This is a genomic window from Paenibacillus sp. CF384, assembly GCF_900106745.1.
In the GTDB taxonomy this organism is placed as follows: Bacteria; Bacillota; Bacilli; order Paenibacillales; family Paenibacillaceae; genus Paenibacillus_Z.
In genome coordinates this window covers 115,018-172,688 of sequence record NZ_FNNV01000016.1, presented here as the reverse complement: position 1 = coordinate 172,688, position 57,671 = coordinate 115,018, and the positions used below count along the sequence as shown (strand labels likewise).

The 57,671-nt window shown below is 51.7% G+C and carries 50 protein-coding genes and 1 riboswitch (2 of these 51 only partly in view); of the genes, 15 read left to right on the top strand and 35 right to left on the bottom strand.

Annotation, left to right across the window (positions count from 1 at the left end):
* The 8 genes from BLW29_RS23445 to BLW29_RS23410 all read right to left on the bottom strand — a co-directional run.
* Positions 1–944 carry the 5' portion of a response regulator transcription factor gene (locus BLW29_RS23445; protein WP_090984134.1) on the bottom strand. Its footprint begins 688 nt before the window's first position, so 944 of the gene's 1,632 nt are visible here — the first part of the coding sequence; its start codon is at positions 942–944; the stop codon falls past the left edge of the window.
* Entirely contained in the window at positions 941–2,728 is a 1,788-nt protein-coding gene (locus BLW29_RS23440) for a sensor histidine kinase (protein ID WP_090984132.1), read from the bottom strand. Before BLW29_RS23440 ends, BLW29_RS23445 begins: the two co-directional genes overlap by 4 nt.
* Before the next feature lie 34 nt (positions 2,729–2,762).
* Positions 2,763–3,647, bottom strand: coding sequence for a carbohydrate ABC transporter permease (locus BLW29_RS23435; RefSeq protein WP_090984130.1), 885 nt, complete (start codon positions 3,645–3,647; stop codon positions 2,763–2,765).
* A 13-nt stretch (positions 3,648–3,660) separates the two neighbouring features.
* Positions 3,661–4,557, bottom strand: coding sequence for an ABC transporter permease (locus BLW29_RS23430; RefSeq protein ID WP_090984129.1), 897 nt, complete (start codon positions 4,555–4,557; stop codon positions 3,661–3,663).
* Positions 4,558–4,663: 106 nt separating this feature from the next.
* Positions 4,664–6,370, bottom strand: a complete 1,707-nt coding sequence (locus BLW29_RS23425) for an extracellular solute-binding protein (RefSeq protein WP_177186790.1) — start codon at positions 6,368–6,370, stop codon at positions 4,664–4,666.
* 151 nt (positions 6,371–6,521) lie between these two features.
* Positions 6,522–8,198 (bottom strand): glycoside hydrolase family protein, encoded by a 1,677-nt coding sequence (locus BLW29_RS23420; RefSeq protein ID WP_090984125.1) that lies wholly within the window; start codon positions 8,196–8,198, stop codon positions 6,522–6,524.
* 39 nt (positions 8,199–8,237) lie between these two features.
* A complete protein-coding gene (locus BLW29_RS23415) occupies positions 8,238–9,566 on the bottom strand; it encodes a glycoside hydrolase family 140 protein (protein WP_177186789.1) in 1,329 nt (442 codons plus the stop codon).
* A gap of 25 nt (positions 9,567–9,591) precedes the next feature.
* Complete coding sequence (locus BLW29_RS23410) at positions 9,592–10,740, bottom strand: glycoside hydrolase family 172 protein (protein WP_218147130.1); 1,149 nt, start codon at positions 10,738–10,740, stop codon at positions 9,592–9,594.
* Between the two features lie 331 nt (positions 10,741–11,071).
* Between BLW29_RS23410 and BLW29_RS23405 the strand changes: the two genes are divergently transcribed.
* From BLW29_RS23405 to BLW29_RS23395, 3 genes are all read left to right on the top strand, one after another.
* On the top strand, positions 11,072–13,642 hold the full coding sequence (locus BLW29_RS23405) for a bifunctional 2',3'-cyclic-nucleotide 2'-phosphodiesterase/3'-nucleotidase (RefSeq protein ID WP_090984121.1): 2,571 nt from the start codon (positions 11,072–11,074) through the stop codon (positions 13,640–13,642).
* Positions 13,643–13,853: 211 nt separating this feature from the next.
* The gene (locus BLW29_RS23400; protein ID WP_090984119.1) at positions 13,854–14,303 is read left to right on the top strand and encodes a MarR family winged helix-turn-helix transcriptional regulator; all 450 of its coding nucleotides are present in this window, start codon (positions 13,854–13,856) and stop codon (positions 14,301–14,303) included.
* Positions 14,300–15,796 (top strand): DHA2 family efflux MFS transporter permease subunit, encoded by a 1,497-nt coding sequence (locus BLW29_RS23395; protein ID WP_090984117.1) that lies wholly within the window; start codon positions 14,300–14,302, stop codon positions 15,794–15,796. Before BLW29_RS23400 ends, BLW29_RS23395 begins: the two co-directional genes overlap by 4 nt.
* Before the next feature lie 61 nt (positions 15,797–15,857).
* Here BLW29_RS23395 and BLW29_RS23390 read toward each other — a convergent pair whose 3' ends face one another.
* The 13 genes from BLW29_RS23390 to BLW29_RS23335 form a co-directional block, all read right to left on the bottom strand.
* A complete protein-coding gene (locus tag BLW29_RS23390) occupies positions 15,858–16,469 on the bottom strand; it encodes a DUF975 family protein (protein WP_177186788.1) in 612 nt (203 codons plus the stop codon).
* A gap of 76 nt (positions 16,470–16,545) precedes the next feature.
* Positions 16,546–17,178 carry a DUF2306 domain-containing protein gene (locus BLW29_RS23385; protein ID WP_090984113.1) on the bottom strand — a complete coding sequence of 211 codons (633 nt, stop codon included), beginning with the start codon at positions 17,176–17,178 and terminating at the stop codon, positions 16,546–16,548.
* 100 nt (positions 17,179–17,278) lie between these two features.
* Positions 17,279–18,562 carry a hypothetical protein gene (locus BLW29_RS23380; protein WP_090984111.1) on the bottom strand — a complete coding sequence of 428 codons (1,284 nt, stop codon included), beginning with the start codon at positions 18,560–18,562 and terminating at the stop codon, positions 17,279–17,281.
* The gene (locus tag BLW29_RS23375) at positions 18,543–19,085 is read right to left on the bottom strand and encodes a sigma-70 family RNA polymerase sigma factor (RefSeq protein WP_090984109.1); all 543 of its coding nucleotides are present in this window, start codon (positions 19,083–19,085) and stop codon (positions 18,543–18,545) included. Before BLW29_RS23375 ends, BLW29_RS23380 begins: the two co-directional genes overlap by 20 nt.
* Positions 19,086–19,249: 164 nt before the next feature.
* On the bottom strand, positions 19,250–19,834 hold the full coding sequence (locus BLW29_RS23370; RefSeq protein WP_090984107.1) for a DUF975 family protein: 585 nt from the start codon (positions 19,832–19,834) through the stop codon (positions 19,250–19,252).
* A 115-nt stretch (positions 19,835–19,949) separates the two neighbouring features.
* Positions 19,950–20,126: a hypothetical protein gene (locus tag BLW29_RS31525; RefSeq protein ID WP_177186787.1), complete on the bottom strand. Its 177-nt coding sequence runs from the start codon at positions 20,124–20,126 to the stop codon at positions 19,950–19,952.
* On the bottom strand, positions 20,126–20,587 hold the full coding sequence (locus BLW29_RS23365) for a flavodoxin (RefSeq protein ID WP_090984105.1): 462 nt from the start codon (positions 20,585–20,587) through the stop codon (positions 20,126–20,128). Before BLW29_RS23365 ends, BLW29_RS31525 begins: the two co-directional genes overlap by 1 nt.
* A gap of 265 nt (positions 20,588–20,852) precedes the next feature.
* On the bottom strand, positions 20,853–21,431 hold the full coding sequence (locus BLW29_RS23360; RefSeq protein WP_090984103.1) for a TetR/AcrR family transcriptional regulator: 579 nt from the start codon (positions 21,429–21,431) through the stop codon (positions 20,853–20,855).
* An 88-nt stretch (positions 21,432–21,519) separates the two neighbouring features.
* Positions 21,520–22,290 carry an SDR family NAD(P)-dependent oxidoreductase gene (locus tag BLW29_RS23355; RefSeq protein WP_090984101.1) on the bottom strand — a complete coding sequence of 257 codons (771 nt, stop codon included), beginning with the start codon at positions 22,288–22,290 and terminating at the stop codon, positions 21,520–21,522.
* A 283-nt stretch (positions 22,291–22,573) separates the two neighbouring features.
* Positions 22,574–23,179, bottom strand: coding sequence for a DJ-1/PfpI family protein (locus tag BLW29_RS23350; protein ID WP_177186786.1), 606 nt, complete (start codon positions 23,177–23,179; stop codon positions 22,574–22,576).
* Between the two features lie 49 nt (positions 23,180–23,228).
* Positions 23,229–23,308, bottom strand: a riboswitch (ZMP/ZTP riboswitch).
* 420 nt (positions 23,309–23,728) lie between these two features.
* Positions 23,729–24,370 (bottom strand): DUF2306 domain-containing protein, encoded by a 642-nt coding sequence (locus BLW29_RS23345; RefSeq protein WP_090984100.1) that lies wholly within the window; start codon positions 24,368–24,370, stop codon positions 23,729–23,731.
* A 57-nt stretch (positions 24,371–24,427) separates the two neighbouring features.
* A complete protein-coding gene (locus BLW29_RS23340) occupies positions 24,428–25,714 on the bottom strand; it encodes a ferredoxin reductase family protein (RefSeq protein ID WP_090984098.1) in 1,287 nt (428 codons plus the stop codon).
* Between the two features lie 110 nt (positions 25,715–25,824).
* Positions 25,825–26,916: a branched-chain amino acid aminotransferase gene (locus BLW29_RS23335; protein WP_090984096.1), complete on the bottom strand. Its 1,092-nt coding sequence runs from the start codon at positions 26,914–26,916 to the stop codon at positions 25,825–25,827.
* A 138-nt stretch (positions 26,917–27,054) separates the two neighbouring features.
* On the opposite strand from BLW29_RS23335, the gene BLW29_RS23330 reads away from it, so the two are divergent.
* Positions 27,055–27,942 (top strand): LysR family transcriptional regulator, encoded by an 888-nt coding sequence (locus BLW29_RS23330; RefSeq protein WP_090984094.1) that lies wholly within the window; start codon positions 27,055–27,057, stop codon positions 27,940–27,942.
* Between the two features lie 64 nt (positions 27,943–28,006).
* On the opposite strand, the gene BLW29_RS23325 is transcribed toward BLW29_RS23330, so the two are convergent.
* Positions 28,007–33,256, bottom strand: a complete 5,250-nt coding sequence (locus BLW29_RS23325; protein WP_090984092.1) for a M4 family metallopeptidase — start codon at positions 33,254–33,256, stop codon at positions 28,007–28,009.
* 221 nt (positions 33,257–33,477) lie between these two features.
* Here BLW29_RS23325 and BLW29_RS23320 point away from each other — a divergent pair, with 221 nt between their 5' ends.
* Positions 33,478–34,290 carry a CPBP family intramembrane glutamic endopeptidase gene (locus BLW29_RS23320; RefSeq protein WP_090984090.1) on the top strand — a complete coding sequence of 271 codons (813 nt, stop codon included), beginning with the start codon at positions 33,478–33,480 and terminating at the stop codon, positions 34,288–34,290.
* Positions 34,291–34,353: 63 nt separating this feature from the next.
* On the opposite strand, the gene BLW29_RS23315 is transcribed toward BLW29_RS23320, so the two are convergent.
* The gene (locus BLW29_RS23315) at positions 34,354–35,361 is read right to left on the bottom strand and encodes an ABC transporter substrate-binding protein (RefSeq protein ID WP_256208832.1); all 1,008 of its coding nucleotides are present in this window, start codon (positions 35,359–35,361) and stop codon (positions 34,354–34,356) included.
* A gap of 110 nt (positions 35,362–35,471) precedes the next feature.
* Positions 35,472–36,305 carry a helix-turn-helix transcriptional regulator gene (locus tag BLW29_RS23310; RefSeq protein WP_090984088.1) on the bottom strand — a complete coding sequence of 278 codons (834 nt, stop codon included), beginning with the start codon at positions 36,303–36,305 and terminating at the stop codon, positions 35,472–35,474.
* 203 nt (positions 36,306–36,508) lie between these two features.
* Between BLW29_RS23310 and BLW29_RS23305 the strand changes: the two genes are divergently transcribed.
* On the top strand, positions 36,509–37,297 hold the full coding sequence (locus BLW29_RS23305) for a TetR/AcrR family transcriptional regulator (protein WP_090984086.1): 789 nt from the start codon (positions 36,509–36,511) through the stop codon (positions 37,295–37,297).
* A gap of 47 nt (positions 37,298–37,344) precedes the next feature.
* Here BLW29_RS23305 and BLW29_RS23300 read toward each other — a convergent pair whose 3' ends face one another.
* The 5 genes from BLW29_RS23300 to BLW29_RS23280 all read right to left on the bottom strand — a co-directional run bounded on the left by BLW29_RS23300 (position 37,345) and on the right by BLW29_RS23280 (position 43,197).
* Positions 37,345–38,139, bottom strand: coding sequence for an ABC transporter permease (locus tag BLW29_RS23300; protein WP_090984085.1), 795 nt, complete (start codon positions 38,137–38,139; stop codon positions 37,345–37,347).
* Positions 38,136–39,023, bottom strand: a complete 888-nt coding sequence (locus BLW29_RS23295) for an ATP-binding cassette domain-containing protein (protein ID WP_090984084.1) — start codon at positions 39,021–39,023, stop codon at positions 38,136–38,138. Before BLW29_RS23295 ends, BLW29_RS23300 begins: the two co-directional genes overlap by 4 nt.
* Before the next feature lie 499 nt (positions 39,024–39,522).
* The gene (locus BLW29_RS23290; RefSeq protein WP_090984082.1) at positions 39,523–41,790 is read right to left on the bottom strand and encodes a glycoside hydrolase family 3 N-terminal domain-containing protein; all 2,268 of its coding nucleotides are present in this window, start codon (positions 41,788–41,790) and stop codon (positions 39,523–39,525) included.
* Positions 41,791–41,946: 156 nt separating this feature from the next.
* Positions 41,947–42,285, bottom strand: a complete 339-nt coding sequence (locus BLW29_RS23285; RefSeq protein ID WP_090984080.1) for a DUF5658 family protein — start codon at positions 42,283–42,285, stop codon at positions 41,947–41,949.
* Between the two features lie 117 nt (positions 42,286–42,402).
* Positions 42,403–43,197, bottom strand: coding sequence for an alpha/beta hydrolase (locus BLW29_RS23280; RefSeq protein WP_256208829.1), 795 nt, complete (start codon positions 43,195–43,197; stop codon positions 42,403–42,405).
* A gap of 199 nt (positions 43,198–43,396) precedes the next feature.
* Here BLW29_RS23280 and BLW29_RS23275 point away from each other — a divergent pair, with 199 nt between their 5' ends.
* From BLW29_RS23275 to BLW29_RS23265, 3 genes are all read left to right on the top strand, one after another.
* Positions 43,397–44,791 carry a glycosyl hydrolase gene (locus tag BLW29_RS23275; protein WP_090984076.1) on the top strand — a complete coding sequence of 465 codons (1,395 nt, stop codon included), beginning with the start codon at positions 43,397–43,399 and terminating at the stop codon, positions 44,789–44,791.
* Between the two features lie 1,115 nt (positions 44,792–45,906).
* Entirely contained in the window at positions 45,907–46,359 is a 453-nt protein-coding gene (locus BLW29_RS23270) for a carboxymuconolactone decarboxylase family protein (protein ID WP_090984074.1), read from the top strand.
* A 93-nt stretch (positions 46,360–46,452) separates the two neighbouring features.
* Complete coding sequence (locus tag BLW29_RS23265) at positions 46,453–47,379, top strand: sigma-70 family RNA polymerase sigma factor (RefSeq protein WP_090984072.1); 927 nt, start codon at positions 46,453–46,455, stop codon at positions 47,377–47,379.
* Positions 47,380–47,408: 29 nt separating this feature from the next.
* On the opposite strand, the gene BLW29_RS23260 is transcribed toward BLW29_RS23265, so the two are convergent.
* The gene (locus BLW29_RS23260) at positions 47,409–47,858 is read right to left on the bottom strand and encodes a YdeI/OmpD-associated family protein (protein ID WP_090984070.1); all 450 of its coding nucleotides are present in this window, start codon (positions 47,856–47,858) and stop codon (positions 47,409–47,411) included.
* Between the two features lie 25 nt (positions 47,859–47,883).
* On the bottom strand, positions 47,884–48,513 hold the full coding sequence (locus BLW29_RS23255; protein WP_090984068.1) for a hypothetical protein: 630 nt from the start codon (positions 48,511–48,513) through the stop codon (positions 47,884–47,886).
* Between the two features lie 111 nt (positions 48,514–48,624).
* On the opposite strand from BLW29_RS23255, the gene BLW29_RS23250 reads away from it, so the two are divergent.
* Positions 48,625–49,293 carry a phytanoyl-CoA dioxygenase family protein gene (locus BLW29_RS23250; RefSeq protein WP_177186785.1) on the top strand — a complete coding sequence of 223 codons (669 nt, stop codon included), beginning with the start codon at positions 48,625–48,627 and terminating at the stop codon, positions 49,291–49,293.
* A 41-nt stretch (positions 49,294–49,334) separates the two neighbouring features.
* Here the strand turns inward: BLW29_RS23250 and BLW29_RS23245 are convergent, their stop codons facing one another.
* The 3 genes from BLW29_RS23245 to BLW29_RS23235 are packed head-to-tail and all read right to left on the bottom strand — an operon-like array spanning position 49,335 to position 52,112.
* Positions 49,335–50,294, bottom strand: coding sequence for a D-2-hydroxyacid dehydrogenase (locus BLW29_RS23245; protein ID WP_090984064.1), 960 nt, complete (start codon positions 50,292–50,294; stop codon positions 49,335–49,337).
* Positions 50,295–50,350: 56 nt separating this feature from the next.
* Positions 50,351–51,364, bottom strand: a complete 1,014-nt coding sequence (locus BLW29_RS23240) for an ABC transporter ATP-binding protein (protein ID WP_090984062.1) — start codon at positions 51,362–51,364, stop codon at positions 50,351–50,353.
* Between the two features lie 4 nt (positions 51,365–51,368).
* Complete coding sequence (locus BLW29_RS23235) at positions 51,369–52,112, bottom strand: ABC transporter transmembrane domain-containing protein (RefSeq protein ID WP_177186784.1); 744 nt, start codon at positions 52,110–52,112, stop codon at positions 51,369–51,371.
* 134 nt (positions 52,113–52,246) lie between these two features.
* Between BLW29_RS23235 and BLW29_RS23230 the strand changes: the two genes are divergently transcribed.
* From BLW29_RS23230 to gdhA, 5 genes are all read left to right on the top strand, one after another.
* Positions 52,247–53,230 (top strand): diaminopimelate dehydrogenase, encoded by a 984-nt coding sequence (locus BLW29_RS23230; protein ID WP_090984058.1) that lies wholly within the window; start codon positions 52,247–52,249, stop codon positions 53,228–53,230.
* A gap of 128 nt (positions 53,231–53,358) precedes the next feature.
* Positions 53,359–53,694, top strand: coding sequence for a hypothetical protein (locus BLW29_RS23225; protein WP_090984056.1), 336 nt, complete (start codon positions 53,359–53,361; stop codon positions 53,692–53,694).
* Between the two features lie 45 nt (positions 53,695–53,739).
* Positions 53,740–54,033, top strand: coding sequence for a transporter (locus BLW29_RS23220; RefSeq protein WP_090984054.1), 294 nt, complete (start codon positions 53,740–53,742; stop codon positions 54,031–54,033).
* Positions 54,034–54,153: 120 nt separating this feature from the next.
* Positions 54,154–54,381, top strand: coding sequence for a hypothetical protein (locus tag BLW29_RS23215; RefSeq protein ID WP_143044452.1), 228 nt, complete (start codon positions 54,154–54,156; stop codon positions 54,379–54,381).
* A 202-nt stretch (positions 54,382–54,583) separates the two neighbouring features.
* Complete coding sequence (gene gdhA, locus BLW29_RS23210) at positions 54,584–55,960, top strand: NADP-specific glutamate dehydrogenase (protein WP_090984050.1); 1,377 nt, start codon at positions 54,584–54,586, stop codon at positions 55,958–55,960.
* A 60-nt stretch (positions 55,961–56,020) separates the two neighbouring features.
* Here the strand turns inward: gdhA and BLW29_RS23205 are convergent, their stop codons facing one another.
* Positions 56,021–57,671, bottom strand: the 3' portion of a protein-coding gene (locus BLW29_RS23205) for an ABC transporter ATP-binding protein (protein WP_090984190.1). It continues 173 nt past the right edge of the window; the window shows 1,651 of its 1,824 coding nt (coding positions 174–1,824); its start codon lies off the right edge, out of view; the stop codon is at positions 56,021–56,023.

Sequence of the window (57,671 nt, the reverse complement as noted above, 5' to 3'; positions counted from 1 at the left end):
TGCTTCTCGTAGAGCAGCATGCGATCGCCTTGTCCGAGCCCCCGAATAAGCAGCCTATTCAAACGTCCGTAATAATCCGGCAGCTCGTCCCAAGCAATCTCCTGCTCCGTCGAGGCTAGCGAAATCGGCACACTGAGCAGCGATTCGCATTGATTCTGAATAAAGTCGAGTGATTCCTGAACGAACCGCGCTGGAACTTCACCATCCACTTCGCTTCCACCTACTTGAATGAACCAGAAGAAACGTGAGCGATCGCTCATCACGGGGACGAAGGCACCCGCATGGCTGACCACTTCTTCCGCGATATTCTGGACGGCGTACAGGAGCAGCTCCTTGTCCATGGCGGAATACTTCTCATCCCAGCGGTCTACCCGGCCAATAACAAGCATGAACGGTCGGTCCGCCCGCAGCCCGAGCTCCAGCTCTTGAAACCGCTTGGCTCTGGTCGCATCGTCGGCAAGCAGCTCGCCTTCTGCAAGCTCGGTCAGAAACCCCCTCTGCAGCAGCGGCTGTGCCTGGCGCATACGGAGCTGCGCTTTCTCGATCGAGACTTGCGCATGCTGTTCACCGTTCATGCCCGCGATGACATTGGCTACGGCAAGCACGATTTCCTCTTCATCGTCCGTCTTGAGCAGATACCCTGCGCTTCCCTGACGAAGAGCCTCCTGCACGTACGAGAACTCATTGTGCCCGGATAGGAAAATCACTTTGCAAGCCGGCCATCTGCGCCGAATGTGGGCGAGCAGCTCAAGCCCGGTCATGCCGGGCATGCGGATGTCGCTAAGCACGATATCGATTCGCGTCTGCTCCAGCCGTGCGATGGCGTCCATGGCCGAGCCTGCGCAATAAATATCCAGCTCGAGATGCTCCGCTTCCTCGAACAACTCCTTCAAACTCGAGACGATATACGGCTCATCATCTACAATTAATAGCCGGTGCATCATGATTCCTCCTTTACCGGAATGTAGAGCTCGACTTTCAGCCCTCCGAGCGTCTCGCTGGTCGTTACGCGAATGCCGCTTTCTTTGCCATACATCAATTGAAGCCGCTTGTGCACGTTGATCATGCCCGTAATTTCGAGCTGCGCCTGCGAGTGGCTCAGCTTACGGTTCAAGGCGTATATGTCTTCCTCGCTCATCCCTTTGCCGTTATCTTCGATGACAACGGTTAGCAAACCGCCTGCTTGCATGAACCCAATGTGCAGCCGCCCTCCGGCTACAACATCCTCCAGCCCATACTTATAGCAATTCTCGATAATCGGCTGCAAGGTCAGTCTCGGCACCAGCAAATCCGCGTAATGCTCAGGCAATAATTCAATATCGATATGGATGCGGTCCTCAAACCGGATCTTCTGAATTTCCAAATACGATTGGGCAAAAGCCAACTCTTCTCGAAGCGCAACCTCGTCGGAAGCATCGCGCGTAATGAATTTGAAATAGTTGCCCAAGTGCTTCGTGAACGGCTTCAGCTTCGGATAATCCTCTACCTTCACCATCCGGTTCAGAATGAAGAAGGTGTTATATAGAAAATGGGGATTGATCTGCGCCTGCAGCTGCTTCAGCTCCGAGCGCTGCGAACGGATTTGCTGCTCGTACACTTCTTCAATCAATACGTTCACTCGGCCGATCATCGAGTTAAACTGGCTGTACAAGTATTCGAATTCATCGCGCGTTGAAGGTTCCAGACGCACATCAAGCTGCCCTTTCTCCACTTTACGAAACGTTCGGACCAGCTGCTCAAGCGGCTTATGAATGACGCGGTAAATCCAATACGAGAAGAATAATACGATAATGAACGAAGTGAGCGACAGCACCCACAGCCACACGTTATATTTGGCAATTGGCCCAAGCGCATTCTTCACAGGCATGTACATGACGAGCGTCATATCGAAGGAAGACTCATGCTCCAAGGTAAGCAAATACGATTTCCCTTCATAATCAACCGTATCCATAGCGGTCACTGTGTCGCCTTTCACGAGGCTCTTCGCAACTTGCCGTATATGTTCAATCAGCTCGGAGTGATCGTCATTCGTAATCGACCAAGCAAAGTCAGTGCCGAATAAGATCGCCTGCTCGTCTTGAATATTGCTAAATTGCTGCAGCTCCTGCCGGATGGCCTTCTTCGAGATTTCTTCGTTTAAGAAGAAGGTGAGCGAATCGGGATACCCCATATCGGGGTATTTCTGCGTGATGAACAGACGATCCTGCCACGACTGGACAATGGGATGGATGCGGTCGGATTCATCAATTAAGGTCTTCAAATACGCTTGATCCGCGGAATCATAATTGTTCTGCGAATTGATGACCTTATCAAGACTCGGTATATAGGCATTAAAGCTGGCAATATAGTTACTAGAGTTCTTCACAAGCGCAAGTCGCTCCTGCAGCCTGATAATCGTCTGTGTCCGTTCGTTATCCGACATGATTTCACTGGCTACGCTCAGCTTCTGCAAATCGCGATCATTAATGAAATCCCACTGCAGCCGCTGTATGCGCTCGAACTCCACGACGAGCGATTGAATATAGAAGTGGACTCGGCCTTTCATCGACTTCGTAATTTCATCGCGGACGCTGGCAGCGCCCCACTGATTCAGATAGAGGCTTATCGTGTACATCGGAATGATGACGAGCATGAAGGCAATGACGAGCTTGCCGTAGATCGGGATTCGGAGCTTGGCGGTTCGTCTCAGCGGAATCGACTCCCTTTCGGATCTTAACATTTGGCTCATTATAACATGCCCTCGTGCTTCGCCATCGCCATCACTACTCCTTCACGCTTCCAAGCACGATGCCTTTGACGAAGAAACGCTGCAGAAACGGATAGATTAACAGAATCGGCAGCGCCCCCATGAAGATCTGGGCAGCTTTGGACGTGCGATCCGACACCTGTGCGAGGGAATCGAGATCTTTCGCCGACTGCATCGCCAAATCAATCTTGATGACGACCGTGTGCAGATAGCTCTGAAGCGGATAATTCTCCGGACGATGCATGAAGATCAGCCCGTCGAACCAGGAATTCCAGTGGTGCACGATAGTAAACAGCACGATCGTCGCAAGCGCAGGCATAGACAGCGGAACGAACACTCTCCACAGCACCGTCCACGCGCGAGCGCCGTCCACGAATGCAGCCTCCTCCAGCTCCTTCGGCAATCCTCGGAAGAAGTTAAGCAGCAGGATCACATTAAACACGGGCACGGCGCCGGGGATGATCAGCGCCCAGATGGTATCCATCAAATGCGTCTTCGACACCACGATATAACTCGGGATCAAGCCGCCGCTGAACAGAATGGTCAGCACGAAGAACCAGGCATAAACCGTACGGTATTTGAACGTCCGGACTTCCTTGGACAGCGGATAGGCCAGCAGAATGGTCAGAAACATATTCACGAGCGTGCCAAGGGCAACCCGTTCCAGGGTAACGAAGAAGGATCTCGAGAACTCCGGTTTGTGAAGCACGTATTCGTAGGATTGCAGCGTGAAATCGACGGGCCATAACACGACGTCGCCTGCGGCAGCCGCAGTCTTGTCGCTAAGCGAAATCGCGAATACATGAAGCAAAGGCAGAATGCACAGAATGGACAATCCGATAAGAAACGTATAATTGGCTGCTTGGAACAGCTTGCGGCCGGTCGTTAATTGATAAGACAAGTTCGCGCACCTCCTAGAATATGCGATAGTTGGCCAAACGGTAGGCGAGTAGATAGGAAGTCGATATGAGCACGAACGAAACGAAGGATTTGAACAATCCGACTGCTGTCGCAGGTCCGAACTGCGCCTGCTCAAGCCCAAGGCGATAGACCAGCGTATCAATAATATCTCCGCTTTCGAATACTTGCGGGGAGTAGAGGTTGAAGATTTGGTCAAAGCCGGCATTCAGCACATTGCCAAGGCTTAATGTCGTCAGCAGCACGATAATCGGCACCATGCCCGGCAGCGTTACATGCCAGGTTTGCTTCCAGCGGCTCGCACCATCCACAACTGCCGCTTCGTAAAGTACCGGATTAATAGAGGTGAGTGCGGCCAAGTAGACGATCGTGGAGAAACCAAATTCCTTCCACAAGTCGCTGATGACGACCGTAAAGGGGAACCACCGATTATCACCGAGAAAATAAATCGGCTCTACGCCGAAGAGGCCAAGGATGTGGTTGACGATGCCGCTCGATGGGGACAGAACATCGATCAGGATGCCGCCAAGGATGATCCAAGACAGGAAGTGCGGCAAATAGATAAGCGTTTGAATGCCCCGCTTGATGGCGGTCTTGGTCACTTCATTAAGCATGAGCGCGATGAGTACGGGAAACACGAGCCCCGCCACGATTTTCATAACGGAAATGTAGATGGTATTCCAGAGCACGGTTAACGTCTCCGGCATATCCCACACATACTGAAAATTGTCCCAACCGGTAAACTCCGAGCCGGAGTAGCCGAGAGCCGGGATAAAATGCTGAAACGCCATGACAATGCCGAGCATCGGGCCATAGCTGTAGATCAGCACGAGAATGACACCCGGAAGCAGCATCAAATGAAAGGGCATCTGGCTGATTCGATTCTTAACCATCGCGGTCCCTCCGTCTTTCGTATGTCGTATTTGGGGTAGAGGAAAGAAGAAGAAGAAGAAGGATAGGAAGATCACTATCGTTCTTCTTCTTTGTCTTCTGAGCTATTTACTTGCTTTGCTGCGCGGCCCACTCGGCCACTTCTTGCGTAATTTGATCGCCGCCAAGCTTCTTCCAGTCGGCTACGAATTTGTCGAACTCCTCGATTGGCGAGCCTAGGATGATTTTGGTGAACACTTCTTTTTGCATTTTATCGAGCGTCGCCATTTTCTCCGCCATGGTCTTCGTCTTGGAGCCGTAGAACTTCGTGAAGTTGATGTTCTGCTCCTTGTTCTGATAGATGCCGTCCAGTACGCTATACGCGCTTTCAGTACCGAATACTCGCACCGTTCCCCACGTTGTACGGTCTCCGCCTTGGAAGGCAACGATTTTGTCGTAATAGCCTTTCTCCTCCGGATTGAGCGGTGTTGCATCCTTAGAGTCGAGCGCGCTAATCACTTTCTTATAGTGGCCGTAGTTTCCGATCGGGTCGGAGCCTTTGACCATCATGACGTTCTCTTTGAAGTGCGCATATTCTTTGTCCCCTACGATTTCCGTATGGAACACTTTCGGATCTGCTTTACCGCCGTAGAGCTTCTCTTGGCTTATATTCAGCAGCTTGATGAGCGCTTCAGGGTGCTCCATCTTCTTGCTGACAACCATGTACTCATTGAATTCCAAAGCGCCGGTGTATTGAACCGGTTTATCGGTAGCGGATATGCCCGGAAGCACGACCCAATCCGCATCGGCATTCTTCGTTACGCTATCTTGCAAGGGCCAAAGCGGATTCCACAGCGCACCGAAGTTAACGCCGATTCGGTTATTGGCATAATCCTCGCCGACCTTGCCGGAGTCCTTCACGCCGAATTCGCGATCGATAAGTCCCTTGTTCTTCATCTCTTGCAGCTTAAGCAGCGCTTCTCTCACTTCCGGCTGAATACCGCCGTAGCCGATCGTGCCGTCTGCTTGCGTAACCCACGTGTACGGCTGCGCGCCGAATGCGTTGAATACGCCAGTCGCTTCCGCAACTCCGTTCTTGTACAGGTCCTTCGTCAAGCCCATACCGAACGTATCCTTCTTGCCATTGCCGTCCGGATCTTGGTTCACGAAAGCATCCATGACCTTCTCGAGCTCCGCCCACGTCTTAGGCGCTTCAAGGTTCAGCTTCTTCAGCCAGTCTGCACGGATGTACATCAAGGACACGCCGCCCTCGAATGAGCCTTCATCCGGCGGAATCGCCATCAGTTTGCCGTCGAACGTCGCGGAAGCTTTGGCCAGCGGACCCATTTCGATCGATTTCTTCGTCAGCTCGGACGCGTATTTGTTATAGACATCTGTTAAGTCGGCAATCAAGTCGGCATCCACCAGCTGCTTCAATTGCGCGCCGTTTACTTTCATAATGTCCGGAATATCCCCGGAAGCGATTGCAACATTGAGTTTCTCATAATATTGATCCGATGGAGCGATCCAATCGTATTTAAGCGTAATGCCCAGCTCATCCGCGTAAGCTTTGGTCCAGTTGTTGTTCTCAAAGTCGTCGCCTTCTTTGAACGCCATGGATGGATCTTGGTCACGAATGGCCGTAACGGTAATCGCCGGATCATACTTTGCATTAATGTCGATCGTTTCTTCAGCCGCATTGGCCGAATTGTTGCTGCCTGCAGCAGGTTCGTTTGCCGCATCGCTACCGGACGTGTCATTCGATTTGCCGCATGCTGAAGTAAACACGACCATGGTCATTACCGTCAACAGCAAAACGTGTTTCATAGATTTCATCTTTGCAACCTCCCGTTTATATATACGCTGTCCTTCTTGCTGCTTCATCATATCGAACTCACCGGGAGGCGAAAATATGAATGTATTGACATGAAATGACCAATCTTTACTTTAGTAAACGAAAGAGTATGGAAGTCAATACATTCCTTATCTAGCGGAACAGAATCGGCTTCTTAGCTAGGGCATCCTGCTTCGCAGCCTCGCGAATCGGACGATAGATCGGTAAGAATTCGTGCTTATTCTTCTCATCCCGATAAACCGCGTTTCCGAGTGGTGTAAGCGTAGAGCCGGCTTGAATGGATGCAGCGTCGACGTCATGCGGCCCATGAAGAAGAAGCGCGCCATGCCGGAGCGTAACCATTGCCGGACCCTCGGACTCCTTGCTGCTTTGGATCGGGACTTGCTGCAGCTCGATGTCGAAAGAAAGCTCAAGCTTCACCCCTGTTGCAAGAATCACCGCGGGAACTTCAATAAACCCGTTACTCAGCACGGCATCATTCACCAACGCACCATTAAGGCGAAGCGCCGCTGAACCCGCCACGGAATAGCTTGGCACGAATAGCCTGATCGTCTTCTGCGGAATGGAATACGGGCATTGAACGACGGTAAGTGATGCATAGCCTTCATATGGGTAGCGCGTCTCCAACTCAACTGACACCGTGCCTTCTGCAAACGAAAGCTCCGCTTTGTTAGCATGATAGAAGGGCACCGTTAATTCGTCTTCTCTCAGCCAGTAGCTGTATTCCGCGGCTCGTGAAAGCCCCTCTCCGCCGCGCATCGTGCAGCACCAGTATGCTTCGTATACATTCTCGAGCGCGTACAGGGAAGGCTCCTCTTCACGCGTACAGCAATCGCAGCCGAAGCCGCCGTTCTCGCGCTGACCGTGGCTGATCGCGTTGTAATAGATGAGATGCGCCGTCTCCAGATAGTGTGGATGATCTGTATATCTCCACAGCTCTACGGCAGCTACGAATGAGTCCACAACTGCGCAAGGCTCTGTCCACCATGGGCGGTTGAACCAGTTGCGATTCGCATAATTCTCCGTCTTGCCCTCGTTCAAATATAAGGAATATATAGACTCCGCCGCATGCAGCAGCTTCTTGTCCCCGCTCATGCCGTAATAGCGGAGAATGCCCCGCAGCGCCGATAACGTCGCATGCGTCTGCGCGTTGATACCCGCAAGATCGATCGCGAGGAATCGCTCGATCATCTCTTGGACGGTCGCTTCGAGCTCCGGCCATTGCAGCAGCTCATAAGCATGTGTCGCCCCATCGAGCATGATGAAGGCGCAGCCGATGTCCGTCGACAGGTACCAGTCGCGAACCGTCTTGTCGGCGAGCGTGCCGGACGCTTCGCCGCCCTCCGCCCGCTCGGACGGATCGGTCGGATAATGAGCGAAGTGGCTGTGGGCGGGCAGCAGCAGGTTCTTCACGATGCGCCCGATTTGCTCCAGCACCTCCGGCTGCCGCTTCCAAGCGTACAGCTCGCACAAGGCACGCAGAAACCAGCTGTTGCCGGAGAGCTGCTGCTCATCGGTAATCCCCTCAGGCAGAATATTCCCAAAATAGCCAAGTCCATTCAAATAGAACGGCACCTTCGCTAAGATCGCGTCCAAGTGGACGGCATCCTCGCCTGTTGCGCGGGCGGTCAAGATTTGAGCGAGCAGCGTTCTGCCTTCGTTATCGCCCGGCCAATCATAGCTGGACGGCTTAAAGACTTCCTCCGGGCTATATAGAGGGTCTGCCAAACGAGCCGCATTCGCTCTTAAACGATCCAGCAAATCCCCTTGCACGGCGATCTGTTCCAATTGGGCTGTATTTCGAATCATCCCGATTCCCCTTCTCTCCTCGTATTGTTCCGGTTCGAGTTACTGCTCTCCGCGGTTTACAGCAGCATCATCCAGTATTAAGACCCAGTCCTCGCCAATTCCCGAAGTGGGCGGCACGAACGCTCTTAGGCCATGGTTCGGAATCTCCTGATCATGTGCGCTCGCGCTCAGCGTCTCGCCTGTACGCGGATCGTACCAATAGGCGCGAACCCGGTCGCCTGTTATACGTCCCATATTCACTTCGAAAGGCTGCCCGGTCGCGCTATAAACATACAAATAACCGCACCCTCTTGCCGCCCGAATATGATTCGCCTCTTCGAGCTGATCCGTGATTAAACTTTGATCCGGCACCAGCTCCAGCATAGGCCGAGACTCGAAGAGCGCCCGCACATGCTTCATCTGGTCGGCGCCCGGGCGGCTCAAAGCCTCCTGCCAATGAAGTTTCGCTCCGCTATAAGCGGTACGCCCGGGCTCATAGAATTGCCACACGCTCGTATGGCCGTACACATGGCCGAAGGCGCCCGCCAAGACCGCCCAGTATGCGGCCTGCCGAACGTCGTAGTCGAGGAAGAAACCAAGCTCCTCGTTCCAATTCACGGAGTGATCCTCATAACGGGGTTCCCCATCGATCGTCGGCTTGGGCGGATAAATATGATAGTCCTTCGCGATTAGGTTGTAGTTTGCCAGATGCCGTCCGAAATGTCCGGATTGATGCGTGTGATAATCACACCAGTCGTCGTGATGGAACCAGATCGAGGAGGAGAAGCCGCCCATCGGATGGTACGTAATCAGATGATTGCCCGCATCGCCTTCGCGCAATCCGCCTGCCATCGCCCGCCATACCGCTATTCGCTCATCCGGATTCCGGTCGCCGCCGAGAATCCAAACGATATTCGGCTTGTCCTTGTACCTCGCACCGACATACCGACCAAATTCGCGCGCGTTGTCCACGTTGAAGATCTCCGGCCCCCTGGCAAAAGGATTGCCCAGCAGCACTTTGTCCCCCCAAGTCGGCACGATGCCAACCATGAGATCGAGCGATGCCGCATACTCGACGACATAGTCGATATGCTTCCAATAATCGTAGCGATCCGCGATTTCCGCGGGACGCGACGGATCGAAGCTGCCTGCTTCATTCTGCAGCAGCGGCACCTCGCCGTACGCGTTCTGCTCGGCCAGACCTTCAAGCTCGAAGAGAATGACCGCTTGTACGACGTTGAAGCCCTGTTCCTTACGGGTTTCCAGATACGTTGCGGTCTGCTCACGGTCCAGCCGGTGGAACAGCTCCCATGCCGTATCGGCCATATAGAAGAAAGGCGTACCGTCTTCTTTGACCAGAAAACGTTTATTCTCAGCTATCTTTAGCATCGTTCTTTTCTCCCCTTCGACTTGGTTAGCCTTGCGATTGCGGTGGCTGCGTCCGCCACTCGTTGCCCCACAGCTTCGTTCCGCCGCCGAACGCCTTGCGGTATTCGTGCCGCCAATAATGCACATCATGCAAATTGAGCATCGGCATGTTCTGCCTGCCGGCCCGATCAGGCAGCTTCGGATAAGGCTTATGCGGTTCGGATTGATACCAGTACGCAACGGTTGCCAAGTCCAACGTCAGGACGTTTCCGTGACCATGTTCCATGCTCGCGCGCAGCGATTTCTCGAAATACACCGGATCCTCCAGCATGAAGCGATAGCAGTGCGTCCGTCCGAGAAACCCGGTTTCCCCTTCATTGATCTTGGCAATGCCGAAATACGGATGCATGAACACTTCCTTCGGACACCACGCGGTATTGAAATAATCCTCCGTCCCCGTGCCATGCAGCGATCCCGGCCATTCTTCGCCGTCGATCATCCACATATCGTCGCCTTCCCCGTACCACATCGGACTCGGGTTATCGACGAAGTAATTCAGCCCGACGAAAAGACCCTTTCCTTCTATATCTGCAAACACGTAATTGCTCTTGTCATCCAAAGTCGGCTTCAGCGGTACGAGCTCAAGCAAACCCTCATTCTCGCCATCCTCCGGATCTGCTTCTGTCAGTTCGCGGCGCCAGTGCGCGTGGAATCTGCCGACGTCATCTCCAAGCTCGTCATGCTCTTCATAATCCACATAATAATAGAGAGCATCCATCGGCTTGTCCGAATCATTCTCCACCGTAATGACAGCCCCTTGACCGAACGGCATCGGAAAATAACAATTCAGCCCTCTGCCCCCTTGCGGAGCGGCAGCCAGTGGCAAAGACATAAACGGATAGGACTGGCCCCAGCCTTGTCCGAAGAAATCCCCGATCGGCGATTCCACGCTCGGCTTGGTTTCCCCATCCCAGTACATGCGCAGCACCGCATTCCGGCGAATCATAGGATCGCTCGTGCTGATGGTCATCCAGATATGGCGGATAATGCCCGACCCTTCAATCCGTGCTATTTCCCGGACCTCTCCCGCGCCGATCGGCACGGAATCCTTGTTGAAGCCCGCTCGGTCATAGCTTGATATCCGTTTTGTTCTTCTGCCGCTATGAAGCTTGTAAAGGCCATCTAGTATGGACATGATGATCGCTCCTCTATGGATAGAATAGAAATGATCCGATTTGATCATTCCGCTTACCCCAAAAAAAACTCCTATCCTCAGATGGACAGGAGTGATCAAATCTCGGCGGCTATGTAGGTTTGGCGTTCGTTTCCTATCTCGATTATAGAGCCTGCGCAAGCACGCCTACAACGTGAAATCGTTGACTCTCGTTGTCTTTCATTTACCTTTTTGCCAATCGGCGATTACATTTTTTTACGGTGGTCTTTTCGCGTGACTTCAACTAAGATAAGAGAGGTTCATGAAGCGATTCAATAATTTTTGAACAAACTTACTAGGGGAGTGGAGCAGCATGAGAAACAGAGAGATGAAACGAGCTGGCAAGTTTGTTGCAACTACATTAGCAGTAGGAATGCTCGCAGTACCATTTAGCGGGATCGTTTCCGCAGAAGCAGCAGGCGCTTCGACTTTGAAGCTTAGCATTATGGAAACAACGGACATTCACACGAACTTGATGTCCTACGATTACTACAAGGATGCTGCAGCTCCAACCGTAGGTTTAGCAAGAACGGCGAACCTGGTCAAACAAGTTCGTGAACAATCCCCGAATACGTTCTTGGTCGATAACGGTGACCTGATTCAAGGCACGCCGCTCGGTACGTACAAAGCGAAAGTCGCTCCATTGAAAGCCGGCGAAATTCACCCGGTGTACAAAGCGATGAATCTGATGAACTACGATGTAGCTACACTCGGCAATCATGAGTTCAACTACGGCCTTGATTACCTGAACCAAGCGATCAAAGGCGCTAACTTCCCTTACATCTCAGCTAACGTCTATGTAGATGATAAGGATAACAACCCTGACAATGATGTAAACAAATTCGAGCCCTACAAGCTCATTGAGAAGAAGTACAAAGACGAATCCGGCCAAGAGCAAACGCTCAAGATCGGCGTAATCGGTTTTGTGCCTCCGCAAATTATGGACTGGGACAAAGCTTCGCTTGAGGGCAATGTCATCACGAAGGACATCGTCGAAACCGCTGAGAAATTCATTCCTGTCATGAAGGCTGAAGGCGCGGATATCATTATCGCTATGGCTCACACCGGATTTAACGGCAGCGCGCAAGCACATGTGAAGGCGGAAGATGCCGTATTGCCGCTAAGTAAAGTGCCTGGCATCGATGCGATTACGTTCTCCCACACGCATAAGGTATTCCCGGCAGTGGACGAGAAATCCCTTGATGCCCTGTTCAAAGACGCTTCTGGCAAAGTATTGCCTGGCGTAGACAACGCTAAAGGTACAATCAACGGCGTTCCTGCTGTACAAGCCGGCTACGGCGGCAGCGACCTTGGCGTCATCGATCTTACGCTTGAGAAGCAAGACGGCAAGTGGAAAGTGGCGGCTTCCCAGTCTTCCACGAAATCCATCTATGACAAAGTAGCGAAGAAATCGCTCGTTGAAGAAGATCCTGCAATCGTAGCGGCTGTTAAAGCGGACCACGATGCAACAATTGCTTATGCGAACAACCCGATCGGTACGACGACTTCGCCGATTCACAGCTATTTTGCCCTAGTTCAAGATGATCCATCGGTCCAAATTGTGACGAACGCGCAGAAGTGGTATGTGGAACAATATGTGAAAGACAATTTGCCGCAATACAAAGATACGCCGATTCTGTCGGTTGGCGCTCCGTTTAAAGCAGGCCGCAACGGCGTAGAAGAGTACACTGAAATTAAGGCAGGTCCTCTTGCCATTAAGAGTGCAGGTGACCTTTACCTCTACGACAACACTATGAAGGCGATTCTGGTTAAAGGTTCTGTTGTCAAGGAATGGCTTGAAATGTCGGCAGGTAAGTTTAATCAAATCAATCCGACCGTCAAAGAAGAGCAAGCTTTGCTGAACGCCAGCTTCCCAGTATACAACTTTGACGTCATTGACGGCGTAACGTATCAAGTCGATGTTACGAAGCCGGCGAAATATAAAGTAGACGGCACGGTTAACAATGCGGATTCCAGCCGTATCATCAACCTGAAATACAAAGGCAAAGCGGTAGATCCGAACCAAGACTTTATCGTTGTAACGAACAACTACCGTGCAAGCGGCGGCGGCAACTTCCCAGGCGTTAAAGGAAGCAAATATATCATTGATTCCACCGAAGAGAACCGCCAAATCCTGATGGATTACATCACGGAAAATAAAGAAATTAACCCGTCGATCGACAACAACTGGTCCATTGCGCCAATCTTCGGCGATGTGAATGTAACGTTCGCTTCTTCACCGAAGGCAGAAGGTTATGCGAAAGCAACAAGCAACATTCGTTACTTGGACAAAACAGATGACAAAGGCTTCGGCGTCTTCTCCATCAACTTGAACAAAACGTTCCGTGACGTACCTGCTTCGCACTGGGCTTACGCATCGATTCAGCTTTTAGCGGCTAAGCAAATCGTTCAAGGTAAGAACGAAACGGACTTCGATCCGAACGCACAAGTTACGCGCGCTGAATTCGCAAGCATGCTTGTGAAAGCATTGGGTCTTAAACCAACCGCGACTGCAGCATCGTTCAAAGACGTTCCGGCTGGCAGCTGGTACGCTGACGCAGTAGCAGCAGCTTACGGCAATGGTTTGGTTAAAGGCATCAGCAGCGATCTGTTTGCTCCTGCAGCAAGCATCACACGCGAGCAAATGGCTGTCATGGCTAAGAATGCCCTGGATCTTCAAGCAGCGGAAGCTGCAACGGCAGCCGCTGTTCCTTTCACGGACAGCGACATGATCAGCACTTGGGCGAAGTCCAGCGTGGATGCCGTTACAAGCAAAGGCATTATGAATGGCCGCGGCAACAATACGTTTGTTCCGAAAGCAACATCGACGCGCGCAGAAGCAGCTAAAGTAATCGATCTGCTCATGACTAGCGCAACCAAATAATTAACGTGCAAGCCTAAGACCCGCAAGATGGACACTTGAATTCAAGTGACCTCTTGCGGGTCTTTTTTTACGTGGACAAAGGGTACCCTAATCAGGTACCTTTTTCTATTTTATATATCAATATTGACATATAGTTGAGATCGGAGCATAATACTTCGTATGCGAAATTTCGTATGCGAAGCAATTCGCAACTAGGCAGGAGGTGACCTCCATGGATGATGAACAGCGAATCCTTCAGATCTTTCATAGCTACCGCGAAGTGAATCAAGCCTTCTTCCATGTGATGAAGAAAGTCGCACAGCAGCATCAGATTACGCCGATCCAGCTCATCGTCATTCGCATCTTGAGAGAGCATCCGGAGATTAAGCTGACAGAGCTCGCCGAGAAGCTGAATCTTGGCAGCAGCACGGCTAGCGGCATTATTGATCGCATGGTGCGTGATGAGCTTGTATACCGCGAGCGGACCGAGGCAGATCGACGGGCCATGACGCTCACGCTTACCGATAAAGGACGAACGTTGTGGGAAGAATCGAACGAGACTCGTACGCTGATGTTCCAGCCTCTTCTTCAATTGTCCGAGGAGGATCAGCACCAATTTCTACGTATCCAAACCGAAATTTTAGGCATCTTAAGAAAAGTGAAAGAGGATGGTGCTATATGACCAGCATGATAAGCTCAACCCTGCGCAAAGGTCCGATTATGGCCTCGCTGCTCCTCGCAGCATTCGTAGCGTTGCTCAGCCAAACCGTATTAAATGTCGCTTTACCCAAAATGATGGAGGACCTGGGCGTAAACGAGAGCACGATTCAGTGGCTGTCCAACGGCTACATGCTCGTAAACGGCGTTCTCGTACCGATCAGCGCCTTCTTGTTCAATCGGTTCTCCACGCGCAAGCTGTTCTTGGTGGCTTCGTCATTATTCGCCGTCGGTACCATCATATGTGCCTTCTCAGGCGACTTTGGCGTATTGCTCTCCGGCCGCCTTGTGCAGGCTGTCGGCGCCGGCATCCTTATGCCGCTCATGTCCGTCGTCATTCTCACGATCTTCCCTGTAGAAGAACGCGGCAAAGCGATGGGGATGATGGGAATCGCGATGATATTTGCACCGGCTATTGGCCCAACGATGTCCGGCTGGGTCGTCGAGCATTATAACTGGCATGTCCTGTTCTACATCATCATGCCGCTAGCAATCTTGGCCGTCATTATCGGTGCCATCTTCATGAAGGATGTTATTAAGACCAGTCTTCCTAAACTCGATTCCCTTGGGGTTGTCCTATCCACCATCGGCTTCGGCGGACTCTTGTACGGCTTTAGCGACGCTGGCTCGGCCGGCTGGGGAAGCACAACCGTTATTGTCTGTCTCGCATTAGGCGGGCTATCCTTACTGCTCTTCGTCATTCGATCACTCACAGCCGAGAAGCCGCTGCTTGATCTGAATGTATTCAAATATCCGATGTTCTCCTTGACGACACTGATCAACGCGATCATCACGATGGCCATGTTCTCCGGTATGATTCTGCTTCCGATCTTCCTGCAGAACATCCGCGGCTTCTCCCCGCTGGACTCCGGTTTGCTGCTGCTTCCTGGAGCCATTCTAATGGGGATTATGTCTCCGATCACGGGGATGATCTTCGATAAAGTCGGTGCTCGCTGGCTGGCGGTTGTCGGTCTTGTCATTACGACGATTACAACCTATGAATTCAGTCATTTGACGGCGGACACCACTTATAATCACATGATGCTGATCTATACGCTGCGGATGTTCGGGATGTCGATGCTCATGATGCCCATCCAGACAGCCGGCATGAACCAGCTGCCGCGCCGCCTGAACGCTCACGGTTCGGCGATGTCGCAGACGCTTCGTAACGTCTCCGGCGCACTCGGCACCGCGATTCTGGTCACACTCATGACGAACAAATCGGCGTCTCACGCCAAGGAGCTCATCATTGCGGGCAATGTCGATACGACCGACCAAACCAAAATGGCAGAAGTCACGCAAACGGCGATGATCTACGGCATCAATCATTCCTTCATCGTTGCAACTTGGCTGACCGTGGCCGCACTCGTTCTGGCGTTCTTCATTCGCAAGGCAAAGCCGCATGAAGAGCCTGTCGCTGCACGCACGGACTTCACTGATTTTGCCGATGTAGATTAAGGAACGACAAAAGGCCGGGAATTCTCCGCTTAAGGAGATCCCGGCCTTCTTTATTGCCATTTTATGCGACGATTTGGTCTTCTTGTTCGCCGGCGCGCAGATCCTCATAGAAATGCGCCATCGACGTGCTGAAATATGGTCCTAACCAGAGGAGTCCAATCCCAAGCGTAGGCAGGCATAACAAGAACCAGCCGAAGAAGGATAAGTAGAGCACGAACAGCCTCCATTTGTGACCAGCCATCATGGCCTTACTGCGGTTAATCGCTTCAGTCGGCGCCATGCCCGGGTTATCCCCCAGGATATAATAGGACTGGGAGTAACGGAGTGCCGCGATGATACCGGGAACGATGAGCAGCAGCGTCCAAAGGAACGTAAAGATCGACATGACAACGTAAAGCACAAGCGAATCTTTATACCGCTCAAAGCCTCTAAGGACACCGGCGGTTTCCGGCACGTTCCTTCGCGCATAATCCAAGTAATGATTATAGATCCCGTACGTTAACGGAGCTTCCATGATGATACTGATGATCCACCCAATATAATTAATTTTATTGGTGACGGTACTCACGATAATCGAAATGACCACGAACAATAAGAAGTGCAGAACAGCTGGTTTCCAATTTCCGGATAAGCTTTGTCTCGCTCTGGCACGGATTTGAGGACGAGTGAGCATGTGTCGAATTTCCCCCTGCATACAATAGTGGATTGCAACCCTATCTTACCTTGCCAAGCCGGGAGTTCACAACCCTTTATTGCCGCCGTTTCGTTAGAATCACCCATTCCACAAGGACAAGATCGATGACGATTGCCGTCCAAATATTCACGTTCAGCACCTCTTCAATCATCCCCTCTCTACCTTCCGGCAGAGAAAACCCATTCAACACCCCATAGGTTAGCAGCAAAATCGGAACTGCCAAGCGCGCACACACGGCCACCAGCGTAACCCCGTAACTGCGAATCATCCACATGCGATGTTCGTCAAACTTCCGGTGTACCGCAGTCCGATATCCTTTCCAACTCGTGAACAGCCAGAGGCCGGTCAACACGAGGAAAGACACCGCTTTGGTAAAATCCTCGACATACAGAATGACCACCAGCGATAGCATTCCACTTAGAAAAACACTGCCGACGTACACACGTCCCAATTGGCGATGCACGCGGGGATATTTCCTGCGGATTTGCTGGGCGAACTGACTCCAGCCCGTCAGCAAAGCGACAAAAGCAAAGCAGATATGCGCAACAAGCGCCGGATATTGAATGGCCTTGGAGGAGATGCTCACACGGCTGTTATCCGAATTGAATGTCAAATACGGGAACATAAAGGGAATCATCACCCCAAGCGAAACAACGAGCAGAATCCACCAACGCTTATTCGTCCTCACAACTAACGCCACCTAGGTTTTCTTTTCATTGTACCTGCCCATTCTATCGAATCCGTAAAGGAATTCTAAAAAAAGACTAAACAAGAATCGCTTCTGCAGCCTAGGATGGGTTAAGCTCAAACGTCCACGGTCCGCGAATCACGACTTCCGGCCGGATGATCTTCAAGCTTACCTTCTTGCTTCCCGGCTCCATATCGAACTCCATATACGAAGCCTCCCCTGTTTGCTCATCCAGCTTGACCATGCTGCTTGTATTCAAACTGAAATTAAACAGCGATGCTGTTGCATGCTCGTCATAGTGCATATCCAGATAAATTCGGAGGCCAGTCTCCTTTACCCGTTCCACTTTCGTAATCGTGACCGGGAAACCGGCGATCTCGAAGGTCTGATTCAGATGCTCGTTTGCTGCGGTCGGTACCTTGATCTGCACCTCCTCGGTGTACGTAACGCTGATTTCGAGCAGCGTCAGGGTATAGCGTTCGCCAGCGGACTGCTTCGGCACGCCAAAGAAAAACTCGCTTGCCGGACTGCTGACACCTGGAATTTTCTCGATCTCCAGCTGCTTCCCCGTTTCATCCGTCACCTGCAGTTTCCGGCTGTCGTCATGCATGTAGACCCCATATATGCCATAATCCCTCACATAGAAATCATCAGAATGGCGAGACACCAAGGAAACTCTAGCCTTCTCGTCCATCCGGTCTGTAATCGCCGTTATGGAGACTCCGGCAGCCGTATCCGTTGCACCTAATTCCGAATAACTGGCATAGGTCGCAGCCTTCGACAGTTGAACCTCTACTTCAACAGCAGGATCAAGCGGCAGGATCAGTTTAACCGACCCGCTAAGATCCAGCTTTCCTTTATGCCAGAATCCGGAGGTCCATTGCGCTCCACCCCAACTGGCCGTAGAAGAACCAAGGGTGAACTTCATTCCCTTGTCATTCACGATCTCAATCTGCTTGAGACGCGGCACATCCGTCCCTGCCATCGTGAGATAGGTCATCTCTTCATCGGACATAAATCCCGTAATAAGGATGGTTCCTTCCCCAACCTTCACCGTAATCGGCTGCTTCATCACAAACCGCTCCATAGGAACATCTTCTTCTTTCACAATGCCGATGCCGGGCACGAATTGCAAAGCCTTCTGAATGGCTGCCCATACTCTCGAGTGATCTACAAGCGCCGCAGTCATGAGGATAACGATTATCGCTGCTGCAACTGCAATCCATCTCCGCTTCCGCGCCGGCTTCACTCTGCTGCTTATTGAGCTGCTAATGCCCTGTTGTCGTTCCACAGCAGCTTGCTCAATGCCTAACCGGCTTCGCTGCCCCAGCTCAGGAGGTATAGGTATCGTTTCCAATCGGTCTTTAATTGGATTTGAACTCACGACTATCGCCCTCCTCTACTCGCATGCGAAGCTTCTTAAGCGTCCGGTACAGCAATGTTTTCCCTGTCCCCAGTGGAATACCCATGATTTCCACCACTTCTCGAATCGTAAAATCATAATAAAATCGCAATATAATGATGTGCTTCTCCTCTGCCGTCAAGGACTCCATCAGATCCTGCAGCGACACAGACAGCGGAATATTTTCTTCGTCCTGTATAGTCGTAATGGCGTCCAAGTAGTCTGCGCTCCATTGCACTTCTTTCTTCCTTTTACGAAGCATGTCGATGGAGCAGCTGATGGCGATTTGAATGAGCCATGTTTTGAAATACTGAGGCTCCTTAATATTCGCGATCGCTTTATACGACTTATAGGCCGTTTCTTGTACAACATCAAGGGCGTCCTCCGGACTTCCCAAGTAAACATAAGCCGTTCGGTAAATATCCGCTTCATACTGCTGGAACAGCTCTATATACGCTTGCTCATCGCCTTGCTGAGCTTTCTTGACCCGTTCAATAATCCCCATCACCTGCTTCGCATTTACCTTCCTAACGATTAGACGCACGAACGGGGCATTTGGCTCTGCGACTTGAGATAAAGATTGATAACATCAAAAAAGCCGAGAACCTCCGCTAACGGAGTTCCCGGCCTTCATTCATCCGATTTGCCTCAAGCCGTACGTTCTTCTTGTTACTTTGAAATATCCTCGTAGAAGTGCCCAGCCGCCGTACTCACATAGGGGCCAAGCCAGAGGTACCCGATCCCGAGCGTAGGAATGCACAGCAATGCCCATCCGATGAAAGACAGGTAGAGTGTAAACAACCGCCATTTGTTCCCCGCCATCATCGCTTTGCTGCGATCGATCGCTTCAAGCGGCGTTATCCCTGGATTATCCCGCAGTATAAAATAAGATTGCGAGTAGCGAAGCGCCGCGATAATCCCCGGAACAATCAGCAGCAGCGCCCACAGCATCGTGAAGATCGACATGACGACGTAAACAATGAGCGACTCCTTGTAACGCTGAAATCCGCGAAAAATCGCTGTCGCCTCCGGCACCTTCCCCCTAGCGAAATCCAGATAATGATTGTAGATCCCATACGCTAATGGAGCCGTCAGCAGAATGTTGATGATCCATCCAATGAAATCGATTTTATTCGTGACCGTGCTAATGAGGCCCGAAACGACCATGTACAACAAGAAGTGAAGTACGGCCGTCTTCCAGTTGCCGGATAAGCTTTGCCTTGCTTTCACTCGAATCTCAGGACGACTCAGCATACGTCAGTTCCCTCCCGAACCAGTATCGTTTAGCTTCAAACTATACTACGTGGGGGAAATCTGATTTAGTCCAAGTCCAATGAATTGGACAAACAAACTTTAGGAAATGACGAGATTAATTCGTCGTTTCTTTCCCTGGAGCGACTTCATTTACATCCCTGCCGCCAATTGGCCTTGAGAGTAGTTCAATTAGCGAGAGTGGAGTATCCGCAATTTCAATTTGATCCCGCATCTCCGAATGATCGTCCTCCATCTCTTGCATTGATTTATACAAATTATATAGCAATCCCATTATACAGATCCTCCAACCTCGGCAAGCGCTCTGACAAATTGTCTGCCAAACTGTTTGCAGATTTCTTTCTCAGCGGGGCTCGGCCCGAATTCTATTTTTAGCCCTTCCAACACGACTTCTGAGCCCAGTTCCTTGAGTTTATCCATCAAGATGTCTACAGCAACTCCATAAGCAGAGTAAGAGGAATCACAGGAGCCGAACACGGCGGATTTGGTGCCTTGCAGCTGCAAGCCGGTCATTTGTGCATAGTAATCAAGAAACTCATCCGGCAGTTCTCCGTCCCCCCACGTATACGCGCCAAGGACAATACCATCGTAAGCCGCCAAGTCGGCAGCAGCAGCATCCATCACCATCTGAACCTTGAGCGTTCCGCCCGCCTCGCGTATGCCTTGTGCGATTGCATCCGCCATATCCTCCGTATTACCTGTCATGCTCGCATAAACCAGCAGTACATTTGCCATGCCCACAACACTCCTCTACCCTATGTCTCCATAGTCCATTGCTTGGGTATGCGTTCCTTACGTCCCGCATTTCCTCTCTCATATTAGTTGATAATGATTATCATTGTCAATTAATCTTTTGAAAATAATACCCATGACTTAATGACATTCGTCTATTTGGAGAACACTGTGCTGGGGTAAGAGGGTTTCAATTGTGCGGGGAAGCCCCATATAAAAAGCCGAAACCCCTTATAGAGAAAGGAGTTTCGGCTTTCGGGACAATATTTTAATGGTACAAGATGCTCTTGGCCATATCGGCTATGCGGTAAAGCTTGTCTTTCTCCGTAAGTGATCGCGTTAACACTCGCAAGCCAAGCAAGTTGTTGTGCAGGCTTTCGGCGAGCACTTCCGCGCTGCGCTTCGACGTAAAGTCGCCTTTCTGCTGACCCTTGCTGATAACATCGACAAGAATTTGCTCCCAATACGCGAAGCTTTCGCTCACCTTGGCTCTTGCTTCGGAATCAATGGAAGCCAGCTCAACCGCCATATTCACCATCATGCAGCCTGCAGGATTATCCTCGCTTGTGCCCTGAATCGTGTAATCGAATATGAAATCGATCGCCTGACTGGGCGTGGAGTTCGGAATGAGGGAACCAAGCCGGTTATTGGTCAATGTTTTGTACCGATCAAAGGCCCTTAGATACAGCATATGTTTATCACCGAACGTATCGTACAAGCTCCTGCGGTGAATGCCCATACGCTCAACAAGATCATTAATTGACGTTTTCTCGTAGCCCTGCTCCCAGAACAGCTTCATTGCCTTCAGCAGGACGACGTCTTCTTCGAATTCTTTCGCTCTAGCCATAAGCATACCCCTTTCCAGTCGATTTTACCATATTGAGAACAATCGGTAAAGAATCCCCTGAACAGGCGTCCTATACGCCAGGCGACTTTTATCCTTGGCGATAGACCGGAGCGCCGAACGGAGATGAGCCCGCGCCGCCGTCTACTCTGATTTCGGCACCTTGAACGTATAATGCATCATCCGAAGCCAGGAATAAGGCCACATTAGCGATTTCTTCCGGTTCACCCAAACGGTTCAGCGGAACCGATCGTGTAAGTTTGGATTCCATTTGCGCCAATCCCTCAGGCTGGCCCCAGATCGGCGTGCGTGTAGGACCTGGCGCGATTGTATTTACGCGAATGCCGCGCGGCGACAACTCGGAAACAAACACTCTAGCCATGCTGGCAACTGCAGCTTTGCTCGCCGCATAAGCCGACCATCCCGGACTTCCTGCATTGGCAAGCACTGAACCATTCAGGATTACCGAAGCGCCTTCCTTCAGGTAAGGCAATGCCGCTTGTACCGTGAAGAATACGCCTGTCACGTTCACGTTCATAACCTCTTGGAATAAAGCTACTTCCGTGCCACCCAGTGGAGTATGACCACCAATGCCGGCATTAGCGAATACGACGTCCAGTCGGCCGAATTTCTCGACTGCCGCAGCTGCTGCTTTCTCCAAGCTCTGCGGATCGGTTGTTTCGGCTTGAATGCCGAAGCTATTCGCCACGCCAAGCTCCTTCACCGCAGTGTCGAGTTTAGCTTGATCACGACCCGTGATGACGACTTTAGCTCCTTCGGCTACAAACAATTTCGCAGTTGCAAACCCAATGCCGCTGTTACCACCTGTGATGAATGCTACTTTACCGTTTAATTTACCCATTATGAATCGCTCCTTTGTTATGTGCTTATTATGCTGCATTTTTTGAGAATAATCGTTCTCAAAAGAGTAAAAAAATAAACAGTGTCGCAAACTAAAACTGAACGAACGCCTTACTCCACTTCCCTTACGGGAATGATCGTTCTATTATTACAAATAAAAAAGGAATGCATCTTTACTACTCGATTGCTTCCTTCTTGCTTACGAGATGATCTTATCATATTGAGAACGATCAGTAAAGAATTATTTTAAAACTAGCCCACTGCTGTGGACTAGTGCAATTTCTTTATGAACGTGACCAGTCATATTCCATCAAGCTCGCTGCCAGAAGCGCGCGTTCCTCGCCTAACAGCTTGCCGATCACATACAGGGACGCATCGATCCCTGCTGAAACGCCGGCTGACAGAATGATCTTCCCATTGTCCACATAACGAGCATCTTCGTGAATTTCAGCCGATTCCGGCGCTATTGCTCGAAGCTCATGCATCGCCAGGCGGTTCGTAGCCAGCTTCAACCCATCTGCAAGCTGCGCTTTCACAACAAGAAGCGCGCCTGTGCAAACGGACAGCAGCAGTTCGGCCTCTCCCGCAGTCTTACGGATCCAGTCCGTCAAGACCGCATTGTGCATTTCGGTTCTGGTGCCCGGTCCGCCGGGAATGACGAGAATGTCCGGCTTCGGACAGTTCCGAAAGCTGTAAGCCGGGTTAATGCTCAGGTTGCCAAGCGCTTGAATCGGGCCATCTTGTTCCGCCACAGTGAACACATTCAAATCTCGGCCATAGTTACTTCCGGATAGGAAAGCTTCGAATGGTCCTGCAAAATCCAACACTTCCACACGATCAAAGATCAGAATCGCTACATTTCTTGCCTGCCGCACCTGCTCCTGCTCCATTTCATCATCTCCCATGAAATAATAAAAAGTGCTCAGTCCAAAGACCAAGCACTTTCGCCCAGGCGTACGGCATATGAAATATGTGCTCCCTCGTGGTTCTCCACGTTTACGCCAGTCACACACACCGAATACTACTTTCATTTTAGTCCGAATATTCTCACAAATCAACCGCGAAGTTCACCGGCCTTCCCGCAGAGAGCCCGGGCTCGGCTGCGGATCGGCTCCGAATGATAGGAATCAGCCTCACATCTGCATAATCCGCTCCCAGACCAGCTCAGGAAATTCAATTGTTGCAGAAAATGCAACATTTAATGGAGTTACTTGCTCCAAACTCACATTTGTTGCACAAAATGCAACATTTGATCCTCCAATCAGCCTTATTAGCCTGATCCCCAGTGAGATGTTGCATAATCTGCAACATTTCACTCGACACCGCATAAACACGGCCGAAATGCTGCAATTTCTGCAACATTTTGCTTTATCGCCCCCATATGGAAGTGCCCCCCCTGAATCCTCAGCCACCGCTCCGACCATCTGATTTCATAGGACCTACATTCCCTTACTCCGTCGCCCATAAACCACTCGAATAACGAACTCGGCTGCAAGCAGCAGGAACAGAATTGCCCCATAAACGCCGACGGTGTAGCTGTGCGTGTAAGATAGGCCGAATCCTTGGTAAGCTACATAGGTAATCGCGTGAATACACAGATTCATGTAGCAGAATGCGTAGCTCCTCACCATCCAATTGCGGTGGGCGATGCGCTGTTTTCTTCTTATTTTGACAATTGCAATCAAGGTCATGGCCGACCATAGGATGCTCACTAGGTTAAACGGAACGCTGTTCAGCTTGCCCCCAGTCGCATAAGGCGCCATGTAGCCGGAAGTCAGCACCACGACAAGGATCGCGCCAAAATAAACATAGCCGATCACTCGGTGTACCCTTCGATAGTGGTTCTGCACTTTCGGTGCAAAATTAACCGCTCCCGCCACTATCGCGATGCACGCACACACCACATGCACATACATCACATTAAGCCAAACCGGCTTGTTTAACGGATGCTTCAGGTTGATTTTGTGGCTCAGAAAGTTCTCAGCCTGAGGATCCAGAATAAAATTATCGCTGATGACATAGACGATGAAGCCGATCGCAATCACCAGCATGCACCGATACAGGATGTTTGATTTCTGCATAGCTAGGTTGTACCTCGTTTCAACATGAAAACTCTGCCGCGGACCTTCAAGCAGCACTCATCGGAACCGGAATTGTTCATAGTGAATCGAACCCGCGGGAACGCCGCCAAGCCGAAATTCCCGCTGAAATGCCGCAAGCATCGGAGCCGGTCCGCACATATAGATCTGTTTGGCCGCCACAGCCTTCTTACCTTGCATCACGCTGACTACACGCTCGGCAGTGAGTCGCCCCTGTTCCGCAGAATAGTGGACATGCACGCTGAGGTTATCATGCCGCTGCTCGGCTTCAAGTATCTCACCTAGAAACAACGCTTCCTCCTTCGTTCGCACCGTGTAGAAGAAATCAATACGATGGGGGAGCTGTTCCGGCATATCTCGAATCCAGCTAAGAAATGGGGTCACACCGATGCCGCCGGCAATCCATATTTGATCACTGCCGCCTTTGCGGTAATCCATCGTGCCATAACCGCCTTCAATAACGGCTCGCGCACCTGATTTCAAGTTTCGATTCAAATAGTCGGTATAATCACCGGCGGCGCGGATCGTCAGTCTGAGACCGGACTCTTTCGGTGAGCTGCTGACGGTGAACGGATGCCACTCCGACAACACCCTGTCCCCTTTGAACCGAATAAACAGAAACTGCCCCGCTTCAAATTGCAGCTTTTTCTTCTCCGGAAAGAGCGTGACCTCGACTGCTCCTGCGCCCAACTGCCGTACCTCGTTCACTTTATAGCGCGCTCTTCGCCTCACGAATCTTGCAATAAGCTCTGTGTATAGATAAGAAGTGATGCCGACAACGATTGCAATCATCAGGAGTGTGAACGGCACTGCAGTCGTCCGAACGAGCGGATCAACCAGCAGCGAATGCGCCGTACCGATAATAAAGAAAATCCCGATAAACCGATGCGAGATTCGCCATCCTCGGTAGCCTAACCGCATAACCCGCCGTACGACCGGAATTCGCGGTGCCATTGAAAGGAGAATAAGCAGGACAAAACCCCCAAATGCAATATAACCGGGAGCTCGTCCGGGAGGAACCTCATACGGATTAAGCGGCATCACGAGCAAATGTAGAAAGAGCAGCAGGAACACAAATATACCCGCGTTGCGATGGACGACATACAGCTTATCCAAGCCGCCGAATAATCGTTCCAATACCCGGAATCTCGTTGCGAGCAATAAGGTGAAGGCCATCATCATCATCATGGTCGAGCCAATGACTTCGCCTAGATAGCGCTGGGTGAACGCAGGCAGTTGGCCCGTATCCATAGGTGGAAAAGCAATCCACACGGCGGCATTAACAAGCGGTAGCAAGAAAATAAAAAAATGGCGAGGCTGCAGCATGCACGTGCTCCTTTTCTCGAGTGAAATCCTTGTCTATTTCTGATTCTACCATAGACCTCACTCGAAAAATCTCACCGTACGATGAATATCTGCTGTGCCTCGCCACAATTTTACTTCTCGCCGAATTCGACTTTCTTCACCCAACCGAACGGATCCGGGGCGGATCCGGTTTGGATGCCCGTCAGCGTATCATAGATGGATTTCGAGAGCTGCCCGGTCACGCCTTCGCTGATCACGAGCTTCTCTCCGTTCCAGTTCATCTCTCCAATTGGCGAAATGACTGCTGCTGTTCCCGTTCCGAAAGCCTCTTCCAGCGTGCCGTTACGGCCTGCTTCATAAAGCTCTTCAATGGACAGCACTCTCTCTTCAACAGGAATATCCCAGTGCTTCAGGAGTTGGATGACCGAATTCCGCGTAATACCCGCCAAGATGCTGCCGTTCAGCGCAGGAGTTACAACCGTTCCGTTGATCTTGAAGAATACATTCATGCTGCCGACTTCTTCGATATATTTGTGCTGCGTGCCATCGAGCCAAAGTACCTGCGTGTAGCCTTGCTCCTTAGCGGCTTGCTGCGATTTCAAGGCTGCGGCATAGTTGCCTGCTGTCTTCGCTTCACCTACGCCGCCCACAACTGCACGAACATACTGGGATTCCACGTGGATTTTGACCGGGTTAATGCCCTCGGGATAGTAGGCGCCGACAGGCGACATGATAATGATAAATTGGTAATTCTCAGATGGAGCCACGCCAAGCGTCGCTTGCGTAGCGATGACGTATGGACGAATATAGAGCGATGTACCTGCAAGATCCGGAATCCAGTCTTGGTCGACTGCGATGAGCTGCTCCAGCGCATCAATCGCCACATCAATATCCAGCTCAGGTACACTCATACGATCATTGGAGCGGTTCATACGGGCAAAATTATCGCGAGGACGGAACAGTTGAATGCCGCCGTCTTCGGTTTTGTACGCCTTCAAGCCTTCGAAGATGGTTTGTCCGTAATGGAACACTTTCGCGGCCGGATCAAGTACGATCGGCTGGTAAGGCGTGATGCGCGGGTTATGCCAGTCTTGCTCGACACTATAATCCATTACAAACATGTGATCCGTAAAATAAATCCCAAAACCAAGCTGATCCTGCGCTGGCTTGGTCTTCTTGTTCTGACTGGGTTCAATCGGAATGGCTTTATTGGCTGTTGTCATGGTTTATTCACTACTCCCTTACTTTCATGATTGGTGATTGCATAATACAACTTGTTGAGGTATATATAAAATATCTATTATGTTCACTATCCATACCTTTAGAGTATGTAAATAGATCTTCACATTGGGGATGCTTACATGGATTTTCGACAGTTAAAATACTTCTTGGCCATCGCGCACGAGAAGCAGATTACGCGAGCGGCGAAGCTGCTGCACATGGAACAACCGCCCCTCAGCAGGCAGCTTATGCTGATGGAAGAAGAGCTCGGCGCGCAGCTGTTCGAACGGAGCCGAACGCAGCTGACATTGACCGCTGCAGGGCGGCTGCTCAAGGATCGAGCGGAGTCGTTGCTGCTGCAATTAGACGAGACGATGAAGGAAGTCAAGGAGCTCGAGCTTGGCGTACGCGGAACGCTCTCGCTCGGCGCGGTCGTTTCCTGCGTCTCCATTCTCCCTCGTCCGATCCAGCAATTACGCGAGAAATACCCTCAGGTTACGTTTAAGATCGCCGAAGGCGACCATTACTTGCTCGGCGAAATGCTGGAGCGACGCTCGATTGAGCTCGTCATATCCCGATTGCCGTTTGAGGCACATTTGCTCCCGAATAAGCTGGATATGCTCCCGCTCCCTTCGGATCCGTATGTTGCCTTAATGCCTACCGAGTGGGCTTCCCCTGACAGAGGCAACAATATCAGCATCGAAGAGCTCGCCCAATATCCGCTGCTCACGTTAAAGACCGATAAAACGATCAAAATGCACGAACAGGTTGTCAACGAGTTCCGTCGTCACGGCTTCGAACCGAATATCATCTGCGAATGCTCCAGCGTCGCCATTATTATGTCCCTAATTGCCGCAGGAATCGGCGCGACGGTGTTTCCGAAATCGGTTATTTCCTCGTTTCCCTCCGGGGACGTGATTACGCTCAGTATCCGCGATGCCGATTTTCAATCGGAGGTCGGGATTCTGTGGTTGAAAGATCAACTGCTGTCCAAGCGCGCTCAGCATTTTATTGAATGCTTCCAATAGTTGAAATAAACAAGACCGAGCACTCTGCCAGGCAGATGCGCTCGGTCTATTGTTTTACTTTCTTCTAACCATTAATAAAAGCCAGCTGCTGCAGCATTCGCTTCAAAGCTACAACGGCATTGGCTCTTGTAACGGACAGAGCCGGCTCGAATTTGCCTTTCAATTCGACTTCCAGAATACCGGATTTCAGCAGTTGATTGATATCCTCGGCAGCCCATCCGGCAATTGAAGCAGCATCCGGCAGCTTATCCACGCTCAATGCCGTGTTGGTCGCACCTGTCTGCGGCTTTACTGTCACGTACTTCATGGCCCTGCCAATCATGACCGCCATTTCCTGCTTCGTAATAATGCCATTCGGCGAGAATCTGCCATTCGTATCCCCTTTAATCAAACCCGTTTGATCCGCAACACTTGCTACACGTGCATACCAAGCGTTCGGTTGAACATCGGTGAAACGCAGCGAGCTTGTTTGCGGCGTCGCCATTCCAAGTGCTCGAACGAGCAGCGCAGCAAATTCCGCACGTGTTACCTTCTGGTCCGGGTTGAACGTCGTCGCCGTCACGCCAAGCACCACACGTTTCGAGGCCATAATCTCGATATCCGACTGCGCCCAGTGTCCCGTAATATCCGTGAAGGTCTTCGACGCGCTAGCCACCGTGTATGTGCTGTTATGAGGCACCTTAACGTCCAGAACGGTGTTATCCCCCTCCTTGCGTGCAAAAGCAGGCACAAACCCTGAGGCTCCTGTTTCAAAATCATATACTAGCGCTGTAAGGTGATTCATATCCACGTTTCCTTTGATGGTAAACGAACGTGTAACATAGGTGCCATTGAAATCATTCCATTCCGTGCTCTTACCGTTCTTCTCCAGCATAACGGTAAATCCGATGGAATCCGACAGTGGCTTGAATCCTTCTTGCGTCAATTGCTTCGTAATCTTGTTGCGTATCAAGTTGCTTGCTTTGGCGATGCTGATCTCTACGGTCGTATCATCCGAAATGACCGTATTTCCCTTATTCAAGAATGCTCTGATAGGCAGCTCATACGTGACATTATGGGTTTGAACGACAATCAGCATATCCGAGTATTTCTTGCTTGCCTCCAGCAGTACACTTGCTGGAAGATCCACAGATACATTCACTTCAAGCTGTTCCAGGTTGAAGATAACCTTCGGAACAACCGGTTCGTCCTCTTGTTTGGCTTGTGCATCAGCCTGCTCCTGCGCCTTAACCAGTGCTGCACGGAGATCAGATGAATCCAATTCAAAGTGCATGCCCGAACTATCTGTCGTCGTCTTCATATCATCCGGACCTAGTTTCACAGATGGATCTACCGGCTCTGCAGGGAAGAATCCGCCGAAGAAGCCGCCTCCACCGCCTCCGCCACCTCCGCCACCTCCGCCATTGTTACCGCTCCCGTTATTCTCTGAAGGATCCGGTGAGTTTGGCGGAATTGGACAACCGTTTACCGGCGAACTTGCAGCTTGTGCGACCGACTGCCCAGTGATAGACGGCTTGCTCAAGCCAGGCAAAGCAGCTTGCACGAGTGAATAAGGCGCGAGAGTTGTGTGACCACTCTCACTATAAGCGAGTATAAGCTCATCTTGCTCATTACCCGGTAAAATATCCGTTATAGTCGTTGGCATTGCAAGTTGCTGCTTCAACTGGAAGGTCGCATAATCGTACACATTAATCGTTGATCCATTTAACGCGTAGAACGTTGTCAGGTCTTGCGAGAAGACAACTTTGCTAAACGGTTCAATTGTTCTGATATACCGCATATCGCCCGCTTTAGTAGTCGAGGCCGTAAATATAGTACCTGCTCCGTTGAACAAGTATTTATAATCCGGCGAAATCTGGAAGTAGGTCGACATTCTATAGTCCCCATGATAAGGAGAGTCATAGCCGCCCGGGTACAATGGCTCCATGAAATGTCCGGCGTCGTCAACATTAAAGGCATAGATATCTCTAGGCGAAACATCCGTATTGATCGCATACAAATGATTCGGACTGTATTGAAGATAGGATGCCTGTCGAATATTCGCTTCTTCAATGAGCTGATTAGTAGGCGAATAAGAATTGAAATACGTCCACTGCCCTGAACCCGACGAAACATACATATAACCGCTATCATCCACAACGAGATCAAAAGGATCGATCGTAATGTCGAACTGGTCTACTTTCGCAAGCGTATCTGCCTTCAATATGGCAATGCCGCCTGATTGATCTTCCTCCCACCAATAGGAACTATGGGAACCGTTAACTAAAGCTACATAGAGCTTTCCTCCCGATACATACAACCTCTCAGGCTGACGATCCAGCGTGGCGGATTTTACGTCACCTGTTTCAAGATTAACGGAAGATACGGTATTACTATCATTAAAGATGCCATAGATCACCGGCTCGGTTGGATGCTTAAGCATTTGCTTCAAGCTGCCGTTGAAATAAGCCCAGTTCTCGCCGGCATTCACTCCTGATATTCCTGTGCGGTTTGAAACCTCCAGTTTATTGAAAGCAGACATATTATTACCGCTAAGGTCGGTTACTCGTGCCACGGTTGATACAGGTGTGTAGGAGACCGTCACATGATCTGTTGCTAAAACTTTTTTATCCAGAGTCAATATAATCTTTCGTCCTACAGAGTTAATATCGTACAGCATGGCGGCCTTATTATTAACTTCAACATAAAACGTGTCCCTAACCGCGCCGTATGCGTTCTTCAAAGGCTCATTATAGGTTAATGTCAATTGATTACCGTTAATGCGAGCCGTACTCAATACAGGCTGTGCCGTATCATCCATTAGGAAATACCCGTTCGTCGCATCGGGGCGCACGCTGCGGCCATTGGTTCCTTTCAAGCCTGATACGGTAATCTTGTAGCCGTTCTTAGACACGAGTGCAGAAGTCGTCAGATAGACGACATTATCATAATCGCAATCGACTTCCACTTTCGAAATTTGGGGATTGGAATAACCGGAAATCAACGATTCCAGCTTGTAATTGGCTATATTGCCAAGTGCTGAAAGACTCATCGCCTGATCAAATACAACCGCTACTGTAGTGCTATTCTCCGCATACCCGCCAAGCACCTTCGGGCTTACGGAGTCCTTGATTGCCGTAACCGTCCATGTTTGAATAGTACCATTCTCTGCTGTAACGGTATACACGACCGGCCGATTCAGGTTCACTGCACTTCCGCTGGCAGGTGAAATCTTCGCGCCAGCTGAGATCTCAACCGTTGGCTTTAGGACCGATACATCATCTTCTGATTCCACATATAACGTAACCGTGTGCTGGATAGGATTGATAATGGCTGGCCCTGTGAGCACATCCGAGTTAAAGCCTACAATTTCTCGTTCAGCCTGCGGATCAGCGACAGCCCCTTGAATCATCCACGTCTGTAACTGCCCATTCTGAGAAGTTACGGTGTAAGCGACCGGATTCGTGAAGTCCTGCGCGACATGAATATCAGGCGTAATGCTGGCACCCGGTGAAATGGCAATCTGCGGAGCAAGTGCAGTTAAGTTCGTCCCATATGCAGCCGAGAAGGTAACGGTATGCGCTAACGCGTTGATATCCGGATTTCCGACCATTCCGGCAGCACTGAACGAAACAATACCGTTCTCATTATTCGTATAAGGGAGGCCAACTGTAGCCCATGCTGCCTTCACAACTTCGATAACGACATTCTTCTGCTCTTCCGGAAGTGTAAGATCATTAGCCGCAAGAACAAAAGAATCCCTCGCTTCTACAAAACCGGATGTAGGCGTCAGATAGGAAGTAAGCGCCGTATACGTGATGTCACCAAGGATTGAACGCCCTTGGCCAGTCAAAGCAGGCAGCGCATCAATACCGCTTGCAATCAAATAAGCGGCATGATTGGGGATACCGCTATTCAAATGAACGCCGCCGTTATCATGATCGATATCCTCAGGCAATTCCTCATATCCCGCCATAGTGGAGGGTTGCGGCGGAACTCCGCGCTCCGGATGCTCCAGATCACGCAGTACACCGCTTCCGCCCGCAACGCCTGCATTCTCGGCAATGGACCAGTCTTGATCGTCATATAGGACAGCCATTATATCGGAGATAGATTCGTTTAGTGCCCCAGACTGTCCCGCATACTCCAAATTCGCTGTATGCTCCGTTACGGCATGCGTCAACTCATGGGCGATGATGTCATTCGCGCAAGTTAAACATTCGAATAATTCGTCTCCATCGCCATAGACGATTTCATAGCCATCCCAATAGGCATTATCAATCGCGCCCGCATTCACAACTGAGATAATGGACATCCCATTGCCATCCAAGCTGTTCCGATTGAACCGGCTCGCATAGAAGTCATACACTTGACCTGCAAAATAATGCGCATCCACAGCCTCGGGGTCATCAAATGACGGTGTAGTGGAGTTAACAGGGAAGAACGGGTTCTCCGCATCGTAGGTCTCGATTACACCTGATTCGATCCCGTTTTCCAAGTGATACATCGGTTTGGTTTTGTCGGAGAGGTAGTATTCATTGCCTTGCAGTGCCAAATTTAGTGGCCTTGTTTCTCCGTAATAGCCTCTGCCCCAGCCGCTTGTGCTATCGTTCGGAGCTGATTGTTCCAGTCGACTGAACTTCTTAAGTACAGCCTCCGTATGCGCATCAACGAATCCGACCCAGCGTCCCATCGTTGGCTGCACGTACTCCATATCGATACGATAGGCTAAATAGTAGGTCCCATCCGATGGATATACCATCAGTTCCACTTTCGGTTTGCCTAGTTCGCGGGAGGCGATGTGACCGCCCAGCGTTATGGCATAACCGGCCTCTTGCTCCACAGCCACTTGGAAAGCGGCAGCTGCTTGGTTCTCATCCACAGTGGGCTGTGTATTCAAAGCGATACCATCCAGCTCCGTAGAAGCATCATTCGTAATGGCATACATCCGCTTATCTGTGCCGACGTGCGCCGTTATGTATTTGCCGTAGACAGGAAGTCCATGAAATTGCTGCTGCAGCATGTAATGCTGCCTGCCTTCGTCGTCGTTTGTTTTCTTTACCAATGTCAGACTGGTTTGTGTCTGTGTCTGCTTAAGTGATTGTTGATTCGCTGAAAAATACTGAATCACGTCTGAGTCGGTACGTAATTCACCGGAAAGCTTACCTTGCAGCATACGTGGAGCTTGTCCCTGCGAACCCTCTAGCACATTGCCGATACCGGGAGTCAATGGCCCGGTGAATCCTGACGCCATTGCCGATGGAACGGCAACAGAAGAGAGGAGTATACTTGCAAGCATGCTTAAACAGATGGACTTAAAACGACGTGACGACAATACGTTTCCCCCCAAGGATAATAAATTCAATAAATTACCACCACTATAGAATATAGTAAATTAATCGAGGCTGACAATGCTATTTACGAGATTTATAGTTAGTAGATTTTACCGTATGCAGCGCAGCAGAAAATGCCTTCAACCCGCATAGACTCTCCGTTCCACGAATATGTTGTCTTGAACCTCCGATATGCGGAACCCAGTTAAAGGGGCGAACCTGAATGTTGAGACGATATCTTGCTATGCTGGCAAATGTAGTGCTGTATGTGGCCATGATTATTGCCGCGATCGTAATCTACAATGCGGCCGTAAATCCGCTGCTCGGATGGGGAAGTTTCGGGGAAGGCGAACAATTGCCTGCACAAGTCTTTATCGTGCTGGTGCTGTCCGTCGTGTTGTGTTATCTGGCTTATCGCGTCAAATATTCGCTGATCGTACCGCAGATAGCGCCGCCCGGATTCTTACGGATGCAGCACTATCTGCCGATTTCAACCTTGCGAGCCGTGCATATGATCACCGTCGGCATCGGCTTTGCCTTCTTCTTCACCGCCTCCCTCAAGTTCCTGCTCCATCAAGGAGTAAGCGAGCTGGCAGCCTTCACCGATCAATATGCCGACGTTTCGACAGGCTACCTCATCATCTCTGCCGTTATCAACACCGCGCTCGAGATCATCTTGTTCATGGGCATCCTCTTCAATGAAGCACGCCGCAATGTGGCCGTCTTCTGGGCCGTCCTCCTCGTTTCCATCATTATCGCCGCTCTGCAGCCGGGAGGGATCGCCATGCAGCTGCTTGGCATTCCGCTGGGTTTCCTGTACGGCTACATGTATCTCCGTCTGCGTTCGATTTGGTCGGTGATTCTCATCGGGTGCTCCTTCAATGTGCTGTTCTTTGCTTTTGTCAAAACGGCTGCCTTCGACTGGTTCGATAAGCTTCATGACAGTTGGCTAATCGTCATCATTGCTGTTGCGGCGATCTATATGGCAGCGAGCGTCCTGAAGTACAGCCCGAAGAAAAGTTCGAGTCCCTTGTAAGCACAACAAAGAAGCGTCTCTCGCATGAGAGACGCTTCTTTGTGTAGGAGACCGGAATCGTTCCTATTCTAGAGCTTCAAGGACAGCTTGAACGCCGTAGCTGTTGCCGATTGGGCCGTAGCCCATCGCCAGCTCGCCGTTAATCGCGTAGGTTTGGTTATTTTGAACAGCCTTCAGACTTTTCCAGACGGCATTCTTCTCCCAATCGTCTGTCATTGCCGGCTGCGACTTGTCGACGTAATTGAAGTAGCCCAGGAAGAGATGGTCCGGATTAAGCTTGCTTAAACCTTCGAGCGAAAGCTCTACGCCTTCCTCCATAGCCGGATCGTTCGGTGCTTTCAGGCCCAGACCGCTGTAGTACTGTGTCAAATACTTCGTGCCGCCCAGCCATACCGCATTGTTCCGAACTTGGACGAATGCTACTGTTCCTTCCACTTTCGCCAATTTCGCTTTGACCTCTTGAAGCTTCGCATTGTAATTGTCAATGTATTGCTTCGCCACATCCTCTTGTCCGAGGATTTCTCCGAACTTCGTAACAACCGCCTGCCAGTTGCTCCAGATATCGGTTTTGGCTTCATCAATAACGACCGTCTTTGCGATCTTCTCCAGTTGATCCGTCACTTCGGCGTTGATGCTGTTACCGGCGATGATCAAGTCCGGGTTATAGCTCAGCAAGGCCTCCATATTGACCGTTGTATTCTCGCCAACGACGACCATTTCACCCAGCTTGTCTACATAAGGCTTATAGCTGTCCGTATGCAGCGCCGATGACTTCTCCGTGAAAGGAAGCGCAAGCGCAGCCGATTTCAGATCGAACAGCAGAATCGAGTCGATATAACCCCAATGTACGACTGCCACTCTTTCCGGCTTCTTAGTGATTTCGATTTGGCCGTTCGCCGCATCGATGGTACGCGGGAATGCGCTGGTCGAAGTATCGTTGCTCTGCTCCGCTTCACCGCTCGGCGCAGTATTGGACGCTCCATTATTATTCGAACCGGAGCACGCGCTCAGGATCAAAGCCAAACTTAACAGAACGATTAGTACCAAATAGGATTGTTTTCTCAGGTGCATGTCAAGCTTCCCCTCTTCTATTCATCTCGATAACGATTCTCATTATCAACTAAAAGAGTACCATCGGACGCAGGATAATAGAATAGAGAAATTCCCGACTCTTCCATGGACTATTTCTTCTGATGCAGATGTCCGACTCTACTTGGCGCTATGCCTTTGTATTTCTTGAACAACCTGCTGAAGTAATAAGAGTCTGCGTATCCGACGCTCTTCGCGACGGCCGATACCGAAACCTGCTCGGTCAGCAGCCACTCGTGCGCTTTATTCATGCGGTAATGAATCAAATAATCGATCGGTCCGGTGCCCGTATATTTGTGAAATAAATAAGAGAAGTATTTGGGCTTCAGCTGATAGCGCTCCGCTAACCCGGCAAGCGTCAGCGAATCCATGAAGCGGTCATGAATATGGCCGAGCGCGTCGTCGATTACCGAGTAGCTGTCTTTGTTCTGACGGTTACGCTCAGACTGAAGCAGCTTGGCTACGTATTGATAAAACAACGACTTCTTCGCAAGCATGCCCATATTGTCAGGAACCGAAGCGGCTTGAAGCAGCTGCTCTTGCAGTCGCAGCAGCTCAGGATCTACCGTAACCTCCAGCAGCGTTATATCATGATTACGCTCTAAGCTCCCCGGCACTGCTTCCGCCGTATTGGGCATATAATGCACGATATTATATTGAAAGCCGCTGTCGCCTACGATAATCTCAAGCCTTCTGCCCGCTCCGCCAATCAGTATTTTGCCGGGTTCCAGCCGGTAGCGCTCCTCGCCATCGAAGATAAATTCGGCAGCTCCGCTAAGTGCGCAAATAATCGCGCATTTCGAAGTCGGCTTGTCCACATGCCCGCTGTAAACTTGGTTCGCTTCAAGCTGTGTCCGATACACGCCAAACAGATCAACAGGTGTATGAACAAACCCTCTTGCCAGCTCTTCGTAGCTGTAGGCCATGTGTTTCCACTCCCTTCACTCCTTCATTCTCCCCATCATATAACAAAATGTACAAGCTGACGAGGCGACCGACGAGCAGCCGGGAGAATCGTGAGCGGCATCCCGGTGAGGCCACTGCACCATCTCCGCGGCCGAGAATTATGATATACTGTTTACTACATATACACTTATGGAAGCGCTAAGCTAACGGAGGAATACAGGCAATGGCCGACAATAAAGAACCTAATGATGATGAAGCGATTCAAAGCTTACCGGAGAGCGTCAGGCTGAGCTGGGGAATTATTAAGCCATCGCGCCGAGGGCCGAAGGGCGAGCTCAGCATTCCCTTAATCGTAGATACCGCTGTCGCGATTGCCGATCAAGACGGTCTGTCCGCCGTATCCATGAGCCGCGTTGCCGGAGCGCTCGGTTTCACTACGATGTCTCTTTACCGATACATAACCAGCAAAGAGGATTTGCTGCTTCTGATGCAGGATAGAGTCTGTCCCCTTCCACCGGAAGCCGATCCGGACGCACCCAAGAAACATTGGCGCGAGGAAATGCAGGACTATGTGCAATTCTGTATCAAGGTCTTCCGGGACCATCCCTGGTTCGCCGATATTCCCATTCGGAGCGTTCCTATGATGCCCGGCAATCTTCGTATTATTGATTGGACGCTTCGCATTATGCGCGGCTTTCCCGTTAATGATTTCGAGAAAATGTCCTTCGTGCTCTTGATTAGCAGCTATGCGAGGGCATGCGGCATGATTGCCAGGGATATGGATTTGGTCATTAAGGCGGGCGACAGCTTCTCGACGTTCAGCGGATTGAGCTACACGGCCGCGTTGAAGCAGCTCATTACGGAGGGCAGCTTCCCGGACCTGCATCCGATCGTCATGTCAGGCGCCTACACAGGTGAGGTTGAGAGTCCGATCGGGGACGATCTAGCCTTCGGGCTGGAGCGTATACTTGATGGTATCGAGCATTATCTCGAAGTGAGGCGCCAGATGTAAGAAAAGCAGCGATTAGAGCTCATTAGCTCCAATCGCTGCTTTTTATTTTATCGCTGTCCGGCTTTGCGGCGGAACGCGAGTGTGCACCATATTAAGGCCAGCATCAAGATGAAGGTGCACCAGCCGATCGCCCACCAGCCGTTGTCCCCGATTGGCGTGCCCGAGAGCAATCCGCGAATGGTCTCGATGACCGGCGTGATCGGCTGATGATTGGCTAACCCTTGCAGCCATGAAGGCATCGTGCTGGTCGGCACGAAGGCGCTCGACAGATACGGAAGGAAGAGCAGCGCGAAGCCGTAGCCGCTTGCGGCGGACGGGCTCCCGGTCACCAGTCCGATCGCGGCGAATAACCACGTGAACGTCAGGATGAACAGGATGATGACGCCAAGCGCACCCGCCCACTCCAACACGCTTGCGTCCGAGCGGAAGCCCACGGCCAGAGCTACGCCGATGACGATACAGGTCGCAAGCAAATTACGGACCAGGCTCGCGACCACGTGTCCAACGACGACGCTAAGCGAACGAATCGGCATCGTGCGGAATCGATCGATAATGCCGTTCGTCATGTCCGTCGCGACATCGACTGCGGTGCTGGAGGAACCGAAGCCTGCGCACAACAAGATGATGCCGGGTACAACGTAATTGACATAGTCACCTGAGGGGTCAATCGCCCCGCCGAACACATACGTGAACAATAACATGAGCATAACGGGGAGCATAATCGCCATCACCAGCGACTCGACATTGCGCAGACTGTGACGGAGACTGCGTCCGATGAAGACAAGATTAGTCACGCCGAAGGATGCGGGCTTCGGTGCCCGTTGCTGTAATAAGGTTCTCATGCCAGCGACGCCTCCTTCTCCATGCTCGTTAACGCCAAGAAAACATCGTCCATGCTCGGCTTGCGAATACTGAGCTGCGTGCCTTCAGGGAAGGAATGAACGACACTTCCTAGCGTTTGCCACACATCAACGATGGTCCCGTTCGTCGGCAGGGTTCGAAGCAGCTCATTATCCTTATTGCGCAGCTCGATGACTTCGCCGCCCACATGCGCCTTCAGCTCGGCCGCCGTCCCGGACGCGACTATTCGCCCGTGGTTAATGACCGCGATCCGATCGGCCAACTGATCCGCTTCCTCCAAATACTGCGTCGTCAGGAAGATCGTGATTCCCTGCTCCTTCAACTGCTGAATATTCGCCCAGAGTGCGCGCCGGCTCACCGTGTCGAGCCCCGTTGTCGGCTCATCCAAGAACAGCACCGGCCGGTGCACGACAAGACTGACGGCAAGATCCAGCTTCCGGCGCATTCCGCCGGAATAGGTCTTCACGCGTTTGCCTGCAGCAGCTTCCAGATCGAAGCTTCTGAGCAGCTCCGCCGTGCGGACGCGGCTTTCCGCTGCGGACAGTCCGGACAAGCGGCACATCATGTTCACGTTCTCCGCCCCCGTCAACACCTCGTCAACCGCAGCGAATTGACCGGTCAAACCGATCGACCGGCGTACCTCTTTCTTGTTTGCCACAATATCATACCCTTCAATCCGCGCACTGCCGGCATCAGGTTCGATCAAGGTCGATAGAATATGAATAAGAGTGGTTTTGCCGGCGCCGTTTGGGCCAAGCAAGGCGAAGATCGTTCCCTTCGCGACCGCCAAGTCGATGCCGTCCAGCACCGTTTGGCTGCCGAAGCTCTTACGCAGCCCAGTGGCTTCTATTGCAAGCTTTGTCATTATCATCATCCCCCTCATTAATTGTGTATTGTATAATCAGTATATTATGTACACAGTTAATTTACAACAAGAAAAAAGGTCCCGGTGCATCTTTTCAGATACAACTTGGACCTTTCTTCTTCTAGAAACATCGGACTTTTTGTAAGTGGCGAGCATTGCTCATTGAGGATTTTGGCGACTTACAGCCCCTGCCGTGTGGTTAGATTGGTTAGTTTTTTGGCTGAGAGTCCGATTTCTGTACTCTCAGCGTGAATGCGATAGGTTTTTCGAGCTGAGAGTTCGTTTTTCCGACTCTCAGCTTCAGCTGAAGGCTTAGATGGGTTAGTTTGTGATCTGAGAGTTCGTTTTCGTCACTCTCGGTATGAATGCGATGGTTTTTTGGAGGTGAGAGTTCGTTTTTCCGACTCTCACCTCATGCCTCGTGGCATATTGGTTAGTCTGTGCGCCGAGAGTCGGTTTCCGGAACTGTCCGCGTCCCTTCGGCTTGCTTTGCACCTTCTTAATTCTGTACCGGCAATACACCCGGCAGCTCCGCCTGGCCGAGCAGCACGTTCATGCCGGCTTTAATATTCGGCTCTTGTTTCCCATAGAGCGCCATACCTGACTTCACGTCCCGCAAGTAAAGCAGCTCGTAAGGATTGCCTAGCGAGACGAGCGAATACCGTTTGCCTAGCTTATTCACTTCATCAATAACCGTTTGATAATCCGACCACCCGAACTGACTGGCTACGTTGCGGAACTGGTAGGAGGCGAGCACAACGTAATTTGCATCTTTCAACTTCCGCAGTGCTTCCGCTGTCTTTCCTGGCCCGATGATCACAATCTCAATACTCAGCTGCTGTGAAGCGCCGGCCTCTCGCAATTGTTTCGCCAATTGCTTCCCAATCTCATCGTCGGCGGCAGCGATGACAACGCGATCTCCTTGTCCGATTCGATCCGGATACTTCCCATCACGACCGGTCAGCAGCGTAACCGCGTGCTCCGCGATCTCTTGCTCGACCTTGCGATGCGGTGTAGCACCAATAATCGCCGGCAATGCAGCCAGCTTGGAAGAAAGGCGTTCATCCCTTTCGCCGAACAAGCCATACTTCGCTTTCAGCTGTAGGATTCGTTTAACCGAGGCATGGATCGCCTCTGTGGAGAGCGTTCCATTATGGACGGCCTCTACCAGCGCTTGATGCGCAATCGCCGAATCCTTCGGCATCAGAATAATATCAATGCCTGCGGATACCGCACGCACGACAGCCTGTTCCTCGCCAAAATGCTCCGCGATCCCGTTCATCGTAAACGCATCGGATATGATAACACCCTTGAAGTCGAGCTCATCCCGCAACAATCCGGTCAGTACCTTCTTCGATAAGGTTGCCGGCACAGGTACGCTGCTGCCATCCTTGCGAGAGGTAACATGCTCATTATCTACGGCCGGGAACGCGATATGCGCACTCATGATCATGTCCACGCCTGCCTCAATGGCAGCGCGGAACGGCTTCAACTCCACCGCGTCCAATCGCGCGCGGTCATGCGTCAGCACAGGCAGTCCCAGATGGGAATCGACCGTCGTGTCCCCATGCCCCGGAAAATGCTTAACCGCCGGGATAACGCCTGACGATTGCAGCCCCTTGATCTCTGCCAGCCCCAATCGTGTGACTAAATCCGGGTCCGAGGAGAAAGAGCGCATCCCGATAATGGGATTGTCCGGATTGCTGTTAATATCGAGCACCGGTGCAAAATCAAGCTGCATACCGAGCGCCTTTAGCTCCTCGCCCGTGAGCTTCCCCGCGGCTTCGGCCAGCGAAGTATCTCGCGCGGCGCCTAGCGCCATCTGCCCGGGCAGATTCGTACCGCCGGGAATGCGCTTAATAACGCCGCCTTCTTGGTCGATGCCAAGAAACAGCGGAATATCCCCTGCTTCTGCTTGCAGCCCATGCGTGAGTGTCGTAACTTGCTCGGCATTCGCGATATTTTTCTCAAACAGAATGAAGCCGCCAAGATCCTGATCGTGAATCGTTGCCTTGATGCCCTCGTTCAATGTCCTTGTGGGCTGCCCTTTCCACTCCCGGATATCCGGCATAAGCATTTGCCCTACCTGCTCGCTAACGGTCATATAGGACATGAGCTTATCCCAGTCCTGCGCCTGAATGGCATTCGCTCTCTCGAACCGGATCACTCTTGTCATAAACACCGCAAACTCCGCGCGCGTGACAGATTTATCCGGTCGATAGGCGCCGTCCGCATACCCGCCGATCAGCCCATTCGAGCTCATAACCCCAATAGGTGCAGCAGCCCAGTGCGTTGCCGTGTCAGACAGACTCACCGCGCGCTCCCCGGATTGAAGGGCGTAGGCGCGAGTAAGAAAAGCGGCTGTTTCCGCACGGCTAACCGGAGCATCCGGATGGAACGAACCATCAGGGAAACCACCGGCTAATCCCATCCGGGCGGCCACTGAAATTTCTTTATAGAAAGGATGACTCCGCGGTACATCCGTATACGTCTGGTCACTGTCAGCCAACTGCTGCGGATACAGCTCTCGCACCATGAAGGTAACCGCCTGTGCACGAGTAACCGCCCCTTCAGGCTTAAAAATCCCATTGCCGTAACCGGCTACCGTTCCCCTCTTCGCCATGTATGTAATGCTGTCTGCCGCCCACTGCGCTCCTTTTAAATCCATAAATTGATCTCCCGTTGCCCCTGCGGCTGTCCCTGCCCAGACCATACAAGCAATTCCCGCAGCCGCCGCACCTAGCCCGGCCGGTTTCCATTTCATCATCTGTTACACACCTCTGTATCTATTTGCTAGATGTATAGACGCAGAGGAAGGTGTTTTGTTACTTGGAAGCAATTTACAAATTTATAGGCCATGATGCTGACATTGAAGTCATTTCACGGCCTACTTTTGCCAGCAGCAACCAGCGAGAGCGCATTGTTAGAGCAGGAAAACAAGGAGTATCCAAACGAGATGGTATATGGCGAGCAGAGCGTAGACGAGGGTCACGATGAGAATCCATTTCTTGATAAAAGATTTTTCAGATACATTTTGTATCAAAAAGAACAGAAGTAGCGGCAGCATAATCTTATATGCGTAGAAGACGATCGGATCGGTCTCGTACAAATAAGCAGCGAACGGGTTTGCTTCACTGATCGCGCGCATTCGAATGCCCATATCTGTCGCAAATGCATCAAAAAATGATAAAAGAACCAACCATGTCAACGTGCTTTTACCCGGACGCAAGCTCCAGACAGCAACTTTCGCTCGAGCAGGCATCGTATCACCTCCTTCTTTTTAGATACAAATTGTATCACATTCTACCAAATAAATACACACCCTTACATCCAGCAAAAAGAGCAGCAGCAACACCGTCGCCCTGCTCTTCTATGCTTCTCAATCTCTCGATGCCTCATACAGCTTCTGCGCCAGAAGTGCGGGCTGCGTTCTGAAGTAGGTCATATGATCGCCATGCGATCGAATCAGCCGGAACACGCCAAGTCGGCTCGACATATGCGGATGCCAGCCGTAACCCTCTCCCTGCGGCAGCAAATTATCTTCCGTAAGATAGAGATAGCTTCGCGGGATGTTCAAACTGTAGAACTTCTTCAAGTCCAGCTTCTCAAAGGCAGGCTTAGCCGGCTCCGACTTCGCTTCGCTGTACAGCTGCTGCGCGAGCTTCAGATCCGCCAAATTCGTAAACAGCTCGCGGAAGATCGGGAACGGCAGCACGAGCGCATCATCCGGTGAGGATTGTCTAAGCTGCTCGAACATTTGCTGAACAGGTGGCGGAAACTGATCCACTACGGATTGCCCATCACCCAGCACGAAACCATCCATAAAGACAAGCCGTTTGATGCGGTCCGGAACCTGCTCCGCCGTCTTCTGGATGACCGATCCGCCGAAGCTGTGCCCGACCAATATGATATCGCGCAAATTATTCTTGATAATGAAATCCACTACCGCTTGCGTAATCATGGCATGCGTCACATTCTTGTTTGGATCGCTCCCATGGCCGGGGTACTCCGGGGTATATACGCGATGCCCCATTCTGCGCAGCATGACGGCAACCCCATTCCAGAAGCTGGCATCCGCCCATGAACCGTGGACGAGGACGAAGGTAAGCGGCTGCTCGCGCTCCTTTGCTCTTTGCTCCATCGCATACTGCCAACCGGGAACCCACTCACTCACGCTATTCCTTATATCGAGATACATGATTGTTATTCCTTTCGCACATAGCATTGGTTTATAGCCTAGTCTATGTCCGAAGCGGCTTCGGGGTGCTTTAGCTGGCGGTACTTCCATTCGATATATGTACATTCAACCGACTTAGAAATTCAGCTATAGTGAAAGAACAATCATCCATTCCAACAATTGGGGGAACTATCCGATGGAAACAAGATCAAGTTGTTCGATTATCGTTCAGGCCGACGAAGGCCGTTTGCAAGGCGTTGCAGTTGCACAGGAGACACCCGGTTACAGCGGAGCCGGTTACGTGAATGGCACGGAGAATGAAGGAGACTGGCTGGAGGTTGATGTACAGATTCAGGAGGAAGGCTTCTATGAGCTTAGTGTCCGTTATGCCGTACCGGACGGCTATCGCTCCAATGCGCTCCTCATCGATGGCAATTGCTACGGCTATGTAAGATCTCGTCCGACCGAAGGGTTTGTAACGGAGCGTCAGTGCAGCGTTTATCTAGAGGCCGGCACACATAGGCTTGCCATGCTTAAAGCCTGGGACAACGGCGTGGAAGTCGACTGCTTCCTGTTATCTGCAGTGGACACGCCCGAGCTCAGCCGTGCGCCGCGCAAATTAATTAACCCTAAGGCAACGGCGGAAACCGTGTCGCTGTGGAACTACTTGAACAGCCAGTTTGGCAGCAGCCTCTTTACGGGTCAGCATACCGCTTCCGGGTTTACACCTGTAAAGGAATTCATTTATATCGAGCGCGTGACCGGCAAACAGCCTGCCATTCGGGGATTTGATCTGATCAGCTATACGCATGCTACCGAAACAGCGGATCCAACCCCGCATAAGCTGCTCGAAATCGCAGAGAACAAAGGCTCCATCGAATCCGCTATCGAGTGGACAACCGTTCATAATGGAATCGTAACCTTGACCTGGCACTGGTATGCGCCAACCGGCGGAACGGACAAAACCTTCTACACGAAGAATACCGACTTTAATCTTCCGCTCGCTCTGCAGCCCGATTCGCAGGAACATCAGCTGCTGCTGGCTGATATCGATGCCGTTGCGGCGCAATTGAAGAAGCTGCAGGATGCCAATGTCCCTGTGCTCTGGCGGCCTTTGCACGAAGCAGACGGCGCTTGGTTCTGGTGGGGCGCATTCGGTGCCGAACCGTGCAAGCAGCTATGGCGATTGCTGTACGACCGACTGACGAATCTGCATCAGCTCCATAACTTGATTTGGGTTTGGAATTCTCATGTGGAGGAGTGGTATCCGGGAGAAGGCGAAACCGACATCGACAGCTGCGACATCTACGCGCCGTCTGCCAATTACGGTCCGCTGCGCAAGCCGTTCGAGCAAGTGGATGCGCTGGCCGGCGGCAAGAAACTCATCGCGCTCGGTGAGAACGGATCGATTCCCGATCCGGATCAGCTCATCGCGAGCCGCACGCCTTGGCTGTGGTATATGACATGGGGCGAAGGCTTCGTCCTCGACGGCAAGTCGACGACAGACGAGCAGCTGAAGAAGGTCTATCATCATCCGAACTGCATCACGCTTGACCGACTCCCGAACTGGAGAGGTGTCAGCCAAGGTTAAGGCATAAGTGCTAAATGAACCCCTAATCGCTATCGCTGCGTTTGGGGGTTTCGTTGTGAGTTGGCCGCTCGTTGGGGCTGTCCTCTTGGCAGCCCGATGCCCAGCCATCCCGTCCCCCGCTACTAGAAGTGCTGCCATTTGTGCAACATCTCCGGATAAAACGAGTGTATGCGGATAATACGCGGCATGAAATAAGAGTACGCACGGTGGAGGCGCTAGCTGAAAGCGGATATACCGCTTTCAGTGTTCAATCGTGGTCGCTACCGACGCGATAGCGGATATGCCGCTATCAGTGTGCCGTAATCGCCGAAAATGGAGTAAATTCGTATGTTTTGGAAGCCGAAAGCGGATATTCCGCTTTCAGTGTTCAATCGTGGTCGATAGAGGACACGATAGCGGATATTCCGCTCTCAGTGTTCACCTCGCCCAATGCGAACCCTGCTTGGAAGCTGAGAGTGCGAAAATCCAACTCTCAGCACCAAAACCACCTCGAAAAAAAGACTGAGAGTCGCGAAATCCGACTCTCAGTCCAAAAACTAACCAATCCAAACCCTCCCGAGAGCTGAGAGTGCGAAAATCCAACTCTCAGCACCAAAACCACCTCGAAAAAAGACTGAGAGTCGCGGAATCCGACTCTCAGTCCCCAAACTAACCAATCCAGACCCTCCCGAGATGCTGAGAGTGCGAAAATCCAACTCTCAGCGCCAAAACCACCTCAAAAATAGACTGAGAGTCGCGAAATCCGACTCTCAGTCCACAAACTAACCAATCCAAACCCTCCCGAGAGCTGAGAGTGCGAAAATCCAACTCTCAGCGCCAAAACCACCTCGAAAAAAGACTGAGAGTCGCGAAATCCGACTCTCAGTCCACAAACTAACCAATCCAGAGATGCTGAGAGTCGCGAAATCCGACTCTTAGTCCCCAAACTAACCAATCCAGACCTTCCCGAGATTCTGAGAGTGCGAAAATCCGACTCTCAGCCTTCAACCGCCAAAGGTGGCTCCGAGACCACTCGGAGTTTTTTTGCATTCAAGGCCTCCATACTGTCACAAAGTAAGTGTTTCAATTGTCTACCTAGCAGGAACCACACAATAGAATCCACGGGAGGAATCGATATGAACTTACGAATGAACGCATCCAAAGCCAACCCAACAGCTTACCAAGCGATGCAACGACTTGATGGTACGGCAAAAGAGTTAATTGCAGACAAGGTGATCTATGAGCTCATCAAAATCCGGGCTTCCCAAATCAACGGCTGCGCGTTCTGCGTGGATATGCACACAACCGATTTGCGGAAGATGGGTGAAAGCGAGCGTCGGCTAAACCTGATCGTCGTTTGGCGTGAATCTCCTCAATTTACGGAGAAGGAACGCGCTGTACTCGCATTGACCGAAGCGGTTACGCTGATCTCCGAAGGCGGCGTGCCGCAGAGCATCTACGACGAAGCCCGCAAACACTTCGACGAAAGCGAGTTTGTTGCCCTGCTGCTCGCCATCAATGCGATCAACGGCTGGAACCGGATCGCGATTGCTACAGGCATGTATCCGGACTGTTTTGTCGCGAAATAAGTCAACGTATCTGACAAGCCACCCCGCAGCGGGTGGCTTTCTTTCATGCTCTTATCTTGATAAAATGCATCTAGAATCGGAGGGTGATGCGCCTTGACGTCGATCGATCACACGTTGGAAGTGGAACAGTTATACCGCGAGCACAAGACGCTGCTTACCTCCATTGCTTATCGCATGCTCGGCTCGATGAGCGAGGCCGAGGATGCCGTTCAAGATGTGTTCGTCACGATAAGCAAGCTGGGCAAGATCGACATGACTCACCCGAGAGCCTACCTGGTCAAAATGGTCACCAACCGCGTGCTCAATGTGATGAAAGCAGCGCCGCGCAATCGCGAGAGCTATACCGGCCACTGGCTGCCGGAGCCTGTCATCGAGCTTGGCACTTCGGCCGCGGATACGCCGCTTGCCCGCGTCATTCAGCACGAGCAGCTTGGCTATGCCATGCTCGTGCTCCTGCAGATCTGCACGCCTCAGGAGCGCGCCGTCTTCGTGCTGCGTGAATCGTTCGGCTACGAATATGCCGACATCGCGTCCATGCTGGATAAGTCCGAGGCCGCCTGCCGCAAAATCTTCAGCCGTGCCTCCGCGAAGATCGGACACTTATCGCGCACGGGCAATGAACGGACCATGGACTCGTCAGTCGAACGATTCGTTCAGTCGTTCACGCAAGCCATTCATACCGGCCGATTAGAGGGCTTCATTCATCTGCTGACCGAAGATGCGGTCATGATCAGCGACGGCGGCGGTATTGTCCGTGCCGCTATCCATCCTATTCTGGGTCGCAGCCGGATCAAAGCTTTCTTCGAGGGGATTGCGGGCAAAGGCTCCCTAATTGGGCAGCTCCACCATGTATCGATAAGTGGCCAGCAGGGACTGCTTCTGCAGCGGGAGAATAGACCTCCGTTTGCCCTCGTGTTCGAACCGAGTGAGGATTTCACCGCCATTAGAGCCGTTTATATGGTCTCTAACCCCGAGAAGCTTACGCGCATTAACGGGCTGGATCAGAAACAGAGCTGCTGAGGTCACGCCTCGGCAGCTCGAATTGGTTCCTATGGGATGCGGCTCTCGCTTAATGCCTGCACCGCTTTCTCGATACGCCGCTGCCTGGTTTCGGCCGTCTTCGCACCGTCAATGGAAAGTACAATTCTACGCTTGTTACTGTAAGACAATCCGTCGAAGAATATGCGGGATGCCGGTGCATCACCGAGCGCAGCAACGAAATCCTCAGGCACTTCAAGCTCTCGCGGCTCGGTATCCAGTTCAAGCTCGACTTCAATTTCTTCCCCCGCTGCAACGCCGGCGCCTTGGCGGTTCTCCGCGCTGAGCGGGAGCATGAAGCGTCCGCCCATTGTAGCAACCGTACTGCGATACACATAAGTGCCAATCTTCACCTTAACAGCCGGCTTCTTGCTTGTCCCAAGTGACGCCACTACTTCACCCGGCACCTCAAGTCCGGTTGCGGTCTTGCCGCCAAGCTCGACGACCGTTCGAAATTTCATACTCTACGCCTCCTCTTACCATCCACTACTCTACGGCCGCCTGCCGCTCCATCCTAGCAAACTGCAATATCGCGACTGCAGCCCGTTCCCGCCGCTCGACATCCTCACTTCGCATCGCGGCTTTCAGTATATCGAGCGCTTCCTGAACGGTTACCTCGTCGACCAGCCTCGTCCCGGCCGGCGCCTGTCCCGCGAGCAGCCGTTCAAGCTGCTCCTTGCTAACCGCTCGCCCGAACATGCCAAGCTTCCCTTCCTGCTCCAGAAAAGCAAGCAGCTCCGGCTGCAGTTCCTCGCCATGCAGGCTCCGCAGCCAAGTCACACCTCGCCGGTGCCCGCTCTGATCAGCCTCGTTGTCGAAGTCATCGAGATAGTAATAATCGCCGAGATCGCCCAGATACATGCGATCGCTATCCCCTACGATGATATAGTCGCCGTCCTGCATCACTTGCGCGAAAGCGTAATGCGCTTCGACTTCGCTTACCAGCTCTGACCCATCAAGCCCAGCGCCTTCAACTAACGCCGCTGCCAGCTCTGCCTCAGTTAATCCGCTCATGTCTCCGATGCCCGGTCTGCCGCAGCTTATATAATGATTTTCAACAAATTCAGCTAATCCGTTCTTGCCTTCCGACTCCACCCGCATCCGAAACAACTGCATGTCGGCATCGCCCCTTTACACCATTATCCAGTTGCTTTACCATTCATACTATAACGCCCTTTAGCACGGTTTGCCATTCATTCGCATCATATCGATTAGGAGGCAATGAGCATGACAGCAGCCATGAAGGAAGAGTTCGATCGGCAAGGCTATTTCATTCTAAAGCAGCTTTATTCGCAAGAAGAGGTGCAAGCCTTAAAGGCGGAAGCAGCCGAGATTCTAGCAAGGCATGATGTTGATAGAAGCGGCGTTTTTCTCGGATTAACGTCCGAAAGCGAATTGTTTAAGGAGGCCGCGCAATCACCTGCGCTTACTCGCGCATTGAAAGCGATTATCGGCGATTACGTCCTGTTCATGAACGACAAGGTCGTCTTCAAGAATGCGAGCACGGACTTCGGTTCACCTTGGCACCAAGACTACTCCTACTGGCACGGCAGTCACAAATTCTCCGTTTGGATTGCGCTTGACGATGCGACCCCAGCCAACGGCTGTCTGAGAGTCCTTCCCGGCTCCCATCGTTCGACAATCAGCCATGATGGTGACGCGGCGGATAACAACGGATTCGTTCATCGCTTAAATGAGGATCAGATCGACGCTTCGCAGGTTGTCGATTTCACAGCCACCAAAGGAGACGCCATCGTCTTCCACGATTTATTGCTGCATGCCTCTTATTCCAACACGTCCGGCGCAGACCGCTGGGCGCTTATCTCCACCTACAAGGACGGAACCCAGCCGGATCCCGAATATCCTTGGGCCAAAGCTGCTTTCGCGCTAAAGTAACGCTCTTCGAAGCCGCAGCCGCTGCGGCTTCGGCTCATTCATTAGTACCTCTTCTTATAATCAACCAAATTGCGCAGATCGGCAGCATGCCCGGACGAATACAGCTCCAAATTCGACAGGAACAGCTTCACGAGCCGCTCCCCGTTGCGAACGGTCAACCCCCCGGCATTATGCGGCGTGAGAATCACGTTCGGCATTGCCCACAGTGGATGATCCGCAGGCAGCGGCTCTTGCTCGAACACATCAAGTCCCGCACCGGCGATAATGCCTTTATCGAGCGCCTCAACGAGATCCTCCGTTCGCACGGTCGCCCCTCGCCCCACGTTAATAAAATAAGCCGTACGCTTCATCACAGCGAATCGTTCCGCATGAAACAGATGCTGCGTCTCACCCGTAAGCGGCAAAATATTAACGACATAATCCGCTTCCCGCAGTGCATCATCAAGACGCGACGTCTCGTAAACGACATCCGCTTCCGGCATCTGGCCGCCCGATCGGCGAACGGCAATGACGCGCATATCGAACGCGCGAGCGATCCGCGCCACCTCGCGGCCGATTTCGCCTGCGCCGACAATCGCTACGGTGCCCCCGTTCATCTCCGCAAGCGTATCGGGGCTTTCCCACAGGCCGGTCCGCTGATTGCGAACAGCCGCGGCAATGCCGCGCGACAGTCCCAGCATCATGGCGACTGCCGTCTCGGACACCGATCTGGCGTGTACGCCGCTGGCATCCGTCAGCAAGATGCCGCGTTCCTCCAGCCGATCCAGCGGCAAGCTGTCGATCCCCGACGACCAGCTCTGCACCCAGCGCAGCTTCGAGCCCTCCTGCAGCGCAATCTCCGTCACCCTCTTATCCCATCCCAGAATAATCTCCGCATCGCGAAAATCTTGATCGCCCGCCACAGACTTCCCGCCGAAAACAATCGTCGCATCCGGTGCCCCCTGCCGCACTGCCGCTCGCTGCTCCGAAGTAAGCTCTTGTAAACAAAGTATCGTTGTCATAGGTAAAATGCCTCCTTGTTTGTTGTCCTTTTGCTGCATTGTCTGCATTGTCCGCATTAGCTCACAAACTCATGAATATGCTGGTTTCTCCAGAAATCCGAGAACCGCCCTTTCGCTTGCAGCAGTTCCTTAGGCGAACCCATTTCCTGTACGCGTCCATTCTCCAGAAAAATCACGTAATCGACATCGCGAATCGTCGATAACCGATGGGCAATAATGATCTTGGTACTGGCTCCCGCCCACTTCGGCAAATCACTCTGGAACATCGCTTCTGTCTCCACATCAAGCGCGGAGGTAGGCTCGTCCAGAATGGTGACCGTCGCCCTTCTAAGAACAGCTCTTGCTATACCAATGCGCTGCCTCTGCCCATGGGATAGCTTAATGCCGCGCTCCCCAACCACCGTATCCAGCCCTTCCGGAAGCTCCCGAATAAACGCCGCTTGTGACAGTTCCGCAGCTCTGAGGATGTCCGCCTCCGTCGCATTCGCGAACCCGATCGCAATATTTTCCCGAATCGTGCCATCGAACAAATACACGTCTTGGGTAACCGCGGCCAGCTGCCCCCGCAGCGATGCGATCGTAAACCCCTCGATCGGACGCTCATCCAGTCGAATCGAGCCTCCGCTCGGCTCATAGAACCGGTAGAGCAGTTTAATCAACGTGCTCTTCCCGCTGCCGCTTGGGCCGACCAGCGCTACGGATTTGCCAGCCGGAATCTCGAAGCTGACGTTATGAAGGACCGGACGATCCGCTTCATAAGAGAAGGAGACATTATCGAAGCGAATGGAGCAAGGCTTGGCCGGAAGTACGTTTCCTCGATCCTTCACCTCAGGCGCCATCTCCATGACGGTAAGCAGATTCTCCGCTCCGGCCGACACTCTCTGCAGCGAGCTTATGATGGCGGTTATGCTGACGAAAGGCTCGCTAACCTTATCAAGCAGCGTGAGAAAGGCAATGATCGCACCAGCGCCAATATCCCCATTTACCATCAGAACAGCGCCAACGGTAATACCTAGTAAATACCCGATTTTCTCCGGAATGAGCCTAATAAACTCGCGAAACGCCTCCATTTTCTCAGGCGGAAACCCAGAGCCGGATACCCTCCTTGCACACCTTCTCGAACCTCGCGAATACCGACTGCTCTAATTGATTCATTTTGACTTCCCGAATGCCCGAGAGCGTCTCATCCATATGGAAGAACACTTCGCCCCCGTTGGCCTGTTGTTCTGCAATAAGATCCTTGAATCTCCCTCGCATCACCAGATTGCTGAGCAGCTGAAACGGACCTACAAGAACTGCGATGGCTCCGAGCAGAGGGTTAACCGTAAACAAATAGATGCCGACAGCGATGAAGGATACAGGCAGCGAAATCAGTCGCAGCATATCAAACACGATAAAATGCTTGAACACTTCCAGCTCATTAAAGAGAATATTCTGCGTGTGAGCGCTGTGGGTGCGTTCATGATACTTCAGCGATAGATTGGTTAGCTGCTGCAGTATGATCTGCCTCATTCTGAACACAATATTGGTGTTTACGACTTGATTGCAAATTCTAGCTCCCAGCGAGAAGAACAAGCCTAGCATGACCATCACGGCTATGCCGATGATTAATCGGACAAGCTCTGCATGAGTCAGTTCCGTGCCGCCGTCGAAGATCCTTCTGCTCAGCTCCGCGAGCAGGAGCGCAGCCCCCGTGCCGCCAAGCTGCAGCACCAGAACGGCTAGATATAAATATTTGTAGCGCTTACAAAGCTCTAAAAATTGCCGGAATCCTTGTCTGCGAATCAGGCCCGTAACGCTCCTGGTCGATGTGCTCAATCCATTACCTCCGTCTCTAGCTACTACTTTCTTGAGCATTTTCAAAAGAAATAGTTTACATTCCATGTAATATCTTTATACTTAATAAAGATCATCCATACATGCAGAATACCCCATATTAGGAGGAATTTGAAGTGAGTAAAACAATCAAAATCGGCATTGTAGGCTACGGAAACCTCGGCAGAGGCGTTGAGAAAGCAATCGTTCAAAATCCCGATATGGAACTTACTGCGATCTTCACGCGCAGACAGCCTGAGCAAATGACCGGCGGAGAAGGCGTCCGCTTCGAACATATTTCGGCAGCTGAGCAATACAAAGGCATTATCGATGTTATGATTCTCTGCGGTGGTTCAGCTACCGATCTTCCGGAGCAAACGCCTGTTATTGCAAGCATGTTCAACACGGTAGACAGCTTCGATACCCATGCTAAGATTCCTGAGTTCTACGAAACGGTCAACGCTGCCTCGCAGCAAGCCGGTACACTCAGCATTATTTCGACAGGCTGGGATCCGGGTCTGTTCTCCCTCAACCGCCTTCTTGCAGAAGCGATTCTGCCGGTTGGTAAAGACTTCACGTTCTGGGGCAAAGGCGTAAGCCAAGGTCACTCCGATGCGATCCGCCGCGTACCAGGTGTCAAAGCAGGCGTTCAATATACCGTGCCTGTTCAAGAAGTCATCGATCAAATCCGCTCGGGTGAAACTCCGGAGCTGGCGACTCGCGACAAACATTTGCGCGAATGCTACGTTGTTGCCGAAGAAGGCGCGGATAAAGAAGAAATTACACAAACCATCGTAAACATGCCGAACTATTTCTCGGATTACAACACGACGGTGACGTTCATTAGCGAAGAGCAGCTGCAAGCTGAGCACCAAGGCATGCCGCATGGCGGATTCGTCATTCGCAGTGGAATTACCGGCACTGGCACGAAACAAATTATCGAGTTCGGCCTGACGCTCGAGAGCAATCCCGAGTTTACGGCAAGCGTGCTTGTGGCTTGCGCGAGAGCGGGCTATCGTTTAAGCCAAGAGGGCAGCAAAGGCGCGAAGACGATCTTCGACCTTCCAATCGGCTACCTCTCCCCGAAATCAGCAGAACAGCTTCGCCGCGAGCTGCTCTAATCTCTAAGCTCTAGGGTCTGACAGCTCCTATAAACCGCCTCTTCGATCACATTCGGGGAGGCGGTTTTTTCACGCCCAGCTAGGCCTCTGCATAGGATAATTCATGTTCAAAATGGAGGTTATCAATTATGAGCTCGCAACATAAGTCCGTGCAACAAGAGCTAAAGCCGATCTATCAATGCGACTCCAAAGTTCATCACACGCTGCAATCCGTCAAAGACCATCTTCATCAGCTGTGCGCGAATCACGCACACCGGCTGGTTAAGGTTGAAACGATGGACGGTGATGTGTTCGAAGGACATATCGTCCATTGTGACAGGAGTATCCTCTACATTTGCCTGTCGAATGAAGGCGCCCGTCGCGGTTTCTTCCCAAGCCCTGGTTTCCCACCGCAGCAGCAAACATACAGTAACGTAATCCTGCCTCTGGTTCTGTTTAATCTTCTGGCCATCTCGCTGCTTTAAGCTTGTAGTTTGAATTGGACAGTCAACCACAAAGGAGTGATTAGCATGGCATTTATGCCACCGGTCGGACCTCAGGGTATGCAGCAGCCCCCAAGTTCACCGCCGCCGCAAATGGTTCCTCCCAAACCCCTTACTACTTCAACGCTTGCCGTTGATCCGGGAGCGATCTCCCGCTGTATGTTCCGCCAAACCTATATATGGCCGCGCAGCGGACAGGGCTTCTGGTTCTATCCGGTCTTCCTCGGCCGGACTTCGGTTTCCGGATTTCGTTGGAACGGCTTCTTCTGGATGTACACCGGTTTAGACCTTAACCGAATCGATGCCTTTACTTGTTTCTGAATCGCAAGATCGCTGAGCCCGGAAGCCCTCGCTGCTCGTGTGCGGGAGTTTCCGGGTTTTTCATTGTCATGGAATCTGACAAGCTCGCTGCAAATACAATTTCAAGTGGAGATTGTTACGATGAAAGCAGGGATCTATGTAATGGGGAGCAAGCAAGAGTTTATCGTTGTGGTCGTGCCGATGTCAGAAATCAAGAAGTTCGTCGTCATTGATATTATTGGAGGTACCGTATTGTACTATTTGATCAAGCTGCCCCTCCATTCCTTCTATGCAGCAATGGTGGGAAGCGCGGTTGGTCCGATGCTCATCCGCCGCTCCATGAAAGGCCCGAAGCCTCGTAAAAGATAGGCCTCCAGCATAGATGTCATATGACCTGCCATGACTATATGGCAGGTTTTATCACATTTGGGCTATAAATGTATTTTATCAGTATACAAAGATTTATTAATTGGTATTATGATAACCACGCGTTTACAATGTATAAAAATACAAACTTTCAGCAGAAAAATGCAAATTTGAGCACTTATCATCTAAAGGAGCGTTGGTAAAATTGATAACCGTTATACCTGATCAGCAATTGGCAGCGGCCGAGGAATACGTGCAATCCGTATACGAAACAATTGTTCAACGTAACCACCACGAGCCTGAATTCCACCAAGCGGTGAAGGAAATTCTGGATTCCCTTGTTCCTGTGCTGGCTCAGCATCCGGAGTATCAAGACAATAGTATTCTTGAGCGAATTACAGAGCCTGAACGTGTCGTATCCTTCCGTGTACCTTGGGTAGATGACAAAGGGAATGTGCACGTGAACCGCGGGTTCCGCGTTCAGTTCAACAGCGCACTAGGCCCATACAAGGGTGGCCTGCGGTTCCATCCGTCCGTAAATGCAAGCATCATCAAATTCTTGGGCTTCGAGCAGATCTTCAAGAACAGCCTAACCGGCCAGCCGATCGGCGGCGGCAAAGGCGGATCGGATTTCGATCCGAAAGGCAAATCCGATCGTGAAATCATGCGTTTTACGCAAAGCTTTATGACGGAGCTCTATAAGTATATTGGACCTGAAGTCGATGTTCCTGCAGGCGATATCGGTGTAGGAGCACGGGAAATCGGCTACATGTTCGGACAATACAAACGTATTCGCGGCGGCAACGAGGCAGGCGTTCTAACGGGCAAAGGCATTGTCTACGGCGGAAGCCTCGCGCGTAAGGAAGCGACCGGCTACGGCTGCGTTTATTTCGTGAACGAGATGCTTGCAAGCAAAGGCATGAGCTTCCAGTCCAGTACGGTAGTCGTATCCGGTTCAGGCAACGTCTCCATCTATGCGATTGAGAAAGCACAGCAGCTTGGCGCTAAAGTGGTTGCATGCAGTGACTCCGGCGGGTATATCTACGACCCAGAAGGCATCAACCTTGATACCGTCAAGCAGTTGAAGGAGCTGGATCGCAAACGAATCAGCGAATATGTGAAAATCCATCCACATGCTGCCTACACGCCGGGCTGCGATGGCATTTGGTCCATTCCGTGTGATATCGCGCTTCCATGCGCAACACAGAATGAGATCGATTCGGCGTCCGCACAGCTGTTAGTAGATGGCGGCGTGAAGGCAATTGGCGAAGGGGCTAATATGCCGTCAACGTTGGAAGCCATCGATGTGTTTCTGAATAACGACGTTCTGTTTGGGCCGGCCAAGGCTGCAAATGCGGGCGGAGTCGCTGTATCTGCACTCGAAATGGCGCAGAACAGCATGAGACTGTCGTGGACCTTCGAAGAAGTAGACGCCAAATTGCATAGCATTATGAAAAACATCTATGACAACAGCGTCAAAGCATCGGTAGATTACGGACATGCCGGTAATCTGGTTTATGGTGCGAATATTGCCGGATTCATTAAAGTAGCCGACTCCATGATCGCTCAAGGCGTCGTTTAAGCTTAGCCTAAATACAGAAGGTCCCCAAAGTGGCGTCAACCAACTTTGGGGACCTTTTATTTAACCTTCACCGAGCACGGCTCCGAACTGATTCTTAAACATATTGGCATATACGCCCTGCTTCTCGAGCAGCTCTTCATGGGAGCCCTTCTCCATGATCGCCCCACGGTCGATGACCATGATGGTGTCGGCGTCACGGATGGTATTCAGCCGGTGAGCGATTAAGAAACTGGTGCGGCCATGCAGCACGCCTCGCAGCGCATCTTGGATATGCAGCTCCGTTCGGGTGTCGATGCTGCTAGTCGCCTCGTCGAGGATAAGAATCGGCGGGTCGGCCAGAATGACCCTTGCAATGGCAAGCAGCTGCCGCTGACCTTGACTGAGGTTGCCGCCATTCTCGGCGAGCACCGTATCATAACGCTGAGGAAGCCTTCGGATGAACGAAGCGGCATTGGCCAGCGCAGCCGCCCGCTCCATCTCCTCATCGGTTGCGCTTGGCTTCCCGTACTTGATATTCTCTCGGATCGTTCCGGAGAATAGATAGGTATCCTGCAGCACAATGCCGAACGCCTGCCGAAGACTATTCTTCGTATAATCGCGGATGTCGCGTCCGTCAATTCGGATGGAGCCGTCTGTCACATCGTAGAACCGATTTAATAGGTTCACGATTGTTGTTTTGCCTGCGCCTGTAGGACCGATCAGCGCCGTGCTTGTGCCCTCGGCGGAATCAAAGCTGATCCCCTTCAGAATCGGCACGTCGGCGCGATATCCGAAGGACACATTGTCAAAGACGACATGTCCGCGCGGATTGACGAACGTCTTCGCCCCCGGACGATCGGCCGGCTCCTCTTCTTCGTCGAGCACCTCGAATACCCGCTCCGCCCCCGCTACGCCGGACTGCAGTACGTTGAACAGATTCGCAAGCTCGATGAGCGGCCGCACAAACTGGCGCGAGTAGCTGAGGAAGCTGGCGATAACGCCGACCGTAATATGTCCATTCACCGCCAGCATCCCGCCGACAATGGCTACGGCCGCGAAGCCGACGTTGTTGATGACGTTCATAATCGGCATGAGGAAACCGGAGCGAATCTGCGCTTTAATGCCAATCTCACGCAGCTCTTCATTCACGACCTCGAAGTCATCAATAACCTTGTCTTCGCGGTTAAATGCCTTTACGATCTGAATCCCCGAGATCGTTTCTTCAATATGGCCATTCAGCTTGCCGAGCTTGCTCTGCTGCTGCTTGAACAAAGGCCCTGTTGCACGGGCGATTGTCCGCGTCAGCAGGAATACGGCCGGCACCGTAATCAAGCTCGCCAGCGTCAGCACGGGGCTGAGCACGAGCATCATAACGAGCGCACCTGTTATGGCTACCGATCCCGTCATCACTTGAATCGCCGACTGGGCGATGGTATTGCTCACATTGTCGATATCATTGGACATCCGGCTCATCAGTTCCCCGTGTGTCCGCGTATCGAAGAAGCGGATCGGCAGCTTGTGCAGCTTGGCGAATAAGGAGGTCCGCATGCGCCCAACGATACGCTGGGAAACGCCGGCCATCAGCCACCCCTGCAGGAAGGTCAGGCCACCATCAGCGATGTAAGAAGAGACAAGCGCAATGAGCGCGATCTGAAGCAGTCCGAAGTCGACCGGGCTGCCATCGTTCCCTGTGGACATGGCGTCAATCGCCACGCCAATGAGATACGGGCCA

Bases quoted from the DNA above. Each gene is read 5' to 3' on its own strand.
- BLW29_RS23430 (WP_090984129.1), bottom strand. From the start codon at position 4,557: ATGGTTAAGAATCGAATCAGCCAGATGCCCTTTCATTTGATGCTGCTT.
- BLW29_RS23305 (WP_090984086.1), top strand. From the start codon at position 36,509: ATGGCCGACAATAAAGAACCTAATGATGATGAAGCGATTCAAAGCTTA.
- BLW29_RS23355 (WP_090984101.1), bottom strand. From the start codon at position 22,290: ATGGGTAAATTAAACGGTAAAGTAGCATTCATCACAGGTGGTAACAGC.
- BLW29_RS23340 (WP_090984098.1), bottom strand. From the start codon at position 25,714: ATGCTGCAGCCTCGCCATTTTTTTATTTTCTTGCTACCGCTTGTTAAT.
- BLW29_RS23245 (WP_090984064.1), bottom strand. From the start codon at position 50,294: ATGACAACGATACTTTGTTTACAAGAGCTTACTTCGGAGCAGCGAGCG.
- BLW29_RS23370 (WP_090984107.1), bottom strand. From the start codon at position 19,834: ATGCTGAGTCGTCCTGAGATTCGAGTGAAAGCAAGGCAAAGCTTATCC.
- BLW29_RS23225 (WP_090984056.1), top strand. From the start codon at position 53,359: ATGAGCTCGCAACATAAGTCCGTGCAACAAGAGCTAAAGCCGATCTAT.
- BLW29_RS23335 (WP_090984096.1), bottom strand. From the start codon at position 26,916: ATGACAACAGCCAATAAAGCCATTCCGATTGAACCCAGTCAGAACAAG.
- BLW29_RS23400 (WP_090984119.1), top strand. From the start codon at position 13,854: ATGGATGATGAACAGCGAATCCTTCAGATCTTTCATAGCTACCGCGAA.
- BLW29_RS23250 (WP_177186785.1), top strand. From the start codon at position 48,625: ATGACAGCAGCCATGAAGGAAGAGTTCGATCGGCAAGGCTATTTCATT.
- BLW29_RS23300 (WP_090984085.1), bottom strand. From the start codon at position 38,139: ATGAGAACCTTATTACAGCAACGGGCACCGAAGCCCGCATCCTTCGGC.
- BLW29_RS23215 (WP_143044452.1), top strand. From the start codon at position 54,154: ATGAAAGCAGGGATCTATGTAATGGGGAGCAAGCAAGAGTTTATCGTT.
- BLW29_RS23320 (WP_090984090.1), top strand. From the start codon at position 33,478: ATGTTGAGACGATATCTTGCTATGCTGGCAAATGTAGTGCTGTATGTG.
- BLW29_RS23360 (WP_090984103.1), bottom strand. From the start codon at position 21,431: ATGGCTAGAGCGAAAGAATTCGAAGAAGACGTCGTCCTGCTGAAGGCA.
- BLW29_RS23220 (WP_090984054.1), top strand. From the start codon at position 53,740: ATGGCATTTATGCCACCGGTCGGACCTCAGGGTATGCAGCAGCCCCCA.
- BLW29_RS23285 (WP_090984080.1), bottom strand. From the start codon at position 42,285: ATGCCTGCTCGAGCGAAAGTTGCTGTCTGGAGCTTGCGTCCGGGTAAA.
- BLW29_RS23275 (WP_090984076.1), top strand. From the start codon at position 43,397: ATGGAAACAAGATCAAGTTGTTCGATTATCGTTCAGGCCGACGAAGGC.
- BLW29_RS23410 (WP_218147130.1), bottom strand. From the start codon at position 10,740: ATGTCCATACTAGATGGCCTTTACAAGCTTCATAGCGGCAGAAGAACA.
- BLW29_RS23420 (WP_090984125.1), bottom strand. From the start codon at position 8,198: ATGATTCGAAATACAGCCCAATTGGAACAGATCGCCGTGCAAGGGGAT.
- BLW29_RS23440 (WP_090984132.1), bottom strand. From the start codon at position 2,728: ATGAGCCAAATGTTAAGATCCGAAAGGGAGTCGATTCCGCTGAGACGA.
- BLW29_RS23295 (WP_090984084.1), bottom strand. From the start codon at position 39,023: ATGACAAAGCTTGCAATAGAAGCCACTGGGCTGCGTAAGAGCTTCGGC.
- BLW29_RS23390 (WP_177186788.1), bottom strand. From the start codon at position 16,469: ATGCTCACTCGTCCTCAAATCCGTGCCAGAGCGAGACAAAGCTTATCC.
- BLW29_RS23345 (WP_090984100.1), bottom strand. From the start codon at position 24,370: ATGCAGAAATCAAACATCCTGTATCGGTGCATGCTGGTGATTGCGATC.
- BLW29_RS23270 (WP_090984074.1), top strand. From the start codon at position 45,907: ATGAACTTACGAATGAACGCATCCAAAGCCAACCCAACAGCTTACCAA.
- BLW29_RS23415 (WP_177186789.1), bottom strand. From the start codon at position 9,566: ATGCTAAAGATAGCTGAGAATAAACGTTTTCTGGTCAAAGAAGACGGT.
- BLW29_RS23395 (WP_090984117.1), top strand. From the start codon at position 14,300: ATGACCAGCATGATAAGCTCAACCCTGCGCAAAGGTCCGATTATGGCC.
- BLW29_RS23365 (WP_090984105.1), bottom strand. From the start codon at position 20,587: ATGGCAAATGTACTGCTGGTTTATGCGAGCATGACAGGTAATACGGAG.
- BLW29_RS23375 (WP_090984109.1), bottom strand. From the start codon at position 19,085: ATGGGGATTATTGAACGGGTCAAGAAAGCTCAGCAAGGCGATGAGCAA.
- BLW29_RS23315 (WP_256208832.1), bottom strand. From the start codon at position 35,361: ATGCACCTGAGAAAACAATCCTATTTGGTACTAATCGTTCTGTTAAGT.
- BLW29_RS23425 (WP_177186790.1), bottom strand. From the start codon at position 6,370: ATGAAATCTATGAAACACGTTTTGCTGTTGACGGTAATGACCATGGTC.
- BLW29_RS23260 (WP_090984070.1), bottom strand. From the start codon at position 47,858: ATGAAATTTCGAACGGTCGTCGAGCTTGGCGGCAAGACCGCAACCGGA.
- BLW29_RS23405 (WP_090984121.1), top strand. From the start codon at position 11,072: ATGAGAAACAGAGAGATGAAACGAGCTGGCAAGTTTGTTGCAACTACA.
- BLW29_RS23240 (WP_090984062.1), bottom strand. From the start codon at position 51,364: ATGGAGGCGTTTCGCGAGTTTATTAGGCTCATTCCGGAGAAAATCGGG.
- BLW29_RS23255 (WP_090984068.1), bottom strand. From the start codon at position 48,513: ATGCAGTTGTTTCGGATGCGGGTGGAGTCGGAAGGCAAGAACGGATTA.
- BLW29_RS23310 (WP_090984088.1), bottom strand. From the start codon at position 36,305: ATGGCCTACAGCTACGAAGAGCTGGCAAGAGGGTTTGTTCATACACCT.
- BLW29_RS31525 (WP_177186787.1), bottom strand. From the start codon at position 20,126: ATGGGATTGCTATATAATTTGTATAAATCAATGCAAGAGATGGAGGAC.
- BLW29_RS23330 (WP_090984094.1), top strand. From the start codon at position 27,055: ATGGATTTTCGACAGTTAAAATACTTCTTGGCCATCGCGCACGAGAAG.
- BLW29_RS23350 (WP_177186786.1), bottom strand. From the start codon at position 23,179: ATGGAGCAGGAGCAGGTGCGGCAGGCAAGAAATGTAGCGATTCTGATC.
- BLW29_RS23290 (WP_090984082.1), bottom strand. From the start codon at position 41,790: ATGATGAAATGGAAACCGGCCGGGCTAGGTGCGGCGGCTGCGGGAATT.